Source organism: Mesorhizobium sp. WSM4847, from assembly GCF_055811335.1.
In genome coordinates this window covers 1-56058 of record NZ_JBVVPY010000029.1, presented here as the reverse complement: position 1 = coordinate 56058, position 56058 = coordinate 1, and the positions used below count along the sequence as shown (strand labels likewise).

Below are 56058 nucleotides of genomic sequence, written 5' to 3'. Positions count from 1 at the left end.
CTTCTTCTGCATCTCCTGTAACGACTTGATGACGTCGAGCGTGTAGCCGCCGAAACCGAAGGTCATGCCGAGCGTTCCGGCATTGTCGACGGAGATGTCGTATTTCGACAGCTCCATCTTGCCGTCCGCAGGCTGCCAGGTGCCCTCCATGGCAAGGTTTCCGGTGATGTTCTGGTAGCCGAGCGCGTTGATCACGTCCTTGGACTTCGGGTCCTCGACCAGCGTCAGGTCGGCATTGAACTTTTCCGTGGTGCCGGAAAACGCCATCGCCTTGCCGTCGGCTGGCGGGGTGATTTCGATGGCGAGCCCGTCCATCGAGAAGGCGGTCTTGTCGGCGACCTTGACCGTCATGTTGTCGAGCTCGGCCGATTCATACATCATCATTGAACCGAGCGGGCCTGTGGCGCCGTCGGCCGGAACCGTCATGTCGTGGATGATGAAGGGGCTGAGGTCGAGCGTGACGCCGTTTTCGCTGTGCTGGAATGCCGAAGTCGAGACGGTTTCGATTTCATAACCGCCATTGGCTTCGGTCACGCCTTCGAGCTTGATGTCGCCGATCTTGAGCGCTTCCTTTTCGGCCGCCGGTTTGAGGGCCACGCCCTGCAGCACCATGCTGGAGGCATCGCCCGTCACCCCGGTCCAGGAGATGTCGACGCCCTGCGCGGCGAGAGCCGCCTTCAGCCGGTCGGCGACCGCCGCATCTTGCGCGAGGGCCGCATTCAGCGGCAGCGTCAGCAGCAAGGTCGAAAAAGCGAGTTTGTTGAGTGTCGAGCGTCTGATCGTCATCGCGGTTCCCTGAGAGTGTGCTGAAGATTTTTCAATTTGTTGCGCCGTCACCCTTCCGTGACGAACTGGACGGGAAAAAGGCGTTCCGCCGCACAATGGTGGAAAACCACGGCGAAAGGCAAATCCGATCCATTGTCATAGAAGCGGGATGTAACCGAGTGATGTTGCTGGCATCCGGTTCGTATTGCGCAAGAGGCTGCCCCATTCAGGCGCCTCTTGCCGCGAATCACCCGCTCGGCTAGTCCCAACCTATGGGAAAAAGGCTTTTGCCGCCTGGCGATGGCGGTGGCGACAACATCGAGCCGGTCGATCTGAAGAAAGCGCTGGAAGAGCGCTATCTCGCCTATGCGCTGTCGACCATCATGCACCGGGCGCTGCCGGATGTGCGCGACGGGCTGAAGCCGGTCCATCGCCGCATCATGCATGCCATGCGGTTGCTCAGGCTCAACCCCGACCAGGGCTTCGCCAAATGCGCCCGCATCGTCGGCGAGGTGATGGGCAAGTTCCATCCGCATGGCGACCAGTCGATCTACGACGCGCTGGTGCGGCTGGCGCAGGATTTTTCGATGCGCTATCCCCTGGTCGACGGCCAGGGCAATTTCGGCAATATCGATGGCGATAACGCTGCCGCCATGCGCTACACCGAAGCGCGCATGACCGACGTGGCGACCGAGCTGCTGTCCGGCATCACCGAGAATGCGGTCGACTACCGGCCGACCTACAATGAGGAGGACGAGGAGCCGGTCGTGCTGCCCGGCGCCTTCCCCAACCTGCTCGCCAACGGCTCGTCCGGCATTGCCGTCGGCATGGCGACCTCGATCCCGCCGCACAATGCCGCCGAGCTTTGCGACGCCGCCCTGCATCTGATCGAGCAACCCGATGCGCCGGTGACGACGTTGATGGATTTCGTCCAAGGCCCGGATTTCCCGACCGGCGGCATCATCATCGACAGCCGCGCCTCGATCCTCGAAGCCTACGAGACCGGTCGCGGTGGTTTCCGCGTCAGGGCGAAATGGAGCCAGGAGGACCAGGGCAGGGGCACCTGGAGCATCGTCGTCACCGAAATCCCCTATGGAGTCCAGAAGGCGCGGCTGATCGAAAAGATCGCCGAGCTGCTGATGGCGCGCAAATTGCCGCTGCTCGAGGACATCCGCGACGAGAGCGCCGAAGACGTCCGCGTAGTGCTGGTGCCGAAGAGCCGTTCGGTCGATCCCGGCATCCTGATGGAATCGCTGTTCAAGCTGACCGAGCTCGAAAGCCGCTTTCCGCTCAACATGAACGTCCTGTCGCGCGGCAAGATACCCAACGTGCTGTCGCTGAAAGGCGTGCTCAAGGAATGGCTGGAGCACCGCCGCGAGGTGCTGATCCGCCGCTCCAGGCATCGCCTCGGCGAGATCGAAAGGCGGCTGGAGATCCTCGCCGGCTATCTGATCGCCTATCTCAACATCGACGAGGTGATCAGGATCATCCGCGAGGAGGACGAGCCCAAGCAAGTGATGATGGCGCGCTGGTCGCTCACCGACAATCAGGCCGAAGCCATCCTCAACATGCGGCTGCGTGCCCTGCGCAAGCTCGAGGAATTCGAGATCCGCAAGGAATTCGACGGTCTCACCACCGAGAAGAAGCAGATCGAGGCGCTGCTCGCGTCCGACGCCCGGCAGTGGTCGATGATCAAGTGGGAGGTCTCCAGCATCCGCGAGAAATTCGGACCGGAAACCGCGCTCGGCAAGCGCCGCACCCAGTTCGCCGACGCCCCCGAACATGACCTGACCGACATTGCCCATGCCATGATCGAGCGCGAGCCGGTCACCGTGGTCGTTTCGGAAAAGGGCTGGCTCAGGGCGATGAAAGGTCATCTGACCGACCATTCGTTGCTGACCTTCAAGGAGGGCGACAGCCTCAAGCTCGCCTTCCACGCCCAGACCACCGACAAAGTGCTGGTCTTCACCACCGGCGGCAAGTTCTACACGATCGGCGCCGACCGGCTGCCGGGCGGGCGCGGCCATGGCGAACCGATCCGCATCATCGTCGACATGGACAACGACCAGGACATCGTCACCGCCTTTGTCCATGATCCCAAGCGCAAGCTGCTGTTGGTGTCGCACGACGGTAACGGCTTCATCGTGCCGGAAGAGGAAGTCGTCGCCAACACCCGCAAGGGCAAGCAGGTGATGAATGTCAAGGCGCCCGACGAGGCCCAACGCTGTATGCCGGTCGCCGGTGACCATCTCGCCATCGTCGGCGAGAACCGCAAGATGCTGATCTTCCCGCTCGCCGAAATCCCCGAGATGGGGCGCGGCAAGGGCGTTCGCCTGCAGAAATACAAGGATGGCGGCGTCCTCGACCTCAAGACCTTCACGCTCGCAAGCGGTCTCTCCTGGCAGGATTCTGCCGACCGCACCTTCACCAAATCACGTGAAGAGCTGGTCGAATGGATCGGCGCCCGAGCCTCGGCTGGACGCATGGTGCCGAAGGGATTCCCGAGGACGGGGAAATTCGGGTAGTTGCTAATCTCCCCCCTAGAGGGGGAGATGTCGCCGAAGGCGACAGAGTGGGTCGTCGCGCGTGAAGCTCCAGCCTCCTCTGTTAGGGTCGCGTCTGAACGTTCCGACCCCCTCTGGCCTGCCGGCCATCTCCCCCTCAAGGGAGGAGATTAGCAGCTCCATCCAAACATTTGGAATGTCGTCACGATTGCTGCACTATGTCGGTGCATAAGCATCGCTACATTAGGCGCGGACACACGCGTTTGGGAGAAATGGGCATTTGAAAGAAGCCAGGGTTCGGAAACCGGAAGGGCAGCAACGCCTGTTCGGCCTGTCGACGCCGGTCAGATCCGCAGTCATTCCGCCGCTGTCCGCGGCGCGGTGGCTGCTGGTGCTGATCGTTGCCGCCGGGGTCTATTTCTTTCATGGTTTCCTGGTCCCGGTGCTGGCTGCTCTGGTCATCGCCTTTGCCAGCTGGCCGCTCTATCGGCGGTTGCTTGCTGCCGTCGGCGGCAACCGCACGGTCGCCGCGACATTGGCGATCCTGTTCATCCTCGCCTTCCTGGTGGTGCCGATCGCGCTCGCCGGCGCCTACGCCAGCAACGAAGTCCGCGAATGGGTTGGCTGGGCGATCGAGACCAACCGCCATGGTGCGGTGACGCCGCACTGGATCGCCACGCTGCCGGTGGTCGGCGACTGGCTGAACGAGCAGTGGACGCGCAATCTCGGCCATCCCGGCGGCATCGGCGAGCTGATCCAGCTGATCAGCGGCGCCAACATCGGCAGCATCTACCGCGGCGTGCTGGCCGCCGGCGGCAGCGCCTTCGGCCTTCTGCTGGCGCTGCTGTTCATGATGATCGCGCTGTTCTTTGCCTATCGCGACGGCGAGCATTTCGCCGGGCAGGTCGACCGTCTCGGCGAACGCATCCTGCCGACCAGGTGGGAGCGGATTTCACGCGTCGTGCCGGCGACGATTTCCTCGACGGTGACCGGCATGACCATTATCGCCATCGGCGAGGGGGTGGTGCTGGGCGTGGCCTACTGGCTGGCCGGCGTGCCGTCGCCGGTGACGCTCGGCGCCTTGACCGGCATCATGGCGCTGATCCCCGGCGGCGCACCGCTGTCCTTCACGCTTGTTTCGATCTATCTCGCCGCCAGCGGCTCGCCGATGGCCGGTTTGGCGCTGTTCATCTGGGGAAGCGTCGAACTGTTCATCGTCGACAAGACATTGCGGCCGAAGCTGGTCGGCGGCCCGATAAAGCTGCCGTTCCTGCCGACCTTTTTCGGCCTGGTCGGCGGCGTCAAGACGATGGGCTTTCTTGGCCTGTTCATCGGTCCGGTGCTGATGGCGTTGCTGGTCGCGATCTGGCGCGAATGGCTGCGCGAGGTGGAATTGGCCGACGAGCTTGCCCCCGCAGCGCCGGCGGAACTCGAAGGGGCGCCGCCGCAAATCGAAATCGTTGCCGAGAAGAAGTCTCAGGCCGGGTGACGGACTGCAAGGCTGGCGCGGCGTTTTCGCCCCTCACGCAGCTGCCATAGCGAATGGGCGACCAGCGTGACGATCAGGATCGCACCGCCGATCAGGCTGTTGCGCGACGGCATCTCGGCAAAGATCATCCACATCCAGACCGGCGCCAGCACGGTTTCGAGCAGATAGAACATCGCCACTTCCGGTCCCGAAATATATTTCGGTCCGTTGGCGAGGCAGAAGAACGAGATCGGCATGATGACGGCGCCGTTGAAGATGATCCACCACGGCGCGTTCACCTGGAACCCTTCGCCCGAAACCATGAACACCGCGACGGCCAGGGGCAGGATCACGCCGATCAGCGAAGTGAACCCCATGTCCTTGCCGCTGGCGCGCGAGATGGTGATGGCCAGCGCAATGAAGAAAGCCGAGCACAGCGCCATGAGATCACCGAACAGGTGGCCGGTGCCGATCGAATCGCCGACGATGATCGCGACGCCGACGATCATGACCAGCATCGCCATCACGGTGACCAGTCGCGGCTGCTCCTTCAGGAACAGCCAGGACAGCAGCGCCGCGAACACGGCGTTGAAGGCCAGGATGAAGACCAGATTGGCGGTCGTGGTGTGATAGATACTGATGACGAAGGTAACCGAGGTCAGGCCGTAGCACAGGGCGACGACGAGCCCTGACCAGCCGGGGATGAGCTGCGGCGCGTTACGGCTCAGCGAGCGCCACACGGCCCAGATGATCAGCGCCGCGACCAGGGTGGTGCCGGTGCGCAGCAGGAGGATCGTCCATGCGCCGCCGTCGGCGAGCCGGATCAATGGAATGTCGATGGTCAGCGTCAGCCCGCCGATGGCGGTGATGAGAAGGCCTTTTTGATGATCGTTGTGGGACGACATGGCAGTTCCCGCAATGAATTTGGAGGCAGGCGCAAAATTGGCCCAGCGTCTGGCGTTTCAGCCACGCAGCCGAAAACCAGAAGCATCCTCCCTTGAAGCAGTTTAAGGATGGTTGGCGAAAGAGCGGATCAGCGCGAAACCGCTTCGTGGTCGTAGCGTTCCCAGCCTTTCGGGCCGAGATGCTCCTGCGGCATGAAGCGCATCTTATAGTTCATCTTGCGCGAGCCGTTGACCCAGTAGCCAAGATAGACATGGGGCAAGCCCATCGCCCTGGCGCGAGCGATGTGGTCGAGGATCATGAAGGTGCCGAGCGAGCGGTCCTCGAAGTCCGGGTTGAAGTAGGAATAGACCATCGACAGGCCATCGGCCATCTTGTCGGTGAGGGCGACTGCGATCAGCTCGCCCTGGCCCTTGCCGGTAATAAAGCTGTCGGGGCCGCGGCGCCGGTATTCGATGACCTTGGTGTCGACATGCGTGTCCTCGACCATCATGGCGTAGTCGAGCACCGTCATGTCGGACATGCCGCCGCGGCGATGGCGAGCATCGAGATAGCTGCGGAACAGCGAATACTGCTCGGTCGACGGTTGCGCGTCGTGCATCGCGCCGATGAGGTCTGAATTGTGCTGTATCACCCGCTTCATATTGCGGCTGGCAGTGAATTCCTGCGCCAGGATGCGCACCGAAACGCAGGCGCGGCAGGTCTCGCAGGCCGGCCGGTAAGCGATGTTCTGCGATCGCCGGAAGCCGCCTTGCGTCAACAGGTCGTTCATCTCCGATGCCTTGTCGCCGACCAGATGCGTGAACACCTTGCGCTCGAACTGGCCCTCAAGATACGGGCATGGCGACGGCGCGGTCAGGAAGAACTGCGGCGACTGGGTTGGATGCTGCGTCATCGACCCTTGGAAACACTCCTGCGAATCATCATACCTTTGGCGCGCACGGCGAAAAATTCAACAGGATTGTGAAAGCGTGGCTACCGGACGCCTTCACTTTGCACATAAATGCTCGCTGGGGCTGGTGAAAAGCTGTTTCAGCGGTCACTGCGGCTGACCACCGTGCCGAGCAGCAGGTCGTGCAGCGTGCGCTTGCGGTCGGCAAACAGCGACACCAGAAGGACCAGCGGCGTCAGGATGACGTTGCCGGCCCAGAACAGAACCGAATGCACCACCGCCGTCAGCCCGTCGATGCGGGTGCCGTCCAGACGGTCGAGCCGGATCCCCATCATCTTCATGCCCGTCGTGGCCTGGTCGGCGCTGCCGAGCGTGTTCCAGATGTAAAGGATGGCGACGGCCGGCACGAGGATGGAAAACAGCATCCAGCCAAGGCCAAGCGTCAAAATCCCGAGGAAGAACACCAGGATCGCGAACGGAATGGTGAGCAGCGCGACGATGCAATAATCGATGATGAAGGCGAGGACACGCCGCGTGCGCACGCCATCATAGGCCCTGACATCATCGAGCCTGCTGATTTCGCCGTCGAGAACGCGCGCGTTCATGTCATTTCCTCGCAATCAGGCCCGGCATAGGGTGCGGGCCGCCTGGTGTTGAAATGGTGAAGTCCTGCGGCGGAATCAAGATCGAGCCTTTTTTCGGCCCTGCTACCGGGCAACGCCGAATGTAGACTGGATCGGTTGAATTTGCAGCACGGATGACGTTAGTTTGCTGCAGCGCAACAAACACGGCAAATGCGCCCAAGGGGCGAGGGACAGGGCCAATATGGACTACGACATGCTGGTCATCGGCAGCGGGCCCTCAGGGCGCCGCGCCGCGGTGCAGTCGGCCAAGCTCGGCAAATCCGTGCTGGTGGCCGACAGGGGCCGGCGCCTTGGCGGCGTGTCCGTGCATACCGGCACCATTCCGTCGAAGACCTTGCGGGAAACCGTGCTCAACCTCTCGGGCTGGCGCGAGCGCGGCTTCTACGGGCGCGGCTACCGGGTCAAGCAGGATATATCGGTCGGTGATCTGATCGAACGCCTGCACAAAACGCTCGATCACGAGGTCGAGGTGCTGCAGCACCAGTTCATGCGCAACACGGTCAAGAGCGCGCGCGCCACAGTCAAGTTTCTCGGTCCCAACAGAGCCAGCCTGACGACGGATACCGGCGACTACAGCGAGGTCGGTTTTGCGCATGCGCTGATCGCGGTCGGCACCCGCCCGCACCGGCCGCGCGACGTGCCCTTCGACAAGATCCGTGTCTTCGACAGCGACGAAATGCTGGAACTCGAGCGCCTGCCGCGGACGCTGACGGTGATCGGCGCCGGCGTCATCGGCGTCGAATACGCGACGATCTTTTCGGCGCTCGACGTGCCGGTGACGCTGGTCGAGCCGCGCGACAGCATCCTCGATTTCGTCGACCGTGAGATCGTCGACGATTTCATCCATCAGATGCGCGACCGCGGCATGACGATCCGGCTCGGCAGTGCGATCAAGGAGATCGCCTCGAAACCAGACTATGCCGAGGTGACGCTTGCCGACGGCCGCAGCATACGCTCGGAGATGGTGCTTTATGCGGCGGGGCGCACTGGCAATGTCGGCGCGCTCGGCCTCGATGTGGTCGGCATCGAGGCCGACTCCCGGGGCCGCATCAAGGTCGACCCGCAGAGCTTCCGGACCAGTGCGCCGAACATCTATGCCGCCGGTGACGTCATCGGCTTTCCGAGCCTCGCCTCGACCTCGATGGAGCAGGGCAGGGTGGCCGCCTGCCATGCCTTCGGCGTGCCGTTGCCACCGCCGCCGGAAACCTTTCCCTACGGCATCTACGCCGTGCCGGAAATCTCGACCGTCGGCCAGTCCGAGGAGCAGGTGCGCGAGGGCGGCGGCGCCTATGAGGTCGGCGTGGCGCGCTTCCGCGAAACCTCGCGCGGCCATATTATGGGCGTCAACACCGGCTTCCTGAAGCTTCTGTTCTCGATCGAAACGCGCCGGCTGCTCGGCGCGCATATCGTCGGCGAGGGCGCAACCGAACTGATCCACATCGGCCAGGCGGTGATCAATCTCGGTGGCACCGTCGATTTTTTCGTAAACAACACCTTCAACTATCCGACGCTGGCCGAAGCCTACAAGATCGCCGGGCTGGATGCCTGGAACCGGATGGGCCGGGCATAGGGCGACGGGCTCATCAATTCGCCAGCGCGATGGCGGCTGCCGGGCCCGCCAGCCACTGCCTGACGATTTCAGCATCCCGGTCGCCGATTTCATGGCCGGAGGCGATGGTGTGGGCCTCGACCGCGGCGCCATGCGATTCGAGCAATGCGACCAACGCCGGGGCGAAGGGCGCGTAGGTCAGGTCATCTGCGCCGGCGATGATCAGCACGCGCGCTTTGGACAGATCGGCCGGGGGCACGTCGTCGAGCACCGGCATCGGGCGCAGCAACGCTGCCCGTTCGATGCGGCCGGAATGCAGCAGCATCACGCTCGAAACCAGATTGGCGCCGTTTGAATAGCCGAGGAAACTCGTCCGGGCGAGATCGAGACCGTGGCGCTTCGCGGCCGCGGTGATGAAGCCGGCGAAAGCGTCCGCCTCGGTGCGGATGCTCTCCTGTTCGAAGCGCGTCGGCGTGATCCGCGCGAACCAGCGGAAACCGTCCTCCTGGGCGATACGGCCGCGCACCGCCACCAGCACGGCGCGCGGTGCGATTTGCCGCGCCAGCGCCACCAGCGTCGTCTCGTCGACGCCGGACCCGTGCAGCAGGAAAAGGCATTCGCCGCTCGCATCCACGGGCCGGTAAAGGCGGTAGAAAAACGGCAGGTCGCGCCGCAAAAAGCCGTCTTCCTGAGGTTTTTCGGCCATATTGCATCCTATTGATTTCGTGTGGTTTTTATTCATTTGCCGGCTTCAAAACGGAATATTTTCGAGCTCCTTCAAAGTTGATTGAACCGGGCGCATTTCAGTCCGTTTGTTTGCCGATATGCTCCTGCGGGAGGAATCGAAGCGGTGCGTCCGGCGGTCGCATCGATCGCGGCATGAACAACCAGCTTTGAGGCCTTTTATCGATGACCATGCCAATTTCACCGGATCGCGGGCCGCGTATCCCGGATCGCGATACGCGCATCGATGTGTTCCGCGCTCTCGCTCTGCTGATCATATTCGTCGACCATGTCCCGGGCACGGTTTTCGAGACTCTGACCTACAAGAATTTCGGCTTTTCGGATGCCGCCGAGGCCTTCGTGCTGATCTCCGGCATGTCCGTCGCGCTCGCCTACGGCTCAAAATTCCAGTCCGGAGACCGGCTCCTGGCGACACTGAAATTGTGGCGCCGCGCCGGAGTGCTCTATGTTGCCCACATCGTCACGACGATGGCGGTGCTGGCCATCTTCTGCGCGGCGGCGATGTTCGCGAAGCGGCCGGACATGCTGACGCTGATCAACATCGAGCCGTTGATCAGGGACCCGCAACATGTGCTGATCGGCATCGTCACGCTTGGCCATCAGCTTGGCTACAACAACATCCTGCCGGTCTATGCGGTGCTGCTGCTGATGGCGCCAACCTTCCTGCTGTTCATCAGCTACCGGCCTTTCACGGCGCTCGCCCTGTCCGGAACTCTGTGGCTGGTTGCCGGGATCTACCAGATCGCCCCGCCAAATTATCCGGAGCCCGGCTTCTGGTTCCTCAATCCGCTGTCGTGGCAGTTCCTCTTCAACATCGGCCTGGCGAGCATGCTGCACATCAGGCGCGGCGGCGTCATTCCGGTCAATCGCTGGCTGGTCGGCGCGTCGGCGGCCTATGTCGCGACGGCGTTGGTCTGGGTGCACAGCCCGCTATGGGGGCACGTGTCGTGGCTGAACCTGCCGGTGGTGCTGACCGGCTTCGACAAGACCTTCCTGTCGCTGCCGAGGCTGCTGCACATCCTGGCGGTGAGCTATCTGATCGTGGCGTTTCCTTCTGTCTCCAACCTGTTCCGCACCAGCCGCGACCATCCGCTCGCCATATTGGGCAAGCGATCGCTGCCGGTTTTCATCACCGGCACGGTGATTGCCATGGCGGCGCAGGTGATGAAACTGATCAACCCGGGCGGATTTGCCTATGACAGCCTGCTGATCGCCGCCGGCATCGCCATGCAGTTCGCGCTCGCCTATTATCTCGAATGGCTGTCTTCTATTGGCGGCAACAGCAAGCCGGTCCGCAGCCAGGCGCCGCCGATCCATGCATCCTTCGGCGTGGGGACCATGGCGACTACCAACCCCTAGAGATTTTTGCAGCCGAGTCGAATCTATTCCGCTGCTTTCTCCAACCAGTCGCTGACGGCGAAGAACAATGGCGACGAGACCATCACGCTGACGGTTTCGGGCAAGCTCGACAACATGTTCATGACGGTCGCGAATTTTCCAACGATGGATCTGGGGGTTTCCTCGACAGCCCAATACCGCTTGCGCAAGATAAACGCACCTTGCGTGTTGGCGCTGCACCCCAGTGCAAGCGACGCGCTTGTTCTCGATTCAAACGCCAAGATCAACGCCGCCGACTGCAGGGTTCATTCCAATTCGTCGAGCAGCAGGGGTATCGAGGCCAAAAGCAATTCCCTCGTCAGTGCGGATTCGATCTGCGTCGTCCGCAGCGCAGCCGGCGGCGCTTCGCACTATTCGCCGGCGCCCGAGGTCGGATGTCCCGTCCTTGCCGATCCGCTGGCGACTGTTCCGGCACCCGTCGTTCCAAACTGCGACTTCAGCAACAAGGTATACGATAATAAGACGGTCACAATTGATCCTGGCGTCTACTGTGGAGGGAAATCCATCCTCAACAACTCCGTTGTCACGTTCCGCCCTGGTATTTACTTCGTCAAGGACGGGAAGTTCTTTGTCGACTCCAACGCGAAGGTCCAAGGCGACGGCGTCGGTTTCTACCTGACTGGAAACAACGCGACGCTGCATTTCACCAGCAATACGAGAATCGATTTCACCGCGCCTTCGACCGGTGCCCTGGCTGGAATTCTTTTCTTCGAGGACCGCAGCGCGCCGGTCGAGCGCCTCCATTATTTCGATAGCAACAGCATCACCAGGGAGACGGGTTCTATGTACCTGTCACGCGGCATATTTTCCACTGACAGCAACTCCACCATCGCTGCAAATTCGGCCTTCACAAACGTCATCGCCCGGAAGGTGTGGATCAAGTCGAATGCCAGCCTCACCCTCAACGCCGACTATGGTGCGACAACGGTGCCGAATGTCGCAGTTTACTATGAAGGAGTAGGAAGCCGTATGGCTGGTAAAGTGAACCTGGCCCTCCCCATGCGCAACCGACGCATGACTTGACTACAGATTCCGCATCGGGACAAAAAGGGCGGGGAGGCAGCGGTGCCGGATCGGTCGCGCTACGGTCGCGCTGGCTGTGGGTGACGAGCCCAAAGGTCCGGGCCCTGACCGAGGCTTGTACACGCGGGGGGCACCTCGCGCTCCCTGCGGGCGGGGCAAGAACACTGGCCAGGCGCAGGAAACCGCGCCACGTATTAAATTAATTTGACGACCGGGCTCAGGCTGCCTTGGGCGGCGGTCCCGAAGATGCCCTGACGACAAGCTCGACGCCAAGCGTCTCGCGCCGCACCGTGCCGTCGAAATCGAGGATCGTTCGCGCCGCCCGGCGGCCGATCTCGGCGATTGGCTGCGCGACCGTGGTCAGCGGAGGATCGCAAAGTGCGGCGTCAGGCACGCCGTCGAAGCCGACGACGGAGACGTCGCCGGGAACCGCGATGCCACGCGCGGCCAACCATTCGATCGCGACCATGGCGATCCGGTCCGACATCGCCAGGATGGCGGTCGGCTGCGCTGCCGAGGCGAAGATCGTTTCGAGGCCGGCCCTTGTGCTGGCTTCGTCGTTTTCGGTCTCGTATACCGGTATCCCGGCGGTATCGACGCCATACCGGGAAAACGCCTCGAAATAGCCGACGAGGCGATCGCGCGTGCCGGTGTAAAGGGCCGTCCGGACCTTCTCCGGCGAGACAAGGCCGGTGCTGCCGTCGGCGAAGGGCAGCGCCAGCACGGCAAAGCGCCGATGGCCAAGCTCGGCGAGATGCTGCGCCGCCAGGCGGGCGCCGGCGACATTGTCGACGCCGATTGCCGAAACGGTGTCGTCGTCGAAACCGAGCTCAAGCGCGACAAAGGGGAGTTTGCGTTCGCGCGTCAGTTCGACAAGCCGTGAACCGCCCTCGATGCAGAACAGGATGAAGCCGTCGACCAGCGCGCTCTGGATGTTCCAGGCAAGTTTTTCCTGGTTGCCGGCCGATACCAGCGCTATTCCCGCGCCGGTGGCGTCACAGGCCTCGGAAATGCCGGCCATCATCGCGCGGGCAAAGGGATCATCAAAGAAATAGGACAGCGGCTCGGTCGTGGCGACGCCAATCGCGTTGACCTTGCCGGCGCGCAGCAGCCGGCCCTTCGGGTCGGGACCGGCATAGCCCATCGCCTCGGCCGCCGCCTTGACCCGTTCGCGGACTTCCTCGCGCACGATCTCGGGACGGCTGAAGACGTTGGAGGCGGTGCCGTGCGAAACCCCGGCGGCCTTGGCGATGTCGGCCAGCCGGATGGGTCTAGTATTGCTTTCGCTGGATGATGCCATTTTTCTGCTCCAGCCTGCTATCTAGCACCTTTGTTGGATCGATTCAAATTTTGCTTGACATCAGCGCGGTCCAAGCCTAGTTTTGAATCGATCCAATTAAGTATCGTCATTGGATCGATTCAGCAAGGAGCGAGCCATGCACCCCGTCAATTATCTGTTCGAAGACATCTATCGCAACGACTGGAGCATAATTTCGAAGGCGGAGACCCGGACGCGTCGCGGCAGCGCCGGCTGGATCCGCGATCTGCAATTTCTCGTGGAGGGCAAGCGGAGCTGATCGGCAGCGCTTTTTTCATGCCTGTCGATTGGATCGATTCAAACCTCAAGTCGAAGAGGAAACCAAGCCATGCACCCGATCAACCATCTGTTCGAAGAGATCTATCGCAACTATTGGGGCATCTCGCCGGCCATCGACAGGCCGGAGCGGCGGCGCCTGGCCAAGCCGGCGGCACGCAATCGCGACCTGCCGGTCCGGCCCGAGCGCCGGCAAGAGTGGCCATCGTCTGACTGACCGTCGTTTGGCGGAAGCCGAATCCGGCCGCCTCAGGAGCGCGGGCGCCTCAGCGCCGAGGCCGCAACGGCCAGCCAGCCGGCGATGAGCAAGGTGCCGCCGATCGGCGCCGACATCGAAAAAAGCCGCGAGCCGAGGAAGTCGCGGGCAAGGAGATCGCCGCAGAACAAGACAAGCCCGACGAGAAGAATAAGGCTTGCGGTTCGCATGATCCGGTTTGCGCCAACGAGGCCGACGGCAAGGAAGACCGGTGCATGCATGAGCAGCAAGGTCGCGACCGTGCCGACGAGAGCGCCGCCCAGATGTGCCGCCGCGGCAGAAAGCGCCACACCGGCCGCGCCGCACAGGCCGCCGGCGAAAACGAGGATGCGGCCGATGCCGCTTGCTGGGTGGTCGGCTGTGCTCATGGCTTGGACTCCGTGAAGTGGCCCGCAAACGGTGTCAGGATTTGCCCGCCTGCACCAGCATGTCGCGCGCGCGGCGCGACTGGACCAGCCAGTTATACGCCGCTCCGCCCGCCATCAGCACGGATGTGCCGAGAAACACCGTGCGCATGCCGAAATGACCGCCGACGAAGCCGCCGAGCAGCGGGCCGGCAACCTGTCCGACATACTGCGCCGAGATCGACAGACCGAGCACATTGCCGCCGACGCCGTCCGGAACATTATGGCGGATGACACTGGTGATGCAGGGCAAGAGGCCGCCAAGCGCCAGTCCCATCAGGAAACGCAGGCCGATGAGCTGCCAGCCCTGCGTGACGAAAGCCTGCGGGATCAGCAGCAGCGCCGAGACGGCAAGCGCCGCGATGATGACGTTCCAGTGGCCGACGCGGTCGGCGAGCTTGCCGAGACGCGAGGCCGACAGGATGGCGCCAAGTGCCGCCGCCGACATGACCACGCCGGACATCAGCGTGACCCGGCTTTGGTCCTCGATGATCTGTTGCACATAGACAGCGATGATCGGCTCGATCGACATGGTGGCGAAACTCAGCAGCATGCCGGTCACCAGCATGGCGACGATCGGGCGCTTGTCCGGGATTTGCGACCAGCCGCCTTTCGGCTTCTCGGTCGTTGCCGATTTGCCGGTCGCCGGGCGAGGGTTCTCCTTGATGAGAAAAGTCGTTGCCAGGAACGCCAGGAAAATCACGCCGCCGGCGACCAGGAAGGTGGCGCGGATGCCGATCAAGGGCGGCAGCGCGCCGCCGAGCAGGGGACCGACGAGAGCGCCGCCGGTGATGCCGGCCGACAGCACGCCGAGCGCCCAGCCCGACCGCTCCTTCGGCGTCTGCATGGCGACGAGAATGGTCGAGCCCGAGGAATAGCCACCGGCGAAACCGATCAGCAGACGTAGCAGCACCAATTGCCAGACGGTCTCCACCATGCCGGTCAGCGACATGCAGACGGCCATGCCGAAACTGGCGCGCACCAGCATCAGCTTGCGGCCGTAGCGGTCGCCAAGCCGTCCCCACAGCGGCGCGACCAGCGCGGCGGCGAAGAAGGTCGCGCCATAGGCGATGCCGGACCACTGCACAACAGCCGCGTGGCCCTCGGCGCCCAGCTGCTCGACGTAAAGCGGCAGGAAGGGCAACAGCAGCGTCATGGCGACAAGCGTGCTGAACGAGCCGGCAAAGCACACGGCGAGATTGCGGCGCCAATGGATATTGTGGGCGCCTTGGGTGGCAGGGTCTTGCGGCATGTCTGTCCTGTCCGGCCGTCTCTCGACGGCATCATTGCACAAGAACTGGCGCGGCCTGCCTGCCAGGGGATTAGCCAGCGTCGCGGGGTGATTGCGGTGGCAACCACTTTCGCACTCGCTTCGTGAGCGGCGATGGCGTAAGAGCGGCGATGGAAAACAACCGATTTGAAACACCCGTGACCGTCAAGGGCGCGGCGGGAACCACTCAGCTCTTGCGCACGGCCCGCGAGGCTTCCGACTACCTCCTCAACAACTGGCCCGGCAAGCGCAGTCCAAAGCATCGCGAAGCGCTGCAGGCCTGCCATGATGCGCTGGCCGGCGACAAACCGGCAATGATCGCAAGGCGTGCCTTCATCGCCGCCGCCCGCGAAGTGAACGTTTTCGTCAGCGACAAGGCGCCGGTCTGAAGACGCAGCGAAATCTGATCTGATCCGCCTCGCGGGCCGGGTGCGCTTTTACTAAGGGGCAATCGCTTCAGCTTGCGCTGCCCCTCTTGCCCTGCCCGTCCTCGGCAGCAGCTGCGCTGCAGCTGCGGAGGGTGGACCGGGCATTTCTCACCGGACGGGAGAAAGCGGCCTGCACCAAGGGTTTCGCCAATCTCCGGCGTTGCAGAAAGCGCGCCAAAGTTGCGGCCAGTTCCCTTCTCGCCGTCACTATGAAGCGATTGCCCTGCAGTTTACTCTGCGGTTTCCGTTTCGGTCTCGGACGTGGTCTCGTCTTCCGGCTTCGAACGTTCCTTGGCTGCAACCTTGGCCGCTTGCTTTTCCGCCTTCTTGGCAGCCTTCTGCCGGTCGCGTTCCTTGCGTTCCTGGCCGTAATTCGGTGCTCGCGCCATATCTCTTCCTTTCACAATCCCAAAGGTTCTTAGCCCTGCCTAGGAGCATTGGGCTACAAACACAACACCGCAAAGAGCGATCGGCTCCATGGACAGCCAGGCAGGCCGGCTGAACACGGTTCCGTGGCTTGCAAGATAGCCGGCACAATGGTGTAGGAGGGACCGGGGGGCAAATCACAAGCCGATTTTTCACCAAGTGACCGATGGCCACCCTTCAAAGAAACGCACAGAAGCTATTCTACTATGCGCGCAATGCCGTGCGCGATATCGCACCGCAGGCGCTGTTCCGCCGCAGGCTCGCCGGGTTGCTCGATCAGGCCAGGCTTTCGGACGGATCGGTCCGCGCGCGTCTCAACTGCTACAACAGATTGCAGGACGCTTTCGCGCCGAGCGGCGGGGCCGTGCCGGTCAGCCGGCTACCGAGAGGCCGGAGCATGTATTACTACGATCTGAAGGAATTTACCCGCTACTTCGATCCCGACTTGCGCATCGATCTCGAATTCGGCGACGTCGTCGACGTGCCTGCGATGCCGTCGATCGTCAAGGATCGGCCGATCGCCGGCGACAACAGCAACGGGGTGCTGTTCAAGCTCAACAAGTTCCGCCACTTCCACATGCCCGCCGACGATGTAGCCTTCGCGGACAAGCTTCCGGTTGCGGTGTGGCGCGGCGAGCTCAACAACCCGATAAGGACCTTGCTTCTGGAGGTTGCGCGCGATCTGCCCTTTTGCGATGTCGGAACGCCCAAACCGACGGCAGCGCCGGAATATCGCAAGCCTTATCTGAGCATCGACCAGCAGCGGCGCTGTCGCTACATCATTTCGCTCGAAGGCAACGATGTGGCGACCAACTTGAAATGGGTCATGAGTTCGAATTCGCTTTGCCTGATGCCACCGCCGACATATGAGACATGGTTCGCCGAAAGCGAACTCGTGGCTGGTGTTCACTATGTGCCGCTCGAACCCGATTTCACGGATCTTGCCGAGCGGGTGCAATATCTCGAACGGCATCCGACTGAGGCCGAACGCATCGTTGCCGCCGCCAACGCCTATTGCCGCAAGTTCGCCGACGAGCGGGCCGAGCAGGCGATCTGCTTGCTCGTGCTCTACAAATATTTCGTGCTCAGCGGCCAGATCGAGCCTGATCCCGAGGTCTGGCGTTTTATTTCAGGCTAAGCCCGCGGCGACTTCGACCTGATCCGGATCGTTGTCAGATGTCCTCCCGGTCAAGAACCAGATCGGCCGGACCAAACCGGTCTCTTGCCGTGAATTGCTGGTGCCAATAGGGGTAGAGAACGGGCGGGCGGCTCACAGCGTCGAGGCGTGCGCGCTCATCGCTGGTCAGCACCAGGCTGGCTGCGGCGATATTGTCCTTGAACTGCGCTTCGGTCCGTCCGCCGATCACCAGCGAACTGACCGCGGGCCGGCCGAGCAGCCAGGCAAGCGCCACCTGCGCCGCCGAAACGCCATGGTTCTCGCCGATATGGGCAAGCACGTCGACGATCCGCCACAGCCGGTCCTCGTCGCGGATCGGCGGTTCGGTCCAGCCGCTGATCTGGCGGGCGGTGGCCTGGTCGCGGTGGTATTTGCCGGACAGCAGTCCACCGGCGAGCGGGCTCCATACCAGCACGCCAAGCCCCTGGTCGACCGAGATCGGCAGCAGTTCATATTCGGCTTCGCGCGCTTCCAGCGTGTAGTGGATCTGCTGGGTGACGAAGCGCGGCTGGTGCTGGCGGTCGCTGATCCCCAGCGCCTTCATCACTTGCCAGCCGGAATAGTTGGAGCAGCCGACATAGCGGATCTTGCCCTGGCTGACGAGCGTGTCGAGCGCGGCGATGGTCTCTTCGAGCGGCGTCGTGCCGTCCCATTCGTGCAGGAAATAGATGTCGATGACGTCGGTCCTGAGGCGCTTCAGGCTCTTCTCGCACTCGCGGATCAGATGATAGCGCGACAGGCCCTCATCGTTGGGACCGCCGCCGATCCGCATGCGCGCCTTGGAGGCGATCAGCACATCGCCCTTGCGTTTGCCGCCGAGCGCTTCGCCGATGATCTCTTCCGAAAGCCCGTTCGAATAGACATTGGCGGTGTCGATGAGATTGATGCCGGCATCGATGCAGAGGTCGATCATCCGGCGTGCCTCGTCGAGATCGGTCTTGCCGACCGCCGAAAATGCGCCAGCGCCGCCAAAAGTCATGGTGCCCATGGTCAGCGTCGAAACCTTCAGCCCGGAACGGCCGAGTGTGCGGTATTCCATGTCAGATCCTCGCGATTGCGTTGAAAAGGGTGCTTTGAAGGTTGCTCGGGGAAACCTGGCATTTGTAGGACAATTCGAGCCGCTTGTCGTGCGTGCCAGGCAGGCTGATCGATCACATCTCGCGGAGTTGGGCGACCGGCGTGCGGGCCGGCTGCAATAAAACCGTCATTGCCGGCCTATATGCAAGTCGGCTCAAGGTGTCCGATCTCGGCCGGCAGGCCGAGGCCGACGCGGGCGTGCACGCGGAGCAGCATACATGACCGAAGCAAAACAGAATTCTCCCGCCAGGGACTGGCTGGAAGCGGAACTCGCCGACACGCTCGACGAGGACTACGAGCTGGAGATGTCGGAACCGGCGCTGTCGCTGGAAATCGCCAAGATCTACAAGAACGCGCATCCGCCCTCGATGGATCGCCTGCAATATTTTCGCGACCTGATCACGCTGCAATCCGAATTGATCAAGCTGCAGTCCTGGGTGGCTTACACCAGGAAGAAGCTGGTGGTGGTTTTCGAGGGCCGCGATTCGGCCGGCAAGGGGGGCGTCATCAAGCGCATCACCCAGCGGCTCAATCCGCGCATCTGCCGCGTCGTCGCACTTCCGGCGCCGACCGAGCGCGAGAAATCGCAATGGTATTTTCAGCGCTACGTGCCGCATCTGCCGGCAGGCGGCGAGATCGTGCTGTTCGACCGCTCCTGGTATAACCGCTCCGGCGTCGAACGTGTGATGGGCTTCGCCGAGCCGGACCAGGTCGAGGAGTTTTTTCGCGACGTGCCGGAGTTCGAGCGCATGCTGGTCCGCTCCGGCATCACCCTGGTCAAATACTGGTTCTCCATCACCGACGAGGAGCAGCAGATGCGCTTTCAGATGCGCATCCATGATCCGATGAAGCAGTGGAAGCTGTCGCCGATGGACCTGCAGTCGCGCGTGCGCTGGGAACAGTATACCAAGGCCAAGGAAGAGACCTTCGCCCGCACCAACATTCCCGAAGCCCCCTGGTTCATCGTCGAGGGCAACGACAAGAAGCGGGCGCGGCTGAACTGCATCGATCATCTCCTCAAGCAGATGCCTTATGAGGAAGTGCCGCACGAAGAGATCACGCTGCCCGATCGCGTCTTCAATCCAGAATACGAGCGCCAGGTGCTGCCGCGCGAGCTGTATGTTCCGGAGAAGTATTGATTCGTGGCTCCCTTCTCCCCGTCACTATACGGGGAGAAGGTGCCGGCAGCCGGATGAGGGGCTGCGCCAACCTCGACAATTTGCCCCCCAATGTCACTGCATGGGGACAAAAATTATTCTGATGCATATTGCGAGAGGGCGTATTGTCCGGCGGCGAAATCTTTGATCGATTGCGCCGCCCCTCATTGCCCCGCCGGGCATTTCTCCCCTATTGTGACGGGGAGAAATGGGCCTGCACCGAGGCTTTCGCCAAAAGAGCAGGACGAAACGTCCTAATCGCGCTCGATGGTGACATGCATGGCATTCGGCGTGCCCACCTGCTCGCTGCAGCGGTAGCCGAGTTTGACCATGTCGATGCCGGCAAAAAGGTTCTCGCCTGAGCCGAGCAGCATCGGCGATATCGCCAGATGCATGTCGTCGATGAGCTTTTCCCCCAGATATTGCCGGATCGTGGCGACACCGCCGCCGAGCCGGACATCCTTGCCGTCAGCCGCGGCTTTCGCCTTTTCCAGCGCCGAGTGAATGCCGTCGGTCACGAAATGGAAGGTCGTGCCGCCCTCCATGACGACAGGATCCCGCGGATGGTGGGTGAGCACGAAGACCGGCACATGGTAGGGCGGATTGTCTCCCCACCAGCCCTTCCAGGTGTCATCGGGCCAAGGCCCGCGGACCGGTCCGAACATGTTGCGGCCCATGATCCACGCGCCGACGTTTTCGAAGCTGCGCGTTACGAACGCGTTGTCGGTATCCGTGGTCCCGTCATCTTCGCCGGACATGTTGCGGAAGGTTCGGGTGCCGAACATCCATGTGTGCAGGGCTTCCCCGCCGACGCCCAGCGGCTCTTTCAGGTCCTGGTCAGGACCGGCGCCGAAGCCGTCGATAGATACGGTGAAAGCGTTGACGCGAAGCTTTGACATGAGGACCTCACTCTAATCCAGTTGTGAAATGCAAGCAGTTGTTTTTAGCCAGACTGATTGCATTTTACAAGCGGTATTTCGCCGCGGAGCATAAGCGGCTCGTTTGGCTCGCATCAGGGTCACCGCAAAGAGGGGTGGTTGCAACAGCAGCTACATGCGCCGCGACGCCTCGAGTATGCGCTCGACAGCTAGGCGGAGCGGAGCGCCGCTATGATCATCTCGGCTAGGATAGGCTCGATCCGGCGGACTGCCATCAGAATACGCGCACGGCCGATTGTTCGATCTCGGCCTTCAACATAGGATGAAGGCTGTCACGCGTGGTGATGTCGATTTCCGTTGACATCTTCTCTTCCAGAAATTGCTTGATCCCGACCATGTCGATCAGAGAAAAGCGCCGCGCCGGATCATAGTCGATGAACAGATCAAGATCGCTGTCCCGCTGCGCATCGTCCCGCGCTGCCGACCCGAACAGATACAGCGAAGTCGCGCCCATGCCTTTGCTGGCATCTGCGTTTCTCTGCAACCGTTCGAGGACCTCGTTCCTGCTCATGAGCCGATTCTATCGGATTGCAGCAAAATTCCAAAACGATGCGAGTGCCTACCCCTTAAGCATCGCCGCCACTTCAGGCGCGAAATAGGTGAGAATGCCGTCGCAGCCGGCGCGCTTGAAGGCGAGCAGCGATTCCAGCATTGCCTTGTCGCCGTCGATCCAGCCATTGGCGGCGGCCGCCTTGATCATCGAATACTCGCCCGACACCTGATAGGCGAAGGTCGGCATGCGGAATTCGTCCTTCAGCCTGCGGATGATGTCGAGATAGGGCAGGCCGGGCTTGACCATCAGCATGTCGGCGCCCTCGGCGAGGTCCTGCTCGGCCTCGCGCACGGCCTCGTCGGAATTGGCGTGGTCGAGATAGTAGGTCTTCTTGTCGCCCTTGAGCAGGCCGGCAGTGCCGACCGCCTCGCGATAGGGCCCGTAGAAGGCGGAGGCGAATTTCGTCGCGTAGGACATGATCGCCACATCCTGAAAACCATTGGCGTCGAGCCCATCGCGGATGGCGCCGATACGGCCATCCATCATGTCGGAAGGGGCAATGATGTCGGCGCCGGCCGAAGCCTGGATGACGGCAGCCGCCGTGACCTGCTCCACGGTCTGGTCGTTGACGATGATGCCGTCGCGCAGGATGCCGTCATGGCCGTGCGAGGTGAAGGGATCGAGCGCCGCATCGGTGATGATGCCGATCTCGGGCACTGCGCGCTTGATGGCGCGCGTGGCGCGGTTGATGACGTTTTCCGGATCGAGGATGTGCGAGCCGGTCTGGTCGCGCAGGCCGAGCTCGACATTGGGGAAGGTGGCGATCGCCGGAATGCCGAGCTTTGCCGCGCGCTCGGCCTCCTTGACGGCAAGGTCGAGCGACAGGCGGAAGACACCAGGCATGGCGGCGATCGGTTCGCGGATATTGTTCCCATCGACGACGAAGATCGGCCAGATCAGATCGTCGACGCAGAGCCGGTTCTCCTGCACGAGGCGGCGCGACCAGTCGGCCTTGCGCATGCGGCGCAAACGGCGACTGCCGGTGATCTCGTCGACGCTGCGCGCGCCGGCAGGCTTTGCTGGGGTGAATCTGTTCATCGCCAAACTCCGGATTGGCGGCTTTTAACACGAGCCTCCGCCGCTTACCAATGCGGCACGATAGTGCCAGGCACAAGCTGGATACCGGTATACGAGTTCCTGACCGTTGTTGCCGGACAGGATTGCGGCTTGGCATTGACGCAGCCATGCGCCACGCTTTAGCACATCAGTCCCGGCGGCATTGGGCGAGGGATTCTTTAGGCGATGGATTTTGGCGGCGGCAACGAGATCCGCTTCGAACGACTGGGCAGCGTCGGCGTCGTCACGCTGACGCGGCCGCAGGCGCTCAATGCCGTCACCCATCGCATGGTCAAGGCGCTCGACAAGGCGCTGCGCGCCTGGGAGCGCGACGACGGCGTCGATGTTGTCGTCGTCAAGGCCGAGGGCAGGGCGTTTTCGGCCGGCGGCGACATCCTCCACATCTACGAGGCCGGCCGGGTGGGAAAGCCGCCGGTCGATTTCTTCGCCGACGAATACCGGCTGAACGCCCGCATCGCGCGGTTCGAAAAACCCTATGTCGCGCTGATCGACGGCATCGTCATGGGCGGCGGCGTCGGCATCTCGTTCCACGGCTCGCATCGGCTGCTGACCGAGAACGCCCAGTTCGCCATGCCGGAAGTCGGCATCGGCTTTTTCCCGGATGTCGGCGCCAGTCATCTGTTGCCGAGCCTCGGTGGCAGCTTCGGCATGTATCTGGCCCTGACCGGAATCCGCATCCGCTATGGCGACGCTTTGTGGTCGGGCCTGGCGACGAACACGATCAAGGCGCAGGACCAGGCCGGCTTTCTCGACCGGCTGGTTGCGACAGGCGACCCTGAAGCGGCGCTGCGCGGCTTTTCCGTCCCGGCCCGGCGCGAAACGGACAGTCCGACACTGGAAGCCATCGCCCGCCATTTCGCGCAGCCGTCGCTGAGCGACATCATCGGCAGCCTGGAGCGCGCCGCACCCGCAGACGCGTTCGCGGCAAAGACGCTGGCGACGATCCGCACCCGCTCGCCGACCAGCCTGCATGTTGCCTGGCGCGAGATCAGCGCCGGGCTGACGCTGTCGATGGACGAGTGCATGCGGATGGAGTTCCGCATCCTCAACCGCATGCTTGCCGGCCACGATTTCTACGAAGGCATCCGCGCCGCCATCATCGACAAGGGCTCGTCGCCGCAATGGCGGCCGCCAGGCATCGACGACGTCAGTGCTGCCGACGTCGATGCCTATTTCGCTCCGCTCGGCGAACGGGAACTCAAGCTGTGAGCGAGGTCACGTCGAGACGCGTCGTGCTCCAGCCCTCGACGGTCGAGGTCATCTTCGCCTGGTTTCAGCGCGTCATCTCAGCCTACTGTCTGTTGTTCGGGATTTTGTACTGGATCCGGCTGATCGGCTTCTATCCCGGCTCGTTGTGGCGCTTCGACCTGATGCCGGTGCATTGGCAGGTGGCGGCGGTGACGCTCGCCGTCTTCTTTCCCTTCGCCGCCGCCGGTCTGTGGATGCTGGCCTCCTGGGGGCCGGTGATCTGGTTCATCTGCGCGGCGACCGAGACCGTCATGCATGCCGGCTTTCCCGAACTCTTCGGTCACCGGCCGCTGATCCTCGCCTCGCATGCGGCGGTGGCGCTGCTCTACATCGTCTTTCGCGTGGTGATCTGGATGCAGAAGCGCCGGAGCCGGCAATAGAGCATCGGACCGATGCTCTACAAGAATAGCCCACGCCTGCGGTTGGACGGGGCAAATTACCGTCCGCAATCATTGGCTAAATCTTTAGGTTAATCATCCTTGTTGGGGTGACCCTTCGTTAAGCCTCTTTCGAAACCTATTACCGGTAAGCTCTTGTTAGCCCTAGCGTTTAAGTCGAATTTTATGAGTATTCGATAGTGTCGCGATCAAGGTGAAAAACAAAAAATCACCAGGCGACAAACGAGAGGCAAAGACAATGATCAATTCCCGTCCGGCGGCGAAGACCGCCAACGTATCCGATGACCGCCGCGAGGCGATCCGTTCGCTGTACATGGAATCGCTGCAGCTGGTGGAACGGCTGCACCGCCGCCTGCTTGACGTGATCAAGGACGAGTTCGACCGCAACGGCCGTTCCGATATCAACGCCATCCAGGCGCTGCTGCTCTTCAACATCGGCAATTCGGAGCTGACCGCCGGCGAGCTGCGCTCGCGCGGCTATTATCTCGGCTCGAACGTCTCCTACAATCTGAAGAAGCTGGTCGATCTCGGCTTCATCAACCACCAGCGCTCGCGCATCGACCGCCGTTCGGTGCGGGTCTCGCTGACGCCGAAGGGCAGTGAGGTGGCGGAAGTCGTCGCCGGCCTCTACGAGCGCCATGTCGGCTCGATCGAGCAGGTCGGCGGCATCAACACGGAAGAATTCAAGCAGATGAACCGCGCCTTGCAGCGCCTCGACCGCTTCTGGAACGACACCATCGCCTATCGCATGTAAAGCATGTCCATCGCATGCAACCGCGCCACGGGGGCGGTCGGGGGAGCGATCCAAAAGACCGGTGCCGAAAAGCATCGGTCTTTGCGTTTCGTGAGGCCAGCCGATCCAAATCGCGGTCAGGGTCACGTTGCCGCCATATTCCCGGTGGAAGCGAGAACGCGGGTGATGTTGCGGCGCGAGCCAATCCGTCTCCCCGCCAACCGCCTCAGTGAAGGCGCATCGCGCCCGGCGCGTTCTCGCACAGAAGCGATTGGGGCATGGTTGGCTAATTGTTAAGGGCGCCAACCTTAGAGTGGGCCGGGCCTAGCATGCGGGCGGATCGCCCGGTGAAAAAACTGTTACAGGACTATCTGGAGCGTACATGAGAACCAGTCGCCGTTTCTTCCTTTCCGGAGCCTCCGCGTTGGCCGCGACGATGGTTGCCGGTGGCGCCAGCGCGCAGGACGTGATCGCGGACATCCTGAAATCCTCGGGCCGCGGCAACTGGAACGACCAGTTCGACGCCCGCGCCAGCGAGGGCGGCAAGGTGGCCTCGACGCTGCCGATCGTCAGCCTGCAGACCGTTGCGTACACCGAGCAGGCGATCGCGCAGTATCAGAACATTGTCGCGCAGGGCGGCTGGGAGCGGGTCCCGGACACCAAGAAGTTGCAACTCGGCGTCATCGATCCCGACGTGGTGCCATTGCGCAGGCGCTTGATGATTTCGGGTGACCTGGCGCAGAGCGCCGGCCTTTCAGAGGCCTTCGATTCCTATGTCGATGCGGCGGTCAAGCGCTTCCAGGCGCGTCATGGCCTGCCTTCCGACGGGACCCTGGGCCAATATAGCTATGCGGCGATGAATGTCTCGGCGCAGGTCCGGCTTGGCCAGCTGCAGACCAATCTGCAGCGGCTGAACGAACGCGCCGGTACGCTGGGCAACCGCTATGTATTGGTCGATATCCCTGGCGCCCAGATCGAAGCGGTCGAGAACGACCGCGTCGTGCTGCGCCACACCGCCGTTGTCGGCAAGATCGATCGCCAGACGCCGATCGTCGATTCCAAGATCAACGAGATCATCGTCAATCCTTACTGGAACGCGCCGGTCTCGATCGTGCGCAAGGACATCATTCCGCTGATGCGGAAGGACCCTAACTATCTCAAGGACAGCAAGATCCGGCTGTTCGCACCGGATGGCAGCGAGGTCGATCCACTGACCGTCGACTGGTCGACCGACGACGCGGAGAAATACCGCTTTCGCCAGGATCCGGGCGCCGGCAATGCGATGGCCTCGGTCAAGATCAATTTCCCGAGTCCGGACGGCGTCTACATGCACGACACGCCGCAGCAGAGCCTGTTCGGCAAAATGATGCGCTTCGATTCCTCAGGCTGCGTGCGCGTCCAGAACGTGCGCGACCTCGTCACCTGGATCCTGCGCGACACGCCGGGCTGGAGCCGCCAGCATTTCGAGGCGTCGATCAAGAGCGGCGAGAACATCCCGGTGCAGGTCACCAATCCGGTGCCGGTCTTTTTCCTCTACATCTCGGCCTGGTCGACGGGGCCTGGCGTCGTGCAGTTCCGCGACGACATCTACGGGCTCGACGGAGCCAACGAGCTGCAGATCACCTCTGCGCTCTAAGCCACTGATTTTTAGCTGAAGAGGCCGCCTCTGAGGGCGGCCCTTTTTTGACGGTGCGCCAGGCATCGCGTGTGGTGCGCAAGCACCGTTTGGCCGGGGTGGTAGCCGGCTGAACGGCCGGCAGGCGAGGAAATAGGTGGCTCTTCGCCTCGCTGCCGCAATCCGACCAGCAAATTTCGCGCCGCAAACGTGGCGGGGCGAAAGCAACTGTGTTAATGGCGCGGCAGACCCCCCGGACGACAAGGATCTCAAGCATGGCAACAGCAGCGGCAGTGTCGAACAAATTCGAATCCTTCTTCGAAACCACGCTTGCCGATGCCGATCCGGAGATTTTCGGCGCGATCCGCAACGAACTCGGCCGCCAGCGCCACGAGATCGAGCTGATCGCTTCGGAAAACATCGTCTCCCGCGCCGTGCTGGAAGCGCAGGGGTCGGTCATGACCAACAAATACGCCGAAGGCTATCCCGGCAAGCGCTACTATGGCGGCTGCCAGTTCGTCGACGTGGCCGAGGAACTGGCCATCGAACGCGCCAAAAAGCTGTTCGGCTGCAACTTCGCCAATGTCCAGCCGAATTCCGGCAGCCAGATGAACCAGGCGGTGTTTTTGGCGCTGCTGCAGCCCGGCGACACCTTCATGGGGCTCGACCTCAATTCCGGTGGCCACCTGACGCACGGTTCGCCGGTCAACATGAGCGGCAAATGGTTCAAGGTCGTTTCCTACGGCGTGCGCAGGGACGATCACCTGCTCGACATGGACGCGATCGAGAAGACCGCCCACGAGACCAGGCCGAAGCTGATCCTGGCCGGCGGCACTGCCTATTCGCGCGTTTGGGACTGGAAGCGTTTTCGCGAGATCGCCGACTCGATCGGCGCCTATCTGATGGTCGACATGGCCCACATCGCCGGCCTGGTCGCCGGCGGCGTGCATCCGTCGCCGCTGCCATACGCCCATGTGGTCACCACCACCACGCACAAGTCGCTGCGTGGCCCGCGCGGCGGCATGATCCTGTGCAATGACGAGGACATCGCCAAGAAGATGAACTCGGCGGTGTTTCCAGGCCTGCAGGGTGGTCCGCTGATGCATGTCATCGCCGCCAAGGCGGTGGCCTTCGGCGAAGCGCTGAAGCCAAGCTTCAAGATCTATGCCGAGGGCGTTGCCGCCAATGCCAAGGCGCTGGCCTCCAGCCTGCAGGAAACCGGCCTCGACATCGTCTCCGGTGGCACCGACAACCATCTGATGCTGGTTGACCTCAGGCCGAAGAACGCCACCGGCAAGCGTGCCGAGGCAGCGCTTGGCCGCGCCAACATCACCTGCAACAAGAACGGCATCCCTTTCGATCCCGAAAAGCCGTTCGTCACCTCGGGCGTGCGCCTCGGCACGCCGGCCGGCACCACGCGCGGTTTCGGCCAGGCTGAGTTCCGCGAGATCGGCAAGCTGATCGCCGAGGTGCTGGACGGGCTCAAGGCCGCGAATTCCGATGAGGGCAATGCAGCCGTCGAAGCCGCGGTGAAGGCGAAGGTGGCCGCATTGACGGATCGTTTTCCGCTCTATCCCTATCTCGGTTGAGCTCACGCAAAGTGTCGTCCCTTATCGGCGGACGAGAAGCACTTTTTCAGCGGGGACGGAGTCCGGACAGGAGCCTTGACGATGATGCAGATTTTCGGTGTCGCTGGCTTGGGCGCGCTTGGCGTGCTGGTCACATTGACCACCTTGCCGTCCGCCGCCCTGGCACAGTCTGCGCCCACCCCGGCCGCACCGAAGACCGAAACCTTCGGCAACTGGTCCACCACCGTGGACGAGATCGATACCGGTGAGGATCTGCGCAAGACCTGCGTCGCCTCGACCGCCTTTCTCGACGCGAGCGGTACCAGCGGCACGCTCACACTTGCCATCTCGAACGGTGATGCACTGCCGCCCAATGGCTATCCGACCCTCGTCATCGCCATGAAGAACAAGGACTTGCCGACTGGCGAGAACATTCCGGCGGTGTTCGGCGATGGCAACGGCAAGGTTAAGGCGACCGTCGATGCCATGGCCGGTGCCAGCGGAAAATGGATGTTGAACAACAAGCCCGAGATCAGCCTGGCGCTGCTGCGTGCCATGCGCCGCGCCAGCGCGCTCGACGTCATATTCGCCGACACGCCGGTCGCGACCGTATCGATGGACGGCTTCACCAAGGCCTATCGCAGCCTCGGCGTGTCATGTGGGTTCCCGACTGCTGACGTCGCGCCGTAATCGGCCAGTATTGCCGTTGATGCTGGCAATTTTCCCCGCACCTCGCTATCTCTGAGGCGCGACCCGATACTTTGCCATCGCGGCAAAAACCTCTAAGCCTTCGCTCCACGAGAATCGCGAACACAAGGCTGCCCATGCGCTGTCCCTACTGCCAGTCCGAAGATACGCAGGTGAAGGATTCGCGCCCCGCCGAAGACGGCGCGGCGATCCGCAGGCGGCGCGTCTGCCCCGATTGCGGCGGCCGCTTCACCACCTTCGAACGGGTGCAGTTGCGCGACCTCGTTGTGGTGAAGAAGTCCGGACGCAAGGTGCCGTTCGACCGCGACAAGCTGCTGCGCTCGGTCGAGATCGCGGTGCGCAAGCGCAATGTCGATCCGGAGCGCATCGACCGCGCGGTGACCGGCATCGTGCGCCAGCTCGAAAGCTCCGGCGAGACCGAGGTCGCCTCGGGCGAGGTCGGCCGCCTGGTCATGGAGGCGCTGAAGTCGCTCGACGACGTCGCCTATGTGCGCTTTGCCTCGGTCTATCGCAATTTCCGCGAGGCCAAGGATTTTCACGACGTGCTGGGTGAGCTTAAAGGTGACGAGCTCAAGGAAGAGGACGCCGGCTGAGCATGGCAAGGCGCAGCCAAGCCGAGCAAGAGGTTCTTGATCGCCGCTTCATGGCGGCGGCACTGAGGCTGTCGCGGAAAAACGCCGGGCGGACCTCGACCAACCCTTCCGTCGGCACGCTGATCGTGCGCGACGACGGGGCCGGGCCGATGATCGTCGGCACCGGCGTCACCGCTGTCGGCGGCCGGCCGCATGCCGAGACCGAGGCGCTGGCCGAGGCCGGCGAACTCGCACGCGGCGCCACCGCCTATGTCACACTGGAGCCCTGCGCCCACCATGGCCGCACCCCGCCTTGCGCCAGCGCATTGGTCAATGCCGGCGTCGCGCGGGTGGTTGGAGCTGCGAGCGACCCCGATCCACGCGTGTCCGGCAACGGCTACGCGATCCTGCGTGTCGCCGGTGTCGAGGTGGTCGAAAAGGTGCTCGTGGCAGAAGCCGCCGAGCAGATGGCCGGCTATCTCATTCGATCTCTGAAAAAACGTCCGGAAGTGATCCTGAAACTTGCGCTTTCCAGCGACGGCAAGATCGGCGTGGAAGGCGCGGGGCAGGTCTCGATCACCGGCGACATCGCCCGGCGGGAAGTCTATCTGATGCGCGCCGAAGCCGACGGCGTACTGATCGGCATCGGCACGGCGCTGGAGGACGATCCGGCGCTGACGGTGCGGTTGCCGGGGCTGGAGAACCGCTCGCCGGCGCGCATTGTGCTCGACCGCCAGATCAGGCTGCCGGAGACGTCGAAACTGATAGCCGGCGTCGACCGGGTTCCGCTTTACGTCGCCGCCTGTGCCGAAGCCGACCCGCAGCGGCGCGCCGCGCTCGAACGCGCCGGCGTGCGCTTCATCGGCACTGAGACGTATGAAGGCGATATTGCGCTGCCGGAGTTGCTCGAGGATCTGGCCGCACTCGGCATGGCGAGCGTGCTGGTCGAGGGCGGCGCCAAGGTGGCCAAGGCCTTCCTCGCCGAAGGGCTGGTCGACCGCATCGTGCTGTTCCAGGGGCAGGAGCCGATCGGCAGGAGCGGCATTGCATCGCCCATCGACGCCGATCATATCCCGGCAGGATTTCGCAAATTGCGCGACATGCGTTTCGGCGAAGACAGCTACGCCGAGTGGATAAGACCATGATCCCAAAAAGTGGGAACCGATATTTGGACAAGAACATGGTCAAACTGAAAGACATGATCCCGAAAAGTGGGAACCGGTTTTCGGAAAAGATCATGGCCAACCAAGAAGACAGGATCTGATGTTTACCGGGATTGTCACCGATGTCGGCACCGTCGCTGCCGTCAAGCCGCTGAGAGAGGGCGTCGGCTTGCGCATCGACACCGCCTATGACCCGCAGACGATCGCCATTGGGGCCTCGATTTCCTGCGGCGGCGTCTGCCTGACGGTGACGGCGCTGCCGGAAAGCGGCGCCAACGCGCGCTGGTTCGAGGTCGAGGCCTGGGAAGAGGCACTCAGGCTGACGACGGCCATGGGCTGGAAATCCGGCACCAGGATCAATCTGGAGCGGCCGCTGAAGATCGGCGACGAACTCGGTGGCCACATCGTTTCAGGCCATGTCGACGGCATGGCCGAGATCGTTGCGCGCAAGGAGGAGGGCGATGCCGTGCGCTTTACGCTGGAAGCGCCGCGCGACCTGGCCAAATTCATCGCACCCAAGGGCTCGGTCGCGCTCGACGGCACCTCGCTTACCGTCAACAAGGTCGACGGCACGCGCTTCGACGTGCTCTTGATCCATCACTCGCTGACCGTGACCACCTGGGGCGAACGCCAGGTCGGCGACCGCGTCAATCTGGAGATCGACACCATGGCCCGCTACGCGGCCCGCCTGGCCGAGGCCGCGAAAGAGGGGCTTTGATGGTCTGCCGGAGAGCGGCGTGGATTCATACGGTTGTCCGAACAGGACGAGCACCTCGGATCTGATTGGCGCCTTGTTCCGTTTGGCGTTGCCCCTCACCCGCCTGCCGGCGACCTCTCCCCGTAAACGGGGCGAGGGGCGATTTCATCGATGGTTTAGCCAATCACCAGCGTTGCAAGAAGGGCGCCGGCGATGCGGCCAGCCTCTTTCGCCCCGTTTACGGGGAGAAATGCCCGGCAGGGCAATGAGGGGCAGCGCCGGCTTCGGAGGAAACCAATAATCAGGCACGTCCACATCTCCACCAATCTTCTGCTTGCGATCAAACCGGCTTCGGCCTAAGTCACCGGCGATCCCGGAGACATCTATGGCTGGCACATCCCAACACGGCAAAGCGTTCATTCGCCCGAAGAAGAAGGCCCACCTTCTTGTCATCGAGGCACGCTTCCATGACGACCTTGCCGACGCGCTGCTCGAAGGCGCGACAAGCGCGCTCGAGGAAGCGGGCGCGACATACGACGTCGTCACCGTTCCGGGCTCGCTCGAAATTCCCGCAGTGATTTCCTTCGCCCTCGACGGCGCCGCCGAAGGCGGGTCGAGCTATGACGGCTTTGTCGCCCTCGGCACCATCGTGCGCGGCGACACCTATCATTTCGACATCGTCGCAAATGAATCGAGCCGTGCCCTGATGGACCTGTCCGTCCAGGAAGCGGTCTGCATCGGCAACGGCATCCTGACCACCGAAAATGACGAGCAGGCCTGGACGCGGGCCAGGCGTTCGGAAGGCGACAAGGGTGGCTTTGCCGCGCGTGCGGCGCTGACCATGATTGCCCTCAAGCAACAGTTGGGAGAGCGATCGTGAGCGAGCCCGCATCGCCCGGCCAGCCCGCGGTGCGCCACGCCAACAAGCGCGGTGCAGCCCGTCTGGCCGCCGTGCAGGCGCTCTACCAGATGGATGTGGCCGGCAGCGGCGTCTTCGAGATCACCGCCGAATATGAGGCGTTCAGGCTCGGCAAGGAAGTCGACGGCGCGCTCTATCGCGAGGCCGACGCGCAATGGTTTCGCGCCATCCTCGCCGGCGTCGTCGAGAACCAGAAGACCATCGACCCGATCATCCGCCAGGCGCTGACCGAGGACTGGCCGTTGTCCAGGCTCGATTCGACGCTGCGCGCCATATTGCGCGCCGGCGTCTACGAACTGATGAAGCGCGAGGACGTGCCGGTGGCTGTCATCGTCTCGGAATATGTCGATATCGCCAAGGCGTTTTACGAAGAAGACGAGCCGAAGCTGGTCAACGCAGTGCTCGATCGCGTGTCGCGCCGGGTGCGCGGCGAAGGGCGTGGCAAGGACGCTTCATGACGGCCGTCGCTATCGCCGAGGCCGGCAGGGAAGCGCGCCGCACGGCGCTCATCCTTGCCGCTTCGCAGGCGATCATCGGCTCGGCCGCACCTATCGCCATTTCCGTGGGTGGATTGGCCGGATATTATCTGCTCGGCTCCGACAAGTCGCTGGCGACGGCGCCGATCACCGGCTTCAACGTCGGCGTGGCGCTCGGCGCCCTGCCGGCCGCAGCCATCATCCGCCGGCTCGGCCAGCGCGACGGCTTCATGACCGGGACGATCGTCACTGCGCTCGGCGGTCTGGTCGCCACGCTGGCGCTATTTTACGCCAGCTTCTGGCTGTTCGCCTTCGGCCTGCTGGTGATCGGCATCGGCGGTGCCTTCGTCCAGCAATTCCGCTTCGCCGCCGCCGACAACGCACCGGCTGAATTCAAGGCGCGCGCCATCTCCTTCGTGCTGGCCGGCGGCATCGTCACCGCCATTCTCGGGCCGCAGATCGTCATCTTCACCCGCGAATTGTTTGCGCCGGTGATGTTTGCCGGCTCGTTTGCCTCCATCCTGGTGCTGGCGGCGGTCGGCGCCGCCATCCTGTCGTTGCTGCGCATCCCGGCCAAGGCGACGGGCAAAGCGGAAATCGCCGACAGCGACGCGCGGCCGCTCGCCGAGATCGTCACCAGGCCGCGTTTCGTTGCGGCGCTGTTTTGCGCCGTCGGCAGCTACGCGCTGATGAGCTTCGTCATGACCGGCGCGCCGCTCGCCATGGTCGGCTGCGGCCTGTCGACGGACGACGCCACGCTCGGCATTTCCTGGCATGTCATGGCGATGTTCGCGCCGAGCTTCTTCACCGGCTCGCTGATCTATCGCTTTGGCGCCGAACGGATTGTCGCAACCGGCCTTGTGCTGCTGATCGGCTGCGCCGTGGTGGCGCTGTCGGGCCTGGCGCTGTGGCAGTTCTGGACGGCGCTGATCCTGCTCGGCCTTGGCTGGAATTTCGGCTTCATCGGCGCCACCGCCATGGTCGCCGACAGCTACCGCCCATCGGAAAAGGCCAAGGTCCAGGGTTTTCACGACTTCGTCCTGTTCGGCTCCGTCGCCTTCGCCTCGCTGATGTCGGGCGCGGTCTACAACGCCTGGGGCTGGGAGATGCTGAACTGGATCATCTTCCCGGTGACGGTGCTGTGCTTCGTGGCGCTGGGCGTGCTGAAGATGACCGCACGGCCGACCAGCTCATGACCCCGAACCGAAGGTTCGGAAAGGATCATGCGCATATCAATAGTGCCACAGCGTCCTTTGCGCGTCCAAACGGACGCGACGCGCTGTAGTGACATGACGCTGTCGGGATCGGACAGCAGCGGATTCACCCGCATCCGAACAAAATTATTGCCCCCATCCCCCTTCTTATGAAACCGTGTGCCCCGACGGGGCATTGAAGCCATGCTCATATGCGGCAGCCGCAGTCCGGTTCTCAGCAAGGGATTTGTGAAATGTTTTCAGTCAAGGTTCTGGCCGGCGCGGCACTGGCGCTCGGCATCACCGCAGCCTCGGCGAGCGCTCAGGTGGTCGTGTCGTCGAAGATCGACACCGAAGGCGGCGTGCTCGGCAACATCATCCAGCTGGTGCTGAACGCCAACAACATCCAGACCACCGACCGCATCCAACTCGGCGGCACCCCTGTGGTGCGCAAGGCGATCACCGCCGGCGAGATCGACATCTATCCGGAATACACCGGCAATGCCGCCTTCTTCTTCGAAAAGGCCGACGATCCGGTGTGGAAGGATGCCGCCAAGGGCTATGAAACGGCCAAGAAGCTCGACTACGACGCCAACAAGATCGTCTGGCTGTCGCCGTCGCCGGCCAACGACACCTGGGCGATTGCGCTGCGCAAGGATGTCGCCGAGACCAACAAGCTGGCGACGCTGTCCGACTTCGGCAAATATGTCTCCGGCGGCGGCCAGGTGGTGCTGGCGGCCTCGGCCGAATTCGTCAATTCGGCTGCCGCGCTGCCGGCTTTCCAGACCACCTATGGCTTCACGCTTAAGCCGGACCAGCTGATCACGCTCTCCGGCGGCGATACGGCGGCGACCATCGCCGCCGCGGCGAACCAGACCAACGGCGCCAACGCCGCCATGGTCTACGGCACCGACGGCGGCATCGCGCCGTCCGGCCTGGTCGTGCTCGAAGACGACAAGGACGTGCAGCCGGTCTACCAGCCGGCGCCGATCATCCGCGAGGCGGTGCTGAAGGAGCATCCCGAAATCGAGACGCTGCTGAAGCCGGTCTTCGCCAAGCTCGACCTCGTCACCCTGCAGGAACTGAACGGCCGCGTTCAGGTCGGCGGCGAGCCGGTCAAAGGCGTCGCCGAAGACTTTTTGAAGAAGAACGGGTTTTTGAAGTAGTCAGCCCGTTTGAAAATGACGCCGGTGCGAGGCGCGCCATGACCACCCGCTTCGACAAGCTCGGCGTGGTCATCGCCGCGATCGTTGCCTATGCCGCCTTCGCGGCGCCCTTTGCCACCTTGCGCGCCAATCGCATCGTGCCGGGCGAGGCGCGCTCGATTCTTGAAGCGCTGCCGCCGACGTTGGGGCCGCTGCTGCTTGCAGTCGTCGTCGTTGCGGCGGTCGTCGCCTTGCTGAAAACGCCGCTGGTACCGCGCCTGGCCGCCAGCGTGGTCGCGCTTGCCGCACTGGCGCTGCTGATCGGCGTCGCCGGCAGCTTCCTGACGCCTGAGGGCAACAGCTTTGCCCGCATCTCGCCGGATTCGGGTTTCTGGCTGCTCATCTTCGCCTTTACGCTGTTGCTCGCCGATGGGCTGACGAGGCTGAACCTGTCGCCATCGGCGCGGGTCGGCGTGCTCGTCGTCGCGGCAGCGGCGATCGGCCTGCTGCTGGTCTCGGGCAGCTGGAACAGTCTGTCGATTCTCAAGGAATACGCCAACCGTGCCGACAGTTTTTGGGCCGAAGGCTCCAAGCATGTGACGCTGGCGCTGGGCTCGCTGGCGGCGGCGGTGATAGCAGGCTTGCCGCTTGGCATCCTCTGCCACCGCGTCGAAAAATTGCGGGCCGGCGTGCTCAACGTGCTGAACATCATCCAGACCATTCCCTCGATCGCGCTGTTCGGCCTGTTGATCGCGCCGCTCGGCTGGGTCGCCACGCATGTGCCCGGCGCGGCCTCCCTCGGCATTCGCGGCATCGGCACCGCGCCCGCCTTCGTCGCCCTGTTCCTCTATTCGCTACTGCCGGTTGTGGCCAACTCCGTGGTCGGTCTTGCCGGCGTGCCGCGCGCCGCCAACGATGCCGCACGCGGCATGGGCATGACCGAGCGCCAGCGCCTGTTCGGCGTCGAATTTCCACTGGCCTTCCCGGTGATCCTCACCGGCATCCGCATCGTGCTGGTCCAGAACATCGGCCTTGCCACCATTGCCGCGCTGATCGGCGGCGGCGGTTTCGGCGTGTTCGTGTTCCAGGGCGTTGGCCAGACGGCGATGGACCTGGTGCTGCTCGGCGCCGTTCCGACGGTGGCTATGGCCTTTGCTGCCGCCATCATCCTCGACGCACTGATCGAAATGACCTCCACCAGGCGACGCGAGGCACAACCGGCATGATCGAGATCGAAGGCATTAGCAAGCGCTATGACGCGACGATCGTCGTCGACGACGTGTCGATGGTGATCGAGCCGCGCACCATCGCCGTCATCGTCGGCACCTCCGGCTCCGGCAAGACGACGCTGCTGCGCATGATCAACCGGCTGGTCGAGCCGACCGCCGGCGTGATCAGGCTCGACGGCGCCGACAACCGCTCGCTGCCCGGCTACGAGCTGCGCCGCAGCATTGGTTACGCCATTCAGGGCCATGGGCTGTTTCCGCATCGCACCGTGGCACAGAACATCGCCACCGTGCCGGTGCTGCTCGGCTGGGACGCCGCCCGCATCAAGCGCCGTGTCGATGAGTTGATGACGCTCTACCAGCTCGATCCCCAGGCGTTCGGGCCACGCTATCCGCACGAACTCTCCGGCGGCCAGCAGCAGCGCGTCGGCGTCGCCAGGGCGCTTGCCGCGGCGCCGAATGTGCTGTTGATGGACGAGCCGTTCGGCGCGCTCGACCCGATCATCCGCAACAAGGCGCAGGAGGACCTTCGGGCGATCCAGAAGCGCTTCGGCACCACCATCATCCTCGTCACCCATGACATGGAGGAGGCGGTGCATATGGGCGACAAGATCGCAGTGATGGATGCCGGCAAGCTGGTGCAATATGCCAGGCCCGCCGAGATCCTGGCGAAGCCGGCCAGCGCCTTCGTCGAGACCCTGGTCGGCGCCAGCGAAAAACCGTTCAGGCTGCTGTCGCTCGGCCGGGTGCGCGACGCCGTGGAGACGGGCACCGCCGAAGGCGAGGCGATCCCCGCCGACGCCAGCCAGCGCGATGCGCTGGCCGAACTGTTGTGGTCGGGACGCCCGGCGTTGCCGGTGACAGGCGCGGATGGCAAGCCGCTCGGCCGCGTGACTGTGGATGGGCTGGTGAAACGCGCGGCGAGGCCGGCATGAAAGAGGCCGGTGTAAAAGCCTGGCTTCCGTCACTGCTCAGGCTTGCCCTGGTGGTGCTGCTCAGTGCGTTCGTGACCAATCCGGGTTGGTTCGAGCCGCTGCTGAAGCCGCTGACCGAGAGCAACGCGCCGGCAATCTACAACCAGGGCAGCCTGTTGACGCTGATGCTGCTGCACCTGCGGACCGTGCTGATCGCGACGGTGGCGGCAACCATCGTTGCCGTGGCGCTCGCCATCCTGGTCACCCGGCCGGCCGGCGTCGAATTCCTGCCGCTGTCGCGCAGCCTGGTCAATATCGGCCAGACCTTCCCGCCGGTGGCGGTGCTGGCGCTGGCCGTGCCGGCCGTCGGCTTTGGCGAGAAGCCGACACTGATCGCGCTGTTTCTCTACGGCCTGCTGCCGATCTTCGAGAACGCGCTGACCGGGCTGACGACGCTGCCGGCCAATGTGGTCGAGGCGGCGCGCGGCGGCGGCATGACCGGCTGGCAAAGGCTGGTCAAGGTCGAGCTGCCGCTCAGCGCGCCGATCATTCTCGGCGGTATCCGGCTTTCGGTGGTCATCAGCCTCGCCACTGCGACGATCGGCTCGACCGTGGCGGCCAGGACGCTCGGCGAGGTGATCATCGCCGGTCTGTTGTCCAACAATCTCGCCTTCGTCCTGCAGGGCGGGCTGATCGTCGCCGCGCTTGCCGTGCTGATCTATGACGGGCTGTCGGCGATCGAGCGCTACACCGCACGCCGCATGGGGCAGGAGACGGCGTAATTAGAAAAATTCAGATATCGCTTTCGCTCATCTCGGCCAGCGCCAAGAGATGTCGCAAGAGTCCTGTTTTGAGCGGCCTGTCGCCGTGAATCGGGATCGAAAGGCGCACGATGCTGCCTTCCTTGCCGTAGATGTGATGACTGCCGGCAACACGCAAAAGCCTTCGTCCTTGCCACTCGATGGCACGCGCAAGCTCCTTGCCGGAAATGGACTTCAAACAGCGATTTCCATGACCCGGCCGGGTTCTGAAGTGAAAGATAGCGGCTCTACCGAGAGGCAGCCTTCGATTGCTTCACGCAAGTTCTCGACAAGTTCGTCCAAGGTTTCACCCTGGGTCGCGCAGCCGGGAATTGCCGGCACTTCGGCCCAGTAGCCACCTTCTTCGGCTTCGTGAATGATCGCCTTGAACTTCATCGCGTCATCTCCAACTCCACCCTGAAGAGGGGCTGCCCCGCCGATATTTGCAGAGCTGCATGAGCGCTGTCTATCTGCAAGTTCTGCCTGCCTGATCAGGCTCTCGACGAGTGTGGCAGTCCAACGTCTGCAACGGCCAGCAGAAGCCTTTCATGTTCTACTTGACCATGCTGGCGGTGCTGATCTTCGCCGTCAGGCTGGACTGCGACCTGCGCAAAGGCTGACAACCGCCAGCCGATTTCAATCGATCTGATCGGGTGGCGGCACTTGCGAGCGTGTTGCCGCCATTGCTTTTGGGCGAAAGCCGGGGCTTTTGGGCGAAAGCCGGGCAAAAACCGAACAATATCTTGACGTTCGCAGCCCTGTTTCGCATAAGCCGATGGGAGGGGAGCGGATTCGGCGCGCGGAATCCGCTCCCCGTCTCAACGGCCCAGGGAGGGGTTCTTTTGGGTCATCAATCGAGGAAAATCCGGCAATGACCATAATTTTAGCTGTCATCGCCTGCGGTCTGCTTTCAGTCCTTTACGCCATCTGGGCGACAAAATCGGTCCTCGCGGCCGATCAGGGCAATGCACGCATGCAGGAAATTTCCGCGGCCATCCGCGAAGGCGCGCAGGCCTATCTGGCGCGCCAGTACACCACCATCGCCTTCGTCGGCGTCGTGGTCCTGCTGCTCGCCTGGTGGCTGCTTTCGATCACCGCCGCCATCGGCTTCCTGATCGGCGCCGTTCTGTCGGGCGCCGCCGGCTTCATCGGCATGCACGTCTCGGTGCGCGCCAATGTGCGCACCGCGCAGGCGGCTTCCAACAGCCTCGCAGCCGGCCTCGAGATCGCTTTCAAGTCGGGCGCCATCACCGGCATGCTGGTCGCTGGCCTGGCCCTGCTCGGCGTCTCGATCTATTATCTGATCCTCACCCAATTCATCGGCCTCCAGCCCAACGACCGCGTCGTCATCGACTCGCTGGTTTCGCTCGGCTTCGGCGCCTCGCTGATCTCGATCTTCGCCCGTCTCGGCGGCGGCATCTTCACCAAGGGCGCCGACGTCGGCGGCGATCTCGTCGGCAAGGTCGAAGCCGGCATTCCCGAAGACGATCCGCGCAACCCGGCCACCATCGCCGACAATGTCGGCGACAATGTCGGCGACTGCGCCGGCATGGCCGCCGACCTGTTCGAGACCTATGCGGTGACCGTGGTCGCCACCATGGTCCTCGCCGCCATCTTCTTCGGCGGCACCGCCGTTCTCAGCGCCACGATGCTCTATCCGCTGGCCATCTGCGGCGCCTGCATCCTGACCTCCATCGTCGGCACCTTCTTCGTCAAGCTCGGCTCCAACGGCTCGATCATGGGTGCGCTCTATAAGGGCCTGATCGTCACCGGCCTGCTGTCGATCGTCGGCCTCGGCATCGCCACCTCAGCAACGCTGGGCTGGGGCGAGATCGGCACGGTCGCCGGCATGGCCATCACCGGCGCGAACCTGTTCATCTGCGGCCTGATCGGTCTCGCGGTGACCGGCCTCATCGTGGTGATCACCGAATACTACACCGGCACCGACAAACGCCCGGTGAACTCCATCGCCCAGGCTTCGGTCACCGGTCACGGCACCAACGTCATCCAGGGCCTTGCGGTCTCGCTGGAATCGACGGCACTTCCGGCGATCGTCATCGTCGGCGGCATCATATCGACCTACCAGCTCGCCGGCCTCTACGGCACGGCGATCGCGGTCACCACGATGCTCGGCCTCGCCGGCATGATCGTCGCGCTCGACGCCTTCGGCCCGGTCACCGACAATGCCGGCGGCATTGCCGAAATGGCCGGCTTGCCAAAGGAAGTGCGCCAGTCGACCGATGCGCTCGACGCCGTCGGCAACACCACCAAGGCGGTGACCAAGGGTTACGCCATCGGTTCGGCCGGTCTCGGTGCTCTGGTGCTGTTTGCGGCCTACTCCAACGACCTGAAGTTCTTTGCCGCCAATGGCGACAAATACCCTTACTTCCAAGGCATGGGCGACGTCTCTTTCGACCTCTCCAACCCTTATGTCGTCGCCGGTCTGATCTTCGGCGGTCTGATTCCGTATCTGTTCGGCGGCATCGCCATGACGGCTGTCGGCCGTGCGGCGGGCGCCATCGTCGAGGAGGTGCGCAAGCAGTTCCGCGAGGATCCGGGCATCATGGCCGGCACCTCGAAGCCGAACTATGCGCGTGCGGTCGATCTTCTGACCAAGGCGGCGATCCGCGAAATGATCATTCCGTCGCTGCTGCCGGTGCTGGCGCCGCTGGTCGTCTATTTCGGCGTGCTGCTGATCTCGGGCTCGAAGGCGTCCGCCTTTGCAGCCCTTGGCGCCTCGCTGCTCGGCGTCATCGTCAACGGCCTGTTCGTCGCCATCTCGATGACCTCCGGCGGCGGCGCCTGGGACAATGCGAAAAAATCGTTCGAGGACGGCTTTACCGACAAGGACGGCGTCAAGCATCTCAAGGGCTCCGAGGCGCACAAGGCCTCGGTGACCGGCGACACGGTCGGCGATCCCTACAAGGACACCGCCGGTCCGGCAGTCAACCCGGCGATCAAGATCACCAACATCGTCGCCCTGCTGCTGCTCGCCGTGCTCGCGCACGGCTGAGGCGGCTTGGCCTTCCGAGGCCGAGATCCACAACCGAACCCGCGGGAGCGATCCCGCGGGTTCGTCTATTTTGGACGTCCAGCATCAGGGAATTGACGCCCGTGACAGCTCCAAAAGCTCGCGTTCAAGTCGTCTGCGGCCCGCAGCCTGCGACAATGGCTTTCTGTCTCAAAACAAAAACCCGCAGGATCGCTCCCGCGGGTTTTCGGTCGCCTGAGATGTTGCTGCTTCCCCTCGAAGTTAAAGGAAGGGAAGCAAAAAAGGATGAGAAGCCGATTCTGCCGGGATTGATCAGGTGCCGGGCGAGGCGCCGCCGCCGCCGGGGAGGCCGGGCGCCAGCTTGCTGGCGCCACCCATGATCTGGCTGAGGAAGTTCTGGTCCTTGCCGCCGGTCGGCGTGGTCCGCGAGATGAAGTCGAACACCTTGCCGTCCTTCAGGCCGTAATTGGCGATCTGGGTAACGCGCCCGTCCTCGCCGAAATAGACGGCCAGCACCTTCTGGTCGACCAGCCTCGGCTTGTCGAAGGCGACGTAACGCTTGCGCGTCTGTGAGATGTAGTAGAAGGCCTCGTTGTCGAAAGTCGCCTTGGTAGACGGGGTGCCGAGCGCCAGAAGCACCTGTTCGCGGCTCGAGCCGACCGGCACCAGGTCGATTGCCTGCTGGTCGATGACGTAGCCCTGCGTCAGCGTCTCGCTCGGATTGAGATCACCGATCATCTTCGACGAGTTGCAGGCGCAAAGCGCCGAAGCGACCACCAGCAGCGAGATCGCGCCGGCGGATCTCGGAAAAGCGGACCTGGGCAGAAAAGTCGACTTGATTTTCAGCGCGCGCAACTACAACTCCATTAGCTGGCCGCAACTTGCGCTGGGCCGCAAAACCGGTAAACCAGCTTGCTCGCCGATGCAACAAGGCCAATTCAAACAAACGGTCCCCGGGAGACCACCCTCAATGTTCCAACGCCTTTTTGGTCGCGAACGTCACGCCAACCGCGCTATCACCGAGGCGCTTTACGCACAAATCGTGGCAGCGGCGCGGCAAACCGTGTTTTATTCCGAGTGGGATGTCCCGGACACGCCGCTTGGCCGCTTCGAGATGCTGTCCCTGCACATGTTCCTGTTCCAGCACCGGCTGCGCGGCGAGGGTGGTGTTGCTGGGGAGGTCGCGCAGGTGCTGATCGACGAGTTCTTCATGGATGTCGATCATTCGCTGCGCGAACTCGGCGTCGGCGACGTTGGCGTGCCGAAGCGCATGAAGAAACTGGCGAAGATGTTTTATGGCCGCACCGCCGCCTATGACGATGCGCTGGAACGAAACGACCATGACGCACTCGTCGCGGCGCTTGCCCGCAATGTCAGGCCCGATGCCGGCACCTGGCCGCAGGCGACGCATCTGGCCGGCTACGTCGCCGATGTCTCCAGGCGACTCGCGAAACAGCCGACCGAATCGATTGTTTCCGGCACTGTGGCATTCCCCGCGGCCAAACCTATTTAAGAAAACAAGCCTATTTAAAGGAAAATATGAAACACGCCGATTCCCAGAGCCCCGATCGCCAGAGCCCCGTGTCCTTCGTGGCCAACGTCGCCCGGCTGCCGCAAAAGGGACTGCCGGTGCTGATCGAGGCCGACGCCGCGCAGCGCGCCGCGCTGGCAGGCGAGCACGAGTTGCTGTCGGTCGAGAACTATCGCGCCGAACTGCTGGTGGCGCCATGGAAGCGCAACGGCGTCAAGGTCAGCGGCCGCGTCGAGGCCGATATCACCCAGGCCTGCATCGTCACCCTGGACCCGATCGAGGCGCATATCGACGAGGCGGTCGACGCACTGTTCCTGCCGGAGCAGTCGAAGCTCGGGCGGCAGGGTTTCGAGGGCGGTGGCGAGATAATGCTCGATGCCGAAGGGCCGGACAGCCCGGAAACATTTTCCGGCAATTCAATCGATGTCGGGGCGCTCGCCGAACAGTTCTTTGGACTGGCGATCGATCCCTATCCGCGCAAGCAAGGCGTTTCGATGGAGGCTGCCGACGATGCCGGGACTGCGGAAAGCGAATTTCAGCAAAAGCTGCGTTCCCTGCTGGGGAAATCCTGAAAACCCGACCCAATCGGAGAAAGCCGGTTGTGCGGCAGCCCAAAAACGCTATTTTCGCCGAACCTTCGCGAGCCCCAAACCCGTTGCCAGCGCCAGGCGCTCGCTCAAGCAAACTGTGAGATGAACACCGCGTGATCAGGATTTCCATCGATGCCATGGGCGGCGATCACGGACCAAGCGTGGTCATCCCGGCGCTCATGACGGTCGCGACCCGGCGTCCCGACATCCGCTTCGTCATCTATGGTCGCGAGGAGGCAGTGCGCCCCGAACTCGCAAAGTTGCCCAAGCTGGCGGAAGTGAGCGAGTTCATCCACTGCGAGATAGCAGTCCGGATGGACGACAAGCCGAGCCAGGCGCTGCGCCATGGCCGCTGGAAGTCGTCGATGTGGAAAGCGGTCGAGGCGGTCAAGGCAGGCACTGCCGACGCCTGCATCTCGGCCGGCAACACCGGCGCGCTGATGGCGATGTCGAGATTCTGCCTCCGCACCATGGCGACCATCGACCGTCCGGCGATCGCGGCGCTGTGGCCGACATTGCGTGGCGAAAGCGTGGTGCTGGACGTCGGCGCCACCATCGGCGCGGATGCGCATCAACTGGTTGATTTTGCCATTCTGGGCACTGGCATGGCGCGCTCGGTTTTCGGCATCGAACGGCCGAGCGTCGGTCTGCTCAATGTCGGCGTCGAGGAGATCAAGGGCCAGGAAGAGGTCAAGGAGGCGGGCCGCATGTTGCGCGAGGCCAACATGGCCTCGATGAACTACCATGGTTTCGTCGAGGGCGACGACATCGGCAAGGGCACGGTCGACGTGGTCGTCACCGAAGGATTTGCCGGCAACATCGCGCTGAAAACGGCGGAAGGCACGGTACGGCAGATCGCCGGTTACCTGCGCGCCGCGATGGACCGCACGCTGATGGCCAGGATCGGCTATGTATTCGCCAAGGGCGCCTTCGATCGCCTGCGCGAAAAGATGGATGTCGGCCGCTCCAACGGCGGGGTTTTCCTGGGTCTGAACGGCGTCGTGGTGAAAAGCCATGGCGGCGCCGATTCGGACGGCTTCGCGGCGGCGATCGAGCTTGGCTACGACATGGTGCGCAACAATCTGCTCGATCGCATCGAAGCCGATCTTGATCTGTTCCATGCGCGCAATCCGCATGCCCAGACATCCAGGAAATCCGACGTCGTTGCCGACGCAGAGGAATAGGAAAGAGCCTTGATCAGATCAGTCGTGCGCGGCACAGGCTCCGCGCTGCCCCGCCGCATCATGAAGAATGCCGATTTCGAAGGCATGGTCGAGACGTCAGACGCATGGATTGCCCAGCGCACCGGCATCCGCCAGCGCCATATCGCGGCCGACGACGAGACGACGGCTTCGCTCGGCGAGGCGGCGGCGCGCGCAGCCCTCGACAATGCCGGCCTGACGCCGGCCGATATCGACCTGATCGTGCTGGCGACCTCGACTCCCAACAACACCTTTCCGGCGACCGCCGTCGACATCCAGAACCGGCTCGGCATGCATCACGGCTTCGCCTTCGACATGCAGGCGGTGTGCTCGGGCTTCGTCTACGCGGTGACGACGGCCGACCTCTATATCCGCGGCGGCCTCGCCAAACGGGTGCTGGTGATCGGCTCCGAAACCTTTTCGCGCATCCTCGACTGGAGCGATCGCTCGACCTGCGTGCTGTTTGGCGACGGCGCCGGCGCGATGGTGCTGGAAGCAGGCGAGGGGGCGGGCGGCATTGCCGACCACGGCGTGCTGGCTGCCAGCCTGCGCTCCGACGGGGCTCACAAGGACAAGCTGTTCGTCGACGGTGGAGCGTCGACCACCGGAACGGTGGGCCATCTCAGGATGGAAGGCCGCGAAGTGTTCAAGCACGCGGTCGGCATGATCACCGACGTCATCGAGGCGACGTTCTCAGCTGCCGGGATCACCGCTGAAGATCTCGACTGGTTCGTGCCGCATCAGGCCAACAAGCGGATTATCGACGCTTCCGCCAGGAAGCTCGGGATAGCGGAACAAAAGGTGGTGGTTACCGTCGATTTGCACGGTAACACCTCGGCTGCTTCGGTGCCGCTGGCGCTGTCGGTGGCGGTCGCCGACGGCCGCATCAAGAAGGGTGATCTGGTGCTGATCGAGGCGATGGGCGGCGGCTTCACCTGGGGCGCGGTCCTGGTTCGCTGGTAAGTGCCGAACGGACCGGTTCGGTCCTTGACCTTGCCGGATCAATTACTTAGGCTCTATCTTTGCTTATATAGAGTTATGTTTTTTGAGCTGATGGGGACGGTTCGCATGGGGGGAAAGACACTTACGCGCGCCGATCTTGCTGAAGCCGTTTATCGCAAGGTTGGCCTGTCGCGTACTGAATCGGCCGAGCTCGTCGAAGCGGTTCTGGACGAGATCTGTGAGGCGATCGTTCGCGGCGAGACGGTGAAATTGTCGTCGTTCGCAACCTTCCATGTCCGCTCCAAGAACGAGCGCATCGGGCGCAACCCCAAAACCGGCGAGGAAGTGCCGATCCTGCCGCGCCGCGTGATGACCTTCAAATCGTCGAATGTGCTGAAGAACCGCATCCTGCGCGCGCACCAGATCAGCAAGGCCAAGGGCAGCAAATAGCACCTGCGCTTCAAAGCCCGGTTGAAAACGGTCGCCTGCTTTGACGCCGGGCTTGAATATTGTTTCATAAACCGCTGAAATAAGGCTCGATTCGGCAGGACAAGCCGGATCGGAATGACTCTTTGTTGAGCATGATCCTGGCCGAAAACCGTTTCCCACTTTTCGGGACCATGCTCCAGCGTGAGGATTTCGCCCATGGACAAGAGCCCCGACGCTTTCCGCACCATCAGCGAGGTCGCAGAAGATCTCGACCTGCCGCAGCATGTGCTGCGTTTTTGGGAAACGCGTTTCAACCAGATCAAGCCGATGAAGCGCGGCGGTGGCCGCCGCTACTACCGGCCGCAGGATGTCGAATTGATCAAGGGCATCCGCCACATGCTCTACGATCAGGGATACACGATCAAGGGTGTGCAGAAGCTGTTGCGCGAGAACGGCAATCATTTCCTGGTCGCCATCGGCAATGGCGACATGGCGGCCGTCGAGGCGATCTCGCAGCGCCGGCAGGCCGATGCGGTGCCGTTGACGCCGGCGGCCCAGCCGCGCGGCGCCGATGACGAGATGCTGGTCGGCGAGCCCAAGGTGAAACCCAGCCGGCGCTTTTTCGGCCTGGGCAAGACCGAGGAAGAAGGCCCGGTGCAGCCGGGCACGTCGAAACTCTCGCGCGACAATCGCGCTTTGCTGCAGGAGGCGCTGTTCGACCTTCTGGAATGCAAGCGCCTGCTCGATCAGGTGCGCTAGCGCATGGCCCCGGGATAGCGACTGCATAGAACTTCAAGCGGGTCGCATGAATCCCTTCTGACGCGACGCGCTCTGGGCCCGATCGGTCGCGGCAAAAACCGGAACCGGTTTTGCGATCGTGCGTTCCTTCGCAAAAGAAGGAAGCCTGTCATGGTATCATTTTCGACCCTCTCCGACATCGATCTTGAAAAACAGGTCGCAGCCCTCTCCAGGGAATTGGCGGCGTTGAGGAAAGCCGTTTCCAGGCGCGGCAGCGCCTATTACGAGGACGGGCGTGACACCGCGTCGGACTATTACTCGGACCTCGCCGAGCGTTTCAGTGACGCTCTGCCTGCGATCAGGAGGCATGGCAGAGTGATAGAGAAGACAGCCCGCGATCATCCCGCGACAGCGGCCGCAGTCGGTCTGGTTGTGGTCGGGCTCGTCGCCAGCCTGTTCCTCAGCCGTCAGCAGAAACCGTCGCGAACGAGATCGAGATCGGCACGTTGAGACAAGAAAATGGCGGCGCGAACGGCCGCCATTTTCGTTGACCAAAAGGTCGATCAGCGCGCGAGCTTGAGCTTGTTCTTCGGGCTGGCCTGCGCGGTCTGGCTGCATTTGCCGTAGACGGTGCCGTTGGAGTCGGTGGCGTCCGTATAAGTACCCTTGCAGTCGAGCTGCAGCACCAGGCAGTGACCCGCGCCCTTGCAAACCGCGCCGCCGCCGCTCGGATGCGTGCCGTTGGCGAAGGCCGAGCCCGGCAGTGAAATCGAGCCGAAGGCCGAGACGACGATGGCAGCGGCGAGCGACAGGCGCTTGAAGTTCGAGATGTTGGTCACTTGAGCATTTCCTTCTCTTGATCGAGGATCGCCGTCAGGGCGTCCTTCCGGTTGGGACCGCCTTTGTGGCGTCCATGCCGTGTTGGTGCGGCCCGGAGAGAAAAGGTTCACGCGTCGGTTCAAGAAAATTCGCAGCCCCTGACGCGTTCTGCGTGCTCCGGCTCCCGCTGCTGAGATTCGATCCTACAGCCGCTTGACAAGGGAGCCGCTCAGAACCGTCGAACAATTCGGCGATCGGCCAGTCAAAGACCCCGATCGGGATGACGGTCCCGTGCCGGTGCCGCCGAGGCCTGTGCCGGGCTGCGCCGATCGGAATCACGATGCCGTGACGGCGTTTTTGGCGCTTGGCAAATCACCATCGAGAGGGCATTCTCTGCGCCGTCTCAGGCAACTTCTTGATTTGATCAAACTCTTTAAATCCACGGAGTTGCCAAATGCCCCAAATAGCAACAAGCGAAGCTTTTTCCGAACTGTCGGCGACCGAAGCTGCGCCCGACCACAGCGCCCTTAAGGCCATCCGAGAAACCAGGGGATACAGCATGGAAGAGCTGTCCCTGACGTGCGGACTGTCGGTCGATGAGATCGCGGACATCGAGAACGGCAGGAATGCCGATTTGTCGAAGCTCAGGCGAATAGCCTCTGCGCTCCGGCTTCCGGAAAGCGCGCTGATCGATACGGCCGCGCTGACACAATCCGTGGAAAATCCAAGACCCGTCTCATAGCAACGACGCCAGAGGATCAAGCCAGACAAGCGAGGTGTATTCTGGATTTGAAGTTCCTGAATGCTGACGACATCCACCAGAGCAGGAACTTCAAATCCACCATGCCGGGCATCGGCGTGATGGCCGCCGAATTCGGTTGACCCGAACCGGGTTATCACGATACATCGCGACCGGTCCGGAGTGTAGCGCAGCCCGGTAGCGCACTTGACTGGGGGTCAAGGGGTCGTCGGTTCGAATCCGGCCACTCCGACCAAATAAGCCCTTAGAACCCTAAGGCTTATTTGAAATCCGGGGAAACTAGCTGAGCCGCGAAAACGAGAAATTGGGGCCTTTCTGGGCCCTTTCCTTTTCTGGGCCGTGCCAGTCTGGGCCATGCCGCCCGAATCGCGCCGTGAACGGGCCGACGATCGGCGGCCAAGCGCTGATCGACAGGCTCGGATCAGATCGCGGATCGATGCATCAGGATCTGGTCGGGCTGTTTGGCTGCTCAAATGCAAGGCCGAAGGCCGCGACCGCCGCCCGGTGTTCTTCACGTTCATTCCCGACGACAAATGCCAGCAGCGAGAGCGGAACCGCACCTGGAAGCCGACCTTCGAAAGTGAAGGGCTCGAAACGCGGGAACCTTTCATCCGCGAGCCGCTTTGTGTGCATGTCCCAAGCCGTGCAACCACCCATCTTGCCAAAGGGTAGCCCAGATCGGGACGTCAACTGTGAAGTCGCCTTGGAAGCCGCATTTGCAGCCTTGGTGACTACCTCGGAAGCGAAGGGGTGGACGCCGCGCGAAACGGCTGCAGCCCTACTGAAAATCGCGACGGAGCATGCTCAGCGGTTCAGGCTTGTGCCGGCTGAGCCGCCAAGGTGGCGAACGCGAAGAGGTATGTTCATCGCGTGTGCCACGCTCGTGTTTTTGCTGTGTGCAGCCATCGTTGGTGGGGTGCTTAGATGACGATCAACGTTTCGCCCCCGGATACGGCCGTTGCCGCGGTCGTAGTGATGGCGTTGCCGGCTATACGTTAGATTGCGCAACGCTCGCCTAAGTTCATCCGGCCAGCGCCATGCCGACGGCTATGCCTATGCCCATCGCCAGCCCTGCAGCGAGTTCCCGCCATATTCGACGGCAATGGCTAAGACCACCACTCGCTACGCCCACGTGCTGGACTCCGACCATTTTCAAGGGACTTAGACTGCCCCAGAAATCCATCATGCCTTAGCCGCCGGCGAACACAGCGCCGCCGGCCGCAACTGCCGCTGATGGCGATATTCGAGAGCGATGGCGCCCCAGATCAGCCCGAGCAGCAGATAGACGTGGCGCCAGTGATCGATGTCGATGAAGGTGCCCAGCGCGATATTGCCGATGAAGGCGACATAGGCGCACAGAAGGTAGGGCTGCCACGGCCTGTCGCGCAGGAGAATGCGGAAGCCGGCTGCCATCGTCCAGCAGGTCAGCGTCAGGAACGAGACGAAGCCGAGCCAGCCATAGTCCAGCAGCATTTTCAGCCAGATGTTGTGCGTGTCCTCGCCGAAAATCGTGCCGAAGACGAGCGGGCCGATGCCGAGCGGATGCTCCAGCGCCATCTGGAAACCGAAGATATAGCGGGCGAAACGGCCGAGGCGGGCGGTATCGTAGCTCTGTTCCAGCTGGGCGCGGCTGGAGAACATTTCCGAGACGCCCGGCAGCTGCAGGATGACGAGCATCGCGATGACCAGCAGCGAAATGGCGGCGATGGTCATGACGACGACACGCAGCCGGAATTTTCCGCTGGCGCTCTGCAGGAACAGGGCGCCGGTGAGCAGGATCGCCGAAACGCCGAACATGCCCCAGGCGCCGCGCGAGAACGAGAAGAAAATCCCGGCGGTGATGATCAGCAGCGGCATCGCCAGCAACGGCATGCGGGAGACGGGGCCGGTCAGCAGGAGATGGAGCAGGTAGATGCCGGGCAGCACCAGGAACGGCCCGAACACGTTCGGATCCTGGAAGGCGCCGGTGGCGCGGTCGTATCTGGTGAAGATCTCCGCCCCCGGGAAGGCATGGAAATAGCCGGCGATCCCGAGCAGCGAGGTCAGCACCGCCGACATCACATAGGCCCGGAAGATCACCCGGTAGAGATTTGGCTGGACCGATGTCACCGAGGCGAAGAACACCGCGGTAAACGCCAGGAACAGCGACACGGCGAGATAGAGCGGGGTGCCGGCAATATCCGACATCTGGGTCATCGCGATCATGCCGCCGATGTTCATGACCACCAGCAGCACCAGCAGCGGCGCCGCCGCGCGCGATATGCGCAGGCCGAACAGGGCCCACACCGCCATCAGCGCGACCATATAGAGGTCGTATGGCGCCGGCTCGGCGATGACGAAGCCGGACAGGAAGACGCCGAGGAAAACCGCGCCCGACGCAATCAGCGCGATCAGCTTGGCGTTGACCGCGGCCGGCGACAGTTCATGCGCGACTGCGCTCAATAGGCATTTTCCGTATTGAGCAGCCGGATCGGTGTCAGGAACAGTATCCTCAGATCGAACAGCAGCGACCAGTTCTCGATATAATAGAGGTCGTATTCCGTCCGCATGCGGATCTTCTCGTTGGTATCCATCTCGCCGCGCCAGCCATTGATCTGCGCCCAGCCGGTGACGCCGGGCTTGACCTTGTGGCGTGCGAAATAGCCGTCAACCACCTCATTGTAGAGAAGGTTGTGCGACTGGGCGGCAATGGCGTGCGGGCGCGGGCCAACCAGCGACAGCGAACCGAAAAGCGAATTGAAGAACTGCGGCAACTCGTCGATCGAGGTCTTGCGGATGAAGCGGCCGACGCGGGTGACGCGCGGGTCGTTCCTGGTCACCGTCTGCTTGGCCGTCGGGTCGGCCTTGTCGGTGTACATCGAACGGAACTTGTAGACCTCGATGATCTCGTTGTTGAAGCCATGCCGCTTCTGGTGGAACAGCACCGGTCCCTTGCTGTCGAGCTTGATGGCGATCGCGGTCGCCAGCATGACCGGCGAGAACACGATGATGCCGATGATCGAGAAGACGATGTCGAAGGCGCGCTTGGCGACCGAATCCCAGTCGTTGATCGGCCTGTCGAAGATGTCGAGCATCGGCACCGAGCCGATGTAGGAATAGGCGCGCGGCCGGAATTGCAGCGCGTTCGAATGCGCCGAGAGCCGGATGTCGACAGGCAGTACCCACAGCTTCTTCAAAAGCTGCAGGACGCGCGTTTCGGCGGTCAGCGGCAGCGATACGATCAGCATGTCGATACGGGCGATGCGGGCGAACTCGATGAGTTCGGAAACGGTGCCGAGTTTTGGATAGCCGGCGACGATGGGCGGCGAGCGCTTGTCGCCGCGGTCGTCGAAGATGCCGCAGATGCGGATGTCGTTGTAGGGCTGCTTTTCGACGGAGCGGATCAGGACTTCCGCCGTCGTGCCGCCGCCCACGATGACGGCGCGGCGCTCCATGCGCCCGTCGCGCGCCCAGCGCCGGATCAGCTTCGACATCAGCAGCCTTAGGCCGAAGATCAGCATGAAGCCGACGACGAACCAGGTGCCGAAAACCAGGCGCGAATAATCTTGCGACATCTTCACGGCGAATGCCGTCAGCGCCATCAGGGCGAAGGTGCCGGCCCAGACCATCAGCAGTCGGCCGAAATTGGCGAGCGGCCGCATAAACGAGACGATCTGGTAGCAGTCGGTGACATCGAGCAGCACCACGGCGAGCGACGAAGCGGCGGCGATCGCCAGCGGATATTGCCAGGCGAGATGGTTGAAGAAGCCGACATAGTAAAAATAGATGCACAGGCCCGACAGGAACAGCAGTGCGAATTCGACCATCCGCAAGACGCCGCTGACCATGATCGGCGACATGGTGTCGCGCCGGTATTGCGACGCCACCTGACGGGCGACGTCGTTCATGCCGCCGGGGCTATCGTCGCCGGCCGGGCCGTTGAAATTGCGCACCGCGTCTTTCGAAAAGCGGCGTTTGGGATCGAAGTCGCTCATGATGCATCCGCAAAGCTTCACGCAAGTGAATAGCGAAAGAGAGCTAAGAAACCCTTGAAACAACAAATAGGTTTTGGAGAAGCTTTGAAGTCAGCGCCGTTTTGGGGTTAGCGCCCATTTCGGGTTAGCGCTTGAGCGCGGCGAAATAGGCCGTCTCGATCGCGGCGGCCATCACGTCGGCGCCGAATCGCGCCTTGAGGTCGGCGGTATCGGGCATCAGCCTGCCATAGGCATCGGGGTCGGCCAGCGCCGCGCTCATCTTGTCGGCAAGCTCGCGCGGATCGGGCCGGATCAGGGCAGGGGAGCCGGCGCCAAAAATTTCCGGGATGCCGCCGACGCCGGTGGCGATCATCGATTTGCCGGCGGCGAGCGTCTCCAGCACGATGTAGGGCATGGCTTCCGCGCGCGAGGGCACGACGACCAGTTCGGCCAGCGCGAAGGCCTTGCGCGCCGGCATCGGCGGCAGGAAGCGCATATGGCCTTCGAGCCCGAGCCGCTTCACTTGCGCATGGTAGCGCGGCAGGTCGTCGCCGTCGCCGACCATCACCGCATTCACCGGGCGGCCAAGCCGCGCTCCGGCAAGAACCAGCGCATCGATGAAGATGTCCGGTCCCTTGAGGTCGCGCATCATGCCGATATAGAGGGCATCGGCCGCATTCGGCTCGGTTCGCACCGGCTCGAACTCGGCGGCGCTCAGTCCATTGTAGACAAGGTTGTTCGGGATCGGTGGTTCGCCGACCTTCCTGCGATAGGTCTGCCTTTCATAGTCGGAGACAAACAGAAGATAGTCGGTGAAGCGCGCCATGAACCGCTCGAGCGCGAAGAACAGCTTCCCCGTGGCGGTGGTCTCGTCGTAGTGAAGAGAGCCGCCGTGCGGCGAATAAAGGCGGGCTACGCGAGACCTTGATGCCCGCAACAATGAGCCGAACAGGCGGGCATAGGCGCCACCCTTGGCGCCGTGCCCGTGGAGCACGTCCGGCCGCAATTCCTTGATGATCTCAAATGTGCGCCAGGCCGAGGCGAGGTCGCCCGGTCCGACATGCCGCTGCATCGGCGTGCGATGGATGCCGAGCGCCATTATGCCCTTCATCTGTTCGAACAGATGTTCCTCGAAGTCGCCGCCCGTCGTCGAATCGCAGACGATGCCGACGGCATGCCCGGCGGCGACCTGCGCCTCGGTCAGGTCGCGCACGTGACGAAAAATCCCTCCGACAGGTGAGCGAAAGCAGTGGACGATCCTGAGTGTGTCCGCCACGTGGTCTAGAACAGGCGTTCGCGAACATAGACCGTGTCGCCGGGCAGAAGCGGGTCGGAGGTGGCAACGCGGCCGGTCATGACCTTGCCGTTGATGTCGCGGGTGATGTCGACGCTTCCCTGGTTGGCGCGCGGGCTGAAACCGCCGGCGATGGCAATCGCCTTTTGCACGGTCAGGCCGGGAACATAGGAGTACTGGCCCGCAGCACCGACTTCGCCCATGATGAAGATCGGCCGGTAGCGGTCTATCTCGACCGAAACGTCCGGATCACGGAGATAACCCTGGCGTAGTTTGTCGGCGATCTCGTCTTCGAGTTGCTGTGCGGTGTGGCCGCGCGCCGGCACGGCGCCGACCAGCGGGATGGACAGATAGCCGGATTGGTCGACACTGTAGACGTTGGTCAATCCTTCCTGCTCGAATACGGTGACGCGGACCCGGTCGCCGGCGCCGAGGCGATAGGGCTGATCGAGCATTTTATGAAAGGCCGCCGGCGCCGGCCGGTAGCTGGAGCAACCGGCAAGCAATGACACGGCGAGCAGCGCACGGAACAGGGGAGCAGTGCTTTTCATGACCGGACATGTACCTTCGACTGGCCGCCGCTACACCGCGGCAAACGCTGGAGATCGAGGCCCGTTATCATCCGGTTAGGGTTAATGGCCGGTAAAGGCGGGCGGCCCAAGCGATGGCAACCGACAACAGACGGCCGGTTCCGGTGCTTTTAGCTGCCGCTTGCGCGTAAAACCTGAGAGGTGCTTACCGTAATATTAACGGCTGAGTTACCATATTTGTTTACGGTGATACTGACTAAAATACCGGAGCAGGATGCATGTCCGTTCAATCCGCGGCCGCAGATGTCGACGTCGATCTCAGGCAGCTCTTTGCCAGCCTTGCGAGGAATTGGCTGCGCATTCTTGTCGTCGCGCTGGTTGTAACCGGCCTGGCGTTCGCGCTCACCTGGCTCGCCACGCCGCATTACCGGGCCGAAACCCGGCTTTTGATCGAAACGCGCGAATCGGTCTACACGCGCCCCGACGGCACCAATGACAACGACAAGCCTATACTCGACGAGGAAGGCGTGACCAGCCAGGTCGAGGTCATTTCCTCGACCGACATCCTCAAGCAGGTGGCGCAGAAGCTTGATTTGTCGCGGCTGCCCGAGTTCGACGAGACGGCGGATATGCCGGCGTTGAGCCGTCTGCTTGTCGTCGCCGGCCTGAAGAGCGACCCCAACGAGATTCCGCCGGAAGAACGCGTGCTGACAAAGATGCGTGAGAAGCTCAACGTCTATCGCGTTGAAAAATCTCGCGTTATCGTCATCGAATTCTCCTCGGAAGATCCCCGGCTCGCCGCCGCAATCCCGAACGCCATCGCCGACGCCTACATCTCCGTCCAGGGCAATGCCAACATCGAATCGAATTCCGCCGCAACCGACTGGCTGGCGCCGGAGATCGCCGACCTGTCGAAGCGGGTGAAGGATGCCGAGGCCAAGGTGGCAAGCTACCGCGCCCAGTCCGATCTTCTGATGGGTGGCAACAATTCGGTGCTCGCCACGCAACAGCTTTCCGAACTGTCCAGCGAATTGTCGCGGGTGCGGGCCAATCGCGCCTCGGCGGCAGCGACTGCCGACAGCGTGCGCAGGGCGCTGCAGAATGGCGGCTCGCTGGATGCGGTACCGGAGGTGCTGTCGTCCGGACTGATCCAGCGGCTGCGCGAGCGGCAGGTCGAGCTCAAGACCAACATCGCCGACCTTTCCACCTCCTTGCTCGACAATCATCCGCGAATCCGGGCGCTGAGGTCGCAGCTTGCCGATCTCGACCGCCAGATCCGCAACGAGGCGGAAAAGATCATGACAGGGCTGATGACGCAGGCGCAGACCGCCCAGGCCCGCGAAAACCAGCTTGTCGCCGACGTCAACACGCTAAAGGCCGCATCGGCGCGCGCCGGCGACCAGCAGGTCGAACTGGACGCGCTGCAGCGCGAAGCGACCGCCCAGCGCCAGCTGCTCGAATCCTATCTCACCCGTTATCGTGAGGCGTCCTCGCGCAAGGACAGCAACTATCCGCCGGTCGACGCCCGTGTCTTTTCCCGCGCGGTGGCGCCGTCCCAACCCTATTATCCAAAAATCCTGCCGATCATCGGTGCGGCCTTCGTCGGCTCGCTGCTGGTCATGGCGATCGCGACGCTTCTGCAAGAGCTGTTTTCGGGTCGCGCCATGCGGCCGGCCGCCGGCGCCCGCTTCGAGCGGATCGAACAGGTCGCGATGCCGGTTGCCCGCGAACCGCCCAATCACGAACCGTCCGATCACGAACCGCCCGATCACGAGCCACCCAATCAGGAACCGGCCGATATCGAAGACCTTGGGGATCGGACGGCGGAAGTCCAGGCAGAGCCGCAAGCGGCTGCCGCGGCGCCAGCAACTGGCCCGGCAACTGGTGACGAGGTCGGGCCGGCGCGCCGCAGCCTTGGCGAGGTCGAAATCGACAAGGCCGTGGAGAAACTGATCACAAGCGGCGCGGCACGCGCCATATTCGTGTCGCCGGAAGGCGACGAGGCGGCCGCCTCGGCGGTGCTGGTGGCGCGTGAGGTTTCCGACACCGGCCTGCGCGTGCTCCTGCTCGATCTCACCGCTTCGGGCGCCGCTTCGCGGCCGACGCTGGACAGCAGGCTTTTCCCGGGCATCACCGATCTGCTCGCCTCCGAAGCGCAGTTCAGCGACGTGATCCATGCCGATCTCTATTCGGATTGCCACGTCATTCCCGTCGGCAACGCCGATCCGGTTCGCGCCATGCGCGCCGCCGACCGGCTGCCGATCATCATGCAGTCGCTGACCACCGCCTACGATCTGGTCGTGGTCGAATGCGGACCCACCGACGCGCAAGGCATCAGCCGCCTTGTCGGCGAGGGCACAGAAGTCTTCCTGTCGCTGCTGGAGCCGAACGACGAGGTGGCGCAGGCCGCGGTCGAACTGATCGAGAGCGGCTATCCCGACCTGACGCTGGTGACGCCGGTCGGCCATCAGACGCCAGGGACGCCGCTACCCGGACGGCGCTCCGCCGCCTGAGACAGTTCGATAATTCTCTTGAACGTTGTCGACCAGAGGTTTGCAGCCGTGGCGGCAATAGCGTGCTCTTGCCTTCTCCCCTTGTGGGAGAAGGTGGATCGGCGCGCAGCGCCGAGACGGTTGAGCAACCGTGCTTCAAACGG

General features: G+C 62.9%; 57 protein-coding genes and 1 tRNA gene (1 of these 58 only partly in view). 36 read left to right on the top strand and 22 right to left on the bottom strand.

Going from position 1 to position 56058, the window contains the following annotated elements; translation table 11 throughout:
• A protein-coding gene (locus AC0L28_RS30030; RefSeq protein WP_128170676.1) for a hypothetical protein crosses the window boundary here: on the bottom strand, positions 1-786 show its 5' portion. Its footprint begins 405 nt before the window's first position; the window shows 786 of its 1191 coding nt (coding positions 1-786); it begins with the start codon at positions 784-786; the stop codon falls past the left edge of the window.
• Positions 787-1037: 251 nt separating this feature from the next.
• Between AC0L28_RS30030 and parC the strand changes: the two genes are divergently transcribed.
• Together parC and AC0L28_RS30020 are read left to right on the top strand one after the other, a co-directional pair.
• Positions 1038-3290 carry a DNA topoisomerase IV subunit A gene (gene parC, locus AC0L28_RS30025; RefSeq protein ID WP_287229646.1) on the top strand — a complete coding sequence of 751 codons (2253 nt, stop codon included), beginning with the start codon at positions 1038-1040 and terminating at the stop codon, positions 3288-3290.
• A gap of 259 nt (positions 3291-3549) precedes the next feature.
• Complete coding sequence (locus AC0L28_RS30020) at positions 3550-4758, top strand: AI-2E family transporter (RefSeq protein ID WP_023798433.1); 1209 nt, start codon at positions 3550-3552, stop codon at positions 4756-4758.
• Here AC0L28_RS30020 and AC0L28_RS30015 read toward each other — a convergent pair.
• From AC0L28_RS30015 to AC0L28_RS30005, 3 genes are all read right to left on the bottom strand, one after another.
• Complete coding sequence (locus AC0L28_RS30015; protein WP_128170674.1) at positions 4746-5642, bottom strand: DMT family transporter; 897 nt, start codon at positions 5640-5642, stop codon at positions 4746-4748. The two genes, AC0L28_RS30020 and AC0L28_RS30015, sit on opposite strands and share 13 nt — an antisense overlap.
• Positions 5643-5770: 128 nt before the next feature.
• A complete protein-coding gene (locus tag AC0L28_RS30010) occupies positions 5771-6535 on the bottom strand; it encodes an arginyltransferase (RefSeq protein ID WP_027154654.1) in 765 nt (254 codons plus the stop codon).
• Between the two features lie 137 nt (positions 6536-6672).
• Positions 6673-7137, bottom strand: a complete 465-nt coding sequence (locus AC0L28_RS30005; RefSeq protein WP_023798430.1) for an RDD family protein — start codon at positions 7135-7137, stop codon at positions 6673-6675.
• A 220-nt stretch (positions 7138-7357) separates the two neighbouring features.
• Between AC0L28_RS30005 and sthA the strand changes: the two genes are divergently transcribed.
• Positions 7358-8746, top strand: a complete 1389-nt coding sequence (gene sthA, locus AC0L28_RS30000) for a Si-specific NAD(P)(+) transhydrogenase (RefSeq protein ID WP_091591857.1) — start codon at positions 7358-7360, stop codon at positions 8744-8746.
• A gap of 13 nt (positions 8747-8759) precedes the next feature.
• On the opposite strand, the gene AC0L28_RS29995 is transcribed toward sthA, so the two are convergent.
• The gene (locus AC0L28_RS29995; protein ID WP_128246720.1) at positions 8760-9431 is read right to left on the bottom strand and encodes an alpha/beta hydrolase; all 672 of its coding nucleotides are present in this window, start codon (positions 9429-9431) and stop codon (positions 8760-8762) included.
• 203 nt (positions 9432-9634) lie between these two features.
• On the opposite strand from AC0L28_RS29995, the gene AC0L28_RS29990 reads away from it, so the two are divergent.
• A complete protein-coding gene (locus tag AC0L28_RS29990; protein WP_473481846.1) occupies positions 9635-10828 on the top strand; it encodes an OpgC family protein in 1194 nt (397 codons plus the stop codon).
• A gap of 6 nt (positions 10829-10834) precedes the next feature.
• Entirely contained in the window at positions 10835-11890 is a 1056-nt protein-coding gene (locus tag AC0L28_RS29985; RefSeq protein ID WP_473481844.1) for a hypothetical protein, read from the top strand.
• Positions 11891-12107: 217 nt separating this feature from the next.
• On the opposite strand, the gene AC0L28_RS29980 is transcribed toward AC0L28_RS29985, so the two are convergent.
• Complete coding sequence (locus AC0L28_RS29980) at positions 12108-13190, bottom strand: LacI family DNA-binding transcriptional regulator (RefSeq protein ID WP_023798425.1); 1083 nt, start codon at positions 13188-13190, stop codon at positions 12108-12110.
• A gap of 136 nt (positions 13191-13326) precedes the next feature.
• Here AC0L28_RS29980 and AC0L28_RS29975 point away from each other — a divergent pair, with 136 nt between their 5' ends.
• Positions 13327-13467: a hypothetical protein gene (locus AC0L28_RS29975; RefSeq protein ID WP_287181166.1), complete on the top strand. Its 141-nt coding sequence runs from the start codon at positions 13327-13329 to the stop codon at positions 13465-13467.
• Positions 13468-13536: 69 nt separating this feature from the next.
• On the top strand, positions 13537-13701 hold the full coding sequence (locus AC0L28_RS29970) for a hypothetical protein (protein ID WP_091591593.1): 165 nt from the start codon (positions 13537-13539) through the stop codon (positions 13699-13701).
• Positions 13702-13733: 32 nt separating this feature from the next.
• Here AC0L28_RS29970 and AC0L28_RS29965 read toward each other — a convergent pair whose 3' ends face one another.
• Both AC0L28_RS29965 and AC0L28_RS29960 read right to left on the bottom strand, forming a co-directional pair.
• Complete coding sequence (locus AC0L28_RS29965; RefSeq protein ID WP_473481842.1) at positions 13734-14108, bottom strand: DUF423 domain-containing protein; 375 nt, start codon at positions 14106-14108, stop codon at positions 13734-13736.
• A gap of 34 nt (positions 14109-14142) precedes the next feature.
• Positions 14143-15396: a multidrug efflux MFS transporter gene (locus AC0L28_RS29960; protein ID WP_128176008.1), complete on the bottom strand. Its 1254-nt coding sequence runs from the start codon at positions 15394-15396 to the stop codon at positions 14143-14145.
• A 149-nt stretch (positions 15397-15545) separates the two neighbouring features.
• Between AC0L28_RS29960 and AC0L28_RS29955 the strand changes: the two genes are divergently transcribed.
• Positions 15546-15803 (top strand): DUF982 domain-containing protein, encoded by a 258-nt coding sequence (locus AC0L28_RS29955; RefSeq protein WP_023798420.1) that lies wholly within the window; start codon positions 15546-15548, stop codon positions 15801-15803.
• 269 nt (positions 15804-16072) lie between these two features.
• On the opposite strand, the gene AC0L28_RS29950 is transcribed toward AC0L28_RS29955, so the two are convergent.
• Positions 16073-16231 (bottom strand): hypothetical protein, encoded by a 159-nt coding sequence (locus AC0L28_RS29950; protein ID WP_023798419.1) that lies wholly within the window; start codon positions 16229-16231, stop codon positions 16073-16075.
• Positions 16232-16434: 203 nt separating this feature from the next.
• Here AC0L28_RS29950 and AC0L28_RS29945 point away from each other — a divergent pair, with 203 nt between their 5' ends.
• Positions 16435-17406 (top strand): glycosyl transferase family 90, encoded by a 972-nt coding sequence (locus AC0L28_RS29945; protein ID WP_128170667.1) that lies wholly within the window; start codon positions 16435-16437, stop codon positions 17404-17406.
• Positions 17407-17440: 34 nt separating this feature from the next.
• Here AC0L28_RS29945 and AC0L28_RS29940 read toward each other — a convergent pair whose 3' ends face one another.
• Entirely contained in the window at positions 17441-18484 is a 1044-nt protein-coding gene (locus AC0L28_RS29940) for an aldo/keto reductase (RefSeq protein WP_473481839.1), read from the bottom strand.
• Between the two features lie 256 nt (positions 18485-18740).
• Between AC0L28_RS29940 and ppk2 the strand changes: the two genes are divergently transcribed.
• Complete coding sequence (ppk2, locus tag AC0L28_RS29935) at positions 18741-19661, top strand: polyphosphate kinase 2 (protein WP_091591586.1); 921 nt, start codon at positions 18741-18743, stop codon at positions 19659-19661.
• A gap of 272 nt (positions 19662-19933) precedes the next feature.
• On the opposite strand, the gene AC0L28_RS29930 is transcribed toward ppk2, so the two are convergent.
• The 3 genes from AC0L28_RS29930 to hemB form a co-directional block, all read right to left on the bottom strand.
• Positions 19934-20578: a dihydrofolate reductase family protein gene (locus AC0L28_RS29930; RefSeq protein WP_473481837.1), complete on the bottom strand. Its 645-nt coding sequence runs from the start codon at positions 20576-20578 to the stop codon at positions 19934-19936.
• 253 nt (positions 20579-20831) lie between these two features.
• The gene (locus tag AC0L28_RS29925) at positions 20832-21128 is read right to left on the bottom strand and encodes a nucleotidyltransferase family protein (RefSeq protein WP_473481835.1); all 297 of its coding nucleotides are present in this window, start codon (positions 21126-21128) and stop codon (positions 20832-20834) included.
• A 48-nt stretch (positions 21129-21176) separates the two neighbouring features.
• Positions 21177-22208: a porphobilinogen synthase gene (gene hemB, locus AC0L28_RS29920; protein ID WP_473481833.1), complete on the bottom strand. Its 1032-nt coding sequence runs from the start codon at positions 22206-22208 to the stop codon at positions 21177-21179.
• Between the two features lie 204 nt (positions 22209-22412).
• Between hemB and AC0L28_RS29915 the strand changes: the two genes are divergently transcribed.
• From AC0L28_RS29915 to AC0L28_RS29840, 16 genes are all read left to right on the top strand, one after another.
• Positions 22413-23456 (top strand): enoyl-CoA hydratase/isomerase family protein, encoded by a 1044-nt coding sequence (locus AC0L28_RS29915; protein WP_473481831.1) that lies wholly within the window; start codon positions 22413-22415, stop codon positions 23454-23456.
• On the top strand, positions 23453-23875 hold the full coding sequence (locus AC0L28_RS29910; protein ID WP_128175993.1) for a DUF6163 family protein: 423 nt from the start codon (positions 23453-23455) through the stop codon (positions 23873-23875). Before AC0L28_RS29915 ends, AC0L28_RS29910 begins: the two co-directional genes overlap by 4 nt.
• Positions 23876-24131: 256 nt before the next feature.
• Positions 24132-24647, top strand: coding sequence for a transcriptional regulator LdtR (gene ldtR, locus AC0L28_RS29905; RefSeq protein ID WP_027154640.1), 516 nt, complete (start codon positions 24132-24134; stop codon positions 24645-24647).
• A gap of 361 nt (positions 24648-25008) precedes the next feature.
• Entirely contained in the window at positions 25009-26262 is a 1254-nt protein-coding gene (locus AC0L28_RS29900; RefSeq protein WP_091591574.1) for a L,D-transpeptidase family protein, read from the top strand.
• A 254-nt stretch (positions 26263-26516) separates the two neighbouring features.
• Positions 26517-27830 carry a serine hydroxymethyltransferase gene (gene glyA, locus AC0L28_RS29895; protein ID WP_128246712.1) on the top strand — a complete coding sequence of 438 codons (1314 nt, stop codon included), beginning with the start codon at positions 26517-26519 and terminating at the stop codon, positions 27828-27830.
• Between the two features lie 81 nt (positions 27831-27911).
• Entirely contained in the window at positions 27912-28499 is a 588-nt protein-coding gene (locus AC0L28_RS29890) for an invasion associated locus B family protein (RefSeq protein ID WP_473481829.1), read from the top strand.
• A gap of 134 nt (positions 28500-28633) precedes the next feature.
• Positions 28634-29110 (top strand): transcriptional regulator NrdR, encoded by a 477-nt coding sequence (gene nrdR / locus AC0L28_RS29885; protein ID WP_023798407.1) that lies wholly within the window; start codon positions 28634-28636, stop codon positions 29108-29110.
• A gap of 2 nt (positions 29111-29112) precedes the next feature.
• A complete protein-coding gene (gene ribD, locus AC0L28_RS29880) occupies positions 29113-30234 on the top strand; it encodes a bifunctional diaminohydroxyphosphoribosylaminopyrimidine deaminase/5-amino-6-(5-phosphoribosylamino)uracil reductase RibD (protein ID WP_473481828.1) in 1122 nt (373 codons plus the stop codon).
• A 118-nt stretch (positions 30235-30352) separates the two neighbouring features.
• Complete coding sequence (locus tag AC0L28_RS29875) at positions 30353-30970, top strand: riboflavin synthase (protein WP_091591568.1); 618 nt, start codon at positions 30353-30355, stop codon at positions 30968-30970.
• A 364-nt stretch (positions 30971-31334) separates the two neighbouring features.
• Positions 31335-31829, top strand: coding sequence for a 6,7-dimethyl-8-ribityllumazine synthase (ribH, locus tag AC0L28_RS29870; protein WP_036263097.1), 495 nt, complete (start codon positions 31335-31337; stop codon positions 31827-31829).
• Positions 31826-32326 carry a transcription antitermination factor NusB gene (gene nusB / locus AC0L28_RS29865; protein ID WP_023798402.1) on the top strand — a complete coding sequence of 167 codons (501 nt, stop codon included), beginning with the start codon at positions 31826-31828 and terminating at the stop codon, positions 32324-32326. Before ribH ends, nusB begins: the two co-directional genes overlap by 4 nt.
• Positions 32323-33540, top strand: a complete 1218-nt coding sequence (locus AC0L28_RS29860; RefSeq protein ID WP_473481825.1) for an MFS transporter — start codon at positions 32323-32325, stop codon at positions 33538-33540. The genes nusB and AC0L28_RS29860 overlap by 4 nt, the downstream gene beginning before the upstream one ends.
• A gap of 251 nt (positions 33541-33791) precedes the next feature.
• Positions 33792-34703: a glycine betaine ABC transporter substrate-binding protein OsmF gene (osmF, locus tag AC0L28_RS29855; protein WP_473481823.1), complete on the top strand. Its 912-nt coding sequence runs from the start codon at positions 33792-33794 to the stop codon at positions 34701-34703.
• A 38-nt stretch (positions 34704-34741) separates the two neighbouring features.
• On the top strand, positions 34742-35908 hold the full coding sequence (locus AC0L28_RS29850) for an ABC transporter permease (protein WP_473481821.1): 1167 nt from the start codon (positions 34742-34744) through the stop codon (positions 35906-35908).
• Positions 35905-36843, top strand: a complete 939-nt coding sequence (locus AC0L28_RS29845; protein WP_473481819.1) for an ABC transporter ATP-binding protein — start codon at positions 35905-35907, stop codon at positions 36841-36843. The genes AC0L28_RS29850 and AC0L28_RS29845 overlap by 4 nt, the downstream gene beginning before the upstream one ends.
• A complete protein-coding gene (locus AC0L28_RS29840; RefSeq protein ID WP_473481817.1) occupies positions 36840-37604 on the top strand; it encodes an ABC transporter permease in 765 nt (254 codons plus the stop codon). The genes AC0L28_RS29845 and AC0L28_RS29840 overlap by 4 nt, the downstream gene beginning before the upstream one ends.
• Before the next feature lie 10 nt (positions 37605-37614).
• Here AC0L28_RS29840 and AC0L28_RS29835 read toward each other — a convergent pair whose 3' ends face one another.
• Both AC0L28_RS29835 and AC0L28_RS29830 read right to left on the bottom strand, forming a co-directional pair.
• Positions 37615-37821: a type II toxin-antitoxin system HicA family toxin gene (locus tag AC0L28_RS29835; RefSeq protein WP_473481815.1), complete on the bottom strand. Its 207-nt coding sequence runs from the start codon at positions 37819-37821 to the stop codon at positions 37615-37617.
• The gene (locus AC0L28_RS29830; protein WP_023798395.1) at positions 37818-38018 is read right to left on the bottom strand and encodes a type II toxin-antitoxin system HicB family antitoxin; all 201 of its coding nucleotides are present in this window, start codon (positions 38016-38018) and stop codon (positions 37818-37820) included. Before AC0L28_RS29830 ends, AC0L28_RS29835 begins: the two co-directional genes overlap by 4 nt.
• A 475-nt stretch (positions 38019-38493) precedes the next feature.
• Between AC0L28_RS29830 and AC0L28_RS29825 the strand changes: the two genes are divergently transcribed.
• Complete coding sequence (locus AC0L28_RS29825) at positions 38494-40635, top strand: sodium-translocating pyrophosphatase (protein WP_473481813.1); 2142 nt, start codon at positions 38494-38496, stop codon at positions 40633-40635.
• Between the two features lie 291 nt (positions 40636-40926).
• Here the strand turns inward: AC0L28_RS29825 and AC0L28_RS29820 are convergent, their stop codons facing one another.
• Positions 40927-41469: an outer membrane protein assembly factor BamE gene (locus AC0L28_RS29820; protein WP_473481812.1), complete on the bottom strand. Its 543-nt coding sequence runs from the start codon at positions 41467-41469 to the stop codon at positions 40927-40929.
• A gap of 115 nt (positions 41470-41584) precedes the next feature.
• Between AC0L28_RS29820 and AC0L28_RS29815 the strand changes: the two genes are divergently transcribed.
• The 7 genes from AC0L28_RS29815 (at position 41585) to AC0L28_RS29785 (ending at position 46556) form a co-directional block, all read left to right on the top strand.
• Positions 41585-42127 carry a ubiquinol-cytochrome C chaperone family protein gene (locus AC0L28_RS29815; protein ID WP_473481866.1) on the top strand — a complete coding sequence of 181 codons (543 nt, stop codon included), beginning with the start codon at positions 41585-41587 and terminating at the stop codon, positions 42125-42127.
• Positions 42128-42153: 26 nt separating this feature from the next.
• Entirely contained in the window at positions 42154-42717 is a 564-nt protein-coding gene (locus AC0L28_RS29810) for a YceD family protein (RefSeq protein ID WP_023798390.1), read from the top strand.
• A 131-nt stretch (positions 42718-42848) separates the two neighbouring features.
• Positions 42849-43919: a phosphate acyltransferase PlsX gene (gene plsX, locus AC0L28_RS29805; RefSeq protein WP_023798389.1), complete on the top strand. Its 1071-nt coding sequence runs from the start codon at positions 42849-42851 to the stop codon at positions 43917-43919.
• Positions 43920-43928: 9 nt separating this feature from the next.
• Complete coding sequence (locus AC0L28_RS29800; RefSeq protein WP_023798388.1) at positions 43929-44900, top strand: beta-ketoacyl-ACP synthase III; 972 nt, start codon at positions 43929-43931, stop codon at positions 44898-44900.
• A gap of 105 nt (positions 44901-45005) precedes the next feature.
• Positions 45006-45329 carry an integration host factor subunit alpha gene (locus tag AC0L28_RS29795; protein WP_023798387.1) on the top strand — a complete coding sequence of 108 codons (324 nt, stop codon included), beginning with the start codon at positions 45006-45008 and terminating at the stop codon, positions 45327-45329.
• A 195-nt stretch (positions 45330-45524) separates the two neighbouring features.
• Positions 45525-46067, top strand: a complete 543-nt coding sequence (locus AC0L28_RS29790; protein ID WP_023798386.1) for a MerR family transcriptional regulator — start codon at positions 45525-45527, stop codon at positions 46065-46067.
• Between the two features lie 150 nt (positions 46068-46217).
• The gene (locus AC0L28_RS29785) at positions 46218-46556 is read left to right on the top strand and encodes a hypothetical protein (RefSeq protein WP_473481808.1); all 339 of its coding nucleotides are present in this window, start codon (positions 46218-46220) and stop codon (positions 46554-46556) included.
• Positions 46557-46609: 53 nt separating this feature from the next.
• Here AC0L28_RS29785 and AC0L28_RS29780 read toward each other — a convergent pair whose 3' ends face one another.
• Both AC0L28_RS29780 and AC0L28_RS29775 read right to left on the bottom strand, forming a co-directional pair.
• The gene (locus AC0L28_RS29780; RefSeq protein WP_473481806.1) at positions 46610-46885 is read right to left on the bottom strand and encodes a hypothetical protein; all 276 of its coding nucleotides are present in this window, start codon (positions 46883-46885) and stop codon (positions 46610-46612) included.
• Positions 46886-47237: 352 nt separating this feature from the next.
• Positions 47238-47765 (bottom strand): hypothetical protein, encoded by a 528-nt coding sequence (locus AC0L28_RS29775; RefSeq protein WP_425284456.1) that lies wholly within the window; start codon positions 47763-47765, stop codon positions 47238-47240.
• An 18-nt stretch (positions 47766-47783) separates the two neighbouring features.
• On the opposite strand from AC0L28_RS29775, the gene AC0L28_RS29770 reads away from it, so the two are divergent.
• Positions 47784-47860 (top strand) — tRNA-Pro (locus AC0L28_RS29770).
• Between the two features lie 947 nt (positions 47861-48807).
• Here the strand turns inward: AC0L28_RS29770 and AC0L28_RS29765 are convergent.
• The 4 genes from AC0L28_RS29765 to AC0L28_RS29750 all read right to left on the bottom strand — a co-directional run bounded on the left by AC0L28_RS29765 (position 48808) and on the right by AC0L28_RS29750 (position 53423).
• Positions 48808-50067, bottom strand: a complete 1260-nt coding sequence (locus AC0L28_RS29765; protein ID WP_473481805.1) for an O-antigen ligase family protein — start codon at positions 50065-50067, stop codon at positions 48808-48810.
• The gene (locus AC0L28_RS29760; protein WP_023798379.1) at positions 50064-51599 is read right to left on the bottom strand and encodes an undecaprenyl-phosphate glucose phosphotransferase; all 1536 of its coding nucleotides are present in this window, start codon (positions 51597-51599) and stop codon (positions 50064-50066) included. The genes AC0L28_RS29765 and AC0L28_RS29760 overlap by 4 nt, the downstream gene beginning before the upstream one ends.
• A gap of 124 nt (positions 51600-51723) precedes the next feature.
• A complete protein-coding gene (locus tag AC0L28_RS29755; RefSeq protein WP_473481803.1) occupies positions 51724-52854 on the bottom strand; it encodes a glycosyltransferase family 4 protein in 1131 nt (376 codons plus the stop codon).
• Between the two features lie 5 nt (positions 52855-52859).
• Positions 52860-53423, bottom strand: a complete 564-nt coding sequence (locus AC0L28_RS29750) for a polysaccharide biosynthesis/export family protein (protein ID WP_473481801.1) — start codon at positions 53421-53423, stop codon at positions 52860-52862.
• 257 nt (positions 53424-53680) lie between these two features.
• On the opposite strand from AC0L28_RS29750, the gene AC0L28_RS29745 reads away from it, so the two are divergent.
• Positions 53681-55915 (top strand): GumC family protein, encoded by a 2235-nt coding sequence (locus AC0L28_RS29745; RefSeq protein ID WP_473481799.1) that lies wholly within the window; start codon positions 53681-53683, stop codon positions 55913-55915.
• Positions 55916-56058: the final 143 nt, after the last annotated feature.

Excerpts from the sequence above, each read along its gene's own strand:
- parC (WP_287229646.1), top strand. The coding sequence starts at position 1,038 with ATGGGAAAAAGGCTTTTGCCGCCTGGCGATGGCGGTGGCGACAACATC.
- AC0L28_RS30015 (WP_128170674.1), bottom strand. The coding sequence starts at position 5,642 with ATGTCGTCCCACAACGATCATCAAAAAGGCCTTCTCATCACCGCCATC.
- AC0L28_RS30010 (WP_027154654.1), bottom strand. The coding sequence starts at position 6,535 with ATGACGCAGCATCCAACCCAGTCGCCGCAGTTCTTCCTGACCGCGCCG.
- AC0L28_RS30005 (WP_023798430.1), bottom strand. The coding sequence starts at position 7,137 with ATGAACGCGCGCGTTCTCGACGGCGAAATCAGCAGGCTCGATGATGTC.
- sthA (WP_091591857.1), top strand. The coding sequence starts at position 7,358 with ATGGACTACGACATGCTGGTCATCGGCAGCGGGCCCTCAGGGCGCCGC.
- AC0L28_RS29995 (WP_128246720.1), bottom strand. The coding sequence starts at position 9,431 with ATGGCCGAAAAACCTCAGGAAGACGGCTTTTTGCGGCGCGACCTGCCG.
- AC0L28_RS29990 (WP_473481846.1), top strand. The coding sequence starts at position 9,635 with ATGACCATGCCAATTTCACCGGATCGCGGGCCGCGTATCCCGGATCGC.
- AC0L28_RS29980 (WP_023798425.1), bottom strand. The coding sequence starts at position 13,190 with ATGGCATCATCCAGCGAAAGCAATACTAGACCCATCCGGCTGGCCGAC.
- AC0L28_RS29975 (WP_287181166.1), top strand. The coding sequence starts at position 13,327 with ATGCACCCCGTCAATTATCTGTTCGAAGACATCTATCGCAACGACTGG.
- AC0L28_RS29970 (WP_091591593.1), top strand. The coding sequence starts at position 13,537 with ATGCACCCGATCAACCATCTGTTCGAAGAGATCTATCGCAACTATTGG.
- AC0L28_RS29965 (WP_473481842.1), bottom strand. The coding sequence starts at position 14,108 with ATGAGCACAGCCGACCACCCAGCAAGCGGCATCGGCCGCATCCTCGTT.
- AC0L28_RS29960 (WP_128176008.1), bottom strand. The coding sequence starts at position 15,396 with ATGCCGCAAGACCCTGCCACCCAAGGCGCCCACAATATCCATTGGCGC.
- AC0L28_RS29955 (WP_023798420.1), top strand. The coding sequence starts at position 15,546 with ATGGAAAACAACCGATTTGAAACACCCGTGACCGTCAAGGGCGCGGCG.
- AC0L28_RS29950 (WP_023798419.1), bottom strand. The coding sequence starts at position 16,231 with ATGGCGCGAGCACCGAATTACGGCCAGGAACGCAAGGAACGCGACCGG.
- AC0L28_RS29945 (WP_128170667.1), top strand. The coding sequence starts at position 16,435 with ATGGCCACCCTTCAAAGAAACGCACAGAAGCTATTCTACTATGCGCGC.
- AC0L28_RS29940 (WP_473481839.1), bottom strand. The coding sequence starts at position 18,484 with ATGGAATACCGCACACTCGGCCGTTCCGGGCTGAAGGTTTCGACGCTG.
- ppk2 (WP_091591586.1), top strand. The coding sequence starts at position 18,741 with ATGACCGAAGCAAAACAGAATTCTCCCGCCAGGGACTGGCTGGAAGCG.
- AC0L28_RS29930 (WP_473481837.1), bottom strand. The coding sequence starts at position 20,578 with ATGTCAAAGCTTCGCGTCAACGCTTTCACCGTATCTATCGACGGCTTC.
- AC0L28_RS29925 (WP_473481835.1), bottom strand. The coding sequence starts at position 21,128 with ATGAGCAGGAACGAGGTCCTCGAACGGTTGCAGAGAAACGCAGATGCC.
- hemB (WP_473481833.1), bottom strand. The coding sequence starts at position 22,208 with ATGAACAGATTCACCCCAGCAAAGCCTGCCGGCGCGCGCAGCGTCGAC.
- AC0L28_RS29915 (WP_473481831.1), top strand. The coding sequence starts at position 22,413 with ATGGATTTTGGCGGCGGCAACGAGATCCGCTTCGAACGACTGGGCAGC.
- ldtR (WP_027154640.1), top strand. The coding sequence starts at position 24,132 with ATGATCAATTCCCGTCCGGCGGCGAAGACCGCCAACGTATCCGATGAC.
- AC0L28_RS29900 (WP_091591574.1), top strand. The coding sequence starts at position 25,009 with ATGAGAACCAGTCGCCGTTTCTTCCTTTCCGGAGCCTCCGCGTTGGCC.
- glyA (WP_128246712.1), top strand. The coding sequence starts at position 26,517 with ATGGCAACAGCAGCGGCAGTGTCGAACAAATTCGAATCCTTCTTCGAA.
- AC0L28_RS29890 (WP_473481829.1), top strand. The coding sequence starts at position 27,912 with ATGATGCAGATTTTCGGTGTCGCTGGCTTGGGCGCGCTTGGCGTGCTG.
- nrdR (WP_023798407.1), top strand. The coding sequence starts at position 28,634 with ATGCGCTGTCCCTACTGCCAGTCCGAAGATACGCAGGTGAAGGATTCG.
- ribD (WP_473481828.1), top strand. The coding sequence starts at position 29,113 with ATGGCAAGGCGCAGCCAAGCCGAGCAAGAGGTTCTTGATCGCCGCTTC.
- AC0L28_RS29875 (WP_091591568.1), top strand. The coding sequence starts at position 30,353 with ATGTTTACCGGGATTGTCACCGATGTCGGCACCGTCGCTGCCGTCAAG.
- ribH (WP_036263097.1), top strand. The coding sequence starts at position 31,335 with ATGGCTGGCACATCCCAACACGGCAAAGCGTTCATTCGCCCGAAGAAG.
- AC0L28_RS29860 (WP_473481825.1), top strand. The coding sequence starts at position 32,323 with ATGACGGCCGTCGCTATCGCCGAGGCCGGCAGGGAAGCGCGCCGCACG.
- osmF (WP_473481823.1), top strand. The coding sequence starts at position 33,792 with ATGTTTTCAGTCAAGGTTCTGGCCGGCGCGGCACTGGCGCTCGGCATC.
- AC0L28_RS29850 (WP_473481821.1), top strand. The coding sequence starts at position 34,742 with ATGACCACCCGCTTCGACAAGCTCGGCGTGGTCATCGCCGCGATCGTT.
- AC0L28_RS29845 (WP_473481819.1), top strand. The coding sequence starts at position 35,905 with ATGATCGAGATCGAAGGCATTAGCAAGCGCTATGACGCGACGATCGTC.
- AC0L28_RS29840 (WP_473481817.1), top strand. The coding sequence starts at position 36,840 with ATGAAAGAGGCCGGTGTAAAAGCCTGGCTTCCGTCACTGCTCAGGCTT.
- AC0L28_RS29830 (WP_023798395.1), bottom strand. The coding sequence starts at position 38,018 with ATGAAGTTCAAGGCGATCATTCACGAAGCCGAAGAAGGTGGCTACTGG.
- AC0L28_RS29825 (WP_473481813.1), top strand. The coding sequence starts at position 38,494 with ATGACCATAATTTTAGCTGTCATCGCCTGCGGTCTGCTTTCAGTCCTT.
- AC0L28_RS29815 (WP_473481866.1), top strand. The coding sequence starts at position 41,585 with ATGTTCCAACGCCTTTTTGGTCGCGAACGTCACGCCAACCGCGCTATC.
- AC0L28_RS29810 (WP_023798390.1), top strand. The coding sequence starts at position 42,154 with ATGAAACACGCCGATTCCCAGAGCCCCGATCGCCAGAGCCCCGTGTCC.
- AC0L28_RS29795 (WP_023798387.1), top strand. The coding sequence starts at position 45,006 with ATGGGGGGAAAGACACTTACGCGCGCCGATCTTGCTGAAGCCGTTTAT.
- AC0L28_RS29790 (WP_023798386.1), top strand. The coding sequence starts at position 45,525 with ATGGACAAGAGCCCCGACGCTTTCCGCACCATCAGCGAGGTCGCAGAA.
- AC0L28_RS29785 (WP_473481808.1), top strand. The coding sequence starts at position 46,218 with ATGGTATCATTTTCGACCCTCTCCGACATCGATCTTGAAAAACAGGTC.
- AC0L28_RS29760 (WP_023798379.1), bottom strand. The coding sequence starts at position 51,599 with ATGAGCGACTTCGATCCCAAACGCCGCTTTTCGAAAGACGCGGTGCGC.
- AC0L28_RS29750 (WP_473481801.1), bottom strand. The coding sequence starts at position 53,423 with ATGAAAAGCACTGCTCCCCTGTTCCGTGCGCTGCTCGCCGTGTCATTG.
- AC0L28_RS29745 (WP_473481799.1), top strand. The coding sequence starts at position 53,681 with ATGTCCGTTCAATCCGCGGCCGCAGATGTCGACGTCGATCTCAGGCAG.